A 56549-nucleotide genomic window follows, 5' to 3' on the forward strand; every position below is an offset into this window, starting at 1 on the left:
GGTATGAATGGGAGAACGCCTTTTGAGGTTTTAAAGAGTAAGTGGGATTGTTTGTTTAATCTTAATGTTGCTTGTTTCCCTGTTGTGCTGCTTGAGGATGTTTTTGTGGTGGCTAATAGGCTGGGGGTATTGGAAAAGGGTGGGGAGAATGTGCTCACCCCCTACCAAAAGGAGAGTGTTTGAAAATTCTTATTTGTTTCTAAAAGGTATTGAGATTCTTCGGCTGCAAAGCAGCCTCAGAATGACGAAGAAAGTCATCCTGAGGGCAAAGCCCGAAGGATCTCTTAAAGTTCATAGCCATTTTTCAAACAGCCTCACTACAAAAGAAATTTTAAAATCTTATTTGAGTAATTTCAGAAGTTCGGGAAGAAGATAAATAGTATCAACCACTCCAGCAAATCCACCGGCAAACAGAGTAGCCGCACATGCGATATCTTTTGCATATTTTGCTGTAAGTTTCCATTCTACTGTAGCTGTATCAACGGCTTTTTCAATTGATGTGTTTATTAATTCTACAATTATTACAAAGTAGTTAATAGTAAATATCAGTAATTTGTTTTTCTGAAGCAGGAGTAGTGAGAGAAGTGCAAGAGATAACCACAGAAAAAAATTTATTCTAAAGTGAAGGTCTATTTTTAAAGCTGCAACCAGTCCTTCAACTGCATACCTTAACGCTTTAAGTATCCTGATTAAAAATCTTTTCATGTTTTAAAAATATAGCAATTGAAAGTTAAGTTTGGGGTATAATAATTCAATAATTATAAAAATTTTAGGAGGTCTTGTTTTTGAAGATAGACCTTTCGCAACCTATAGAGATAGCAGATGATATTTTCTGGATAGGTTATGTTGTTCCAAATGATCCGTTTCAGTGCCATGTGTATTTAATAAGGAATGGGAGCGAGTCTGTTCTTATAGATCCTGGTAGTATGATAACTTTTCCTGTTGTTCTTGAAAAAATATTTAAGCTTACTACTCTTGACAAAATTAAATACATAATTTTTCATCATCAAGATCCTGATATCGTTGGATGTTTTTCTACTCTGGAGACTCTGTTTCCTAAAGGGGAAAGATATATTGTTACCCATTGGAGGGCTGAAGTTTTATTAAAGCATTATAGGTGGAAAACTCCTTTCTATCTTGTTGATAAAAATGATTGGCAATTAAAAGCGGGAGATAGAGAGCTTGAGTTTATTTTTACGCCGTATGCTCATTTTCCAGGAGCTTTCTGCACATTTGATAAGAAGACAGAAACATTATTCTCAAGTGATATATTCGGTGCTATTACTGATGAGTTTATGTTGTTTGCTGAAGATGTGGAAGAATATTACGCAGGAGTTGAACTTTTCCATAAACATTATATGCCAAGTAAAGTTGTTTTAAATTATGTTCTTGAAAAGATAGAAAAAGTTAATCCTGAAATAATAGCTCCTCAACACGGCTCAGTAATCAGAAAAGAGATGATACCTAAAATCATGGAAAGACTTAAAAGCCTTGATTGCGGTCTTTACCTTCTTGATAAGGAAGAAAGTGATATTTTTGTTCTTAATAGACTTGATGAGATTTTGAAGTCTCTTTTCAGATCAATTATATCTTCTTCAGATTTTTCAGTAGTTATGAAAAATCTTTTCTTGAGCGTGAAACAGGAAATTCCTTTCCTTGTTAAGATAAAGCTTGAAGGTTTAGTTGATAGGGAAAGGAGATTTATCGTTGATGTTCGTGAAGATATTATAAAGGAAAGGATTGTTGAAAATGTGAAGCGGGAAAATGAAAAAGGAAAATGTGCTTTTACGGAGGCTCTTGAAACAGATAAAGGAAAGGTTGGGGAACTTATTTTTTATACAGATAAACTTTTAAGTGAAGATGATAAAAAGTTTGTTAGTTTACTGATTAAGCATGTTAAGTATGCTCTGGCAGCAAGTTTTGAAAAGGAAATAGAGAAAAAACTTATAGAGATGGAAAACAGGAAGCTTCTGGAAAAAGTTTCTTTAGATCCTCTGACGCAGCTTTTTAATAGGGGATACCTTTATAATTTTTTACATAGAGCAATAAAAGGATTTATAAAGAATGGTTTTCCTGTGTCAGCTGCAATTATAGATATAGACTATTTCAAGCTTGTGAATGATACTCATGGGCATCTTGTGGGAGATGTAGTTTTAAAAGGTCTTGCTGATATGATGAGGAGGGAGTTTAGAAGTACCGATTGTATAATTAGATATGGAGGGGAGGAGTTTGTTGTGGTTATGCCGTTTACAGATTTAAAGAGAGCTTGTTTAAAAATGGAAAATTTTAGAAGGAAAGTAGAGAACAAAATCCTTTACAAAGAAAAAGGGTTGAAAATTACAATAAGCGTTGGGGTGAGTCAGTATAAAAAGGGTATGACAATAAAAGAGTTTCTTGAGAAAATAGATAGTAATCTTTATAAAGCCAAGCGGTCTGGAAGGAACAGAGTGATTTGTGGGTAATATTTTAAGGGGGTATGGAATTGGGAGAAAAAAAGGAAGGTTTTATTGATGCACTTTTTGACTTTTCCTTTTCGAAGTTTATAACTCCGAAAATAGCTGGAGTATGGCTTATTGTTGCTTATCTGTTTGAATCACTCATAGCACTTGGAGCTCTGCTTTCCTCTTTAAATGCGGGAGGAACTGCCTTCGTTTCCACTTTGATACTCGTTGCTTTAATCTTACCTGTTGCTCTTATAGGAACAAGAATTACCATTGAGGGAATGGTATCTCTTGTAAAGATTGCAGAAGAGAGTGTGAGGATAAGAGAGTTGCTTGAGAATAAAGCGAGAGGAGAATCAGAAGAAGAAGAAGAAAGGGGATAACTGTTAAAATAGAAAATTTGTGGGGGGACGAATATTTGTATAGTTGCTGTTTTTGAAAAGATCGTTTTATGGTTTTATTAAAAATTAGGATTTATAGAATTTTAAGCAATTGACATTCTTGTTCACTGCAACTATTATTAAAAATGATAACTAATTTAATTAGGAGACTTCAATGAAAAAGAAGAGAGATTGCCCTTTAGAGAAAGAAGCTTTTAGCCATACAACTTTGGGGGGAAATAAGATCTCAAAATGGTGGCCAGAGCAACTTAATTTAAAGATGCTTTATCAGAATCCACCTACTTTAACTCCCTATGATGATGATTTTGATTATGCTAAAGAGTTTGAGAATCTTGATTATGAGGCTTTGAAAGAGGATTTAAGAAAACTTTTGACAGATTCTCAGGAATGGTGGCCGGCAGACTTTGGCAACTATGGACCTCTTTTTATAAGAATGGCGTGGCACAGTGCGGGCACTTATAGAGTTTTTGATGGAAGAGGTGGAAGTTCCACAGGGAACCAGAGGTTTGCTCCTGTTAATAGCTGGCCTGATAACGTTAATCTTGATAAAGCAAGAAGGCTGTTATGGCCTATTAAGAAGAAATATGGAAATAAGATATCCTGGGCGGATTTGATGATTCTTGCTGGAAATGTTGCTCTTGAATCTATGGGTTTTAAAGTGCTTGGTTTTGGTGGTGGGCGAACAGATATATGGGAACCTGAAGAGGATGTAAATTGGGGACCAGAGGATGAATGGCTTGCAGATGAAAGGCATAAAGAAGGAGAGCTTGAAAAACCTCTGGCTGCAGATCATATGGGATTAATTTATGTTAACCCTGAAGGTCCAAACGGTGAACCGGATGTTCTGGGAGCTGCAAAACAGATAAGAGAAAGTTTCAGAAGAATGGGAATGAATGATGAGGAAACAGTAGCTTTAATTGCAGGGGGGCATACCTTTGGAAAATGTCATGGAGCAGCTTCTACTTCCTATCTTGGACCGGAACCAGAGGCAGCGCCTATTGAAGAGCAGAATCTTGGTTGGAAAAACAGCTATAAAACCGGTAAAGGTCCTGATACTATTACCAGTGGTTTAGAGGGTGCATGGACTCCTAAACCAACAAGATGGGATAATGACTTTTTAAGAATTTTATTTAAATATGAGTGGAATCTTGAGAAAAGTCCCGCCGGAGCATGGCAATGGGTGGCTGTTAATCCTGATGAAGAGGATATGGTTCCAGATGCCCATATACCGGGGAAAAAGCATAGACCTATTATGCTAACTACAGATTTGGCTTTAAGAATGGATCCAGAATACCGGAAAATTGCTTTAAGGTTTTTGCATAATCCTGAGGAGCTTGAAGAAGCATTTGCGAAAGCCTGGTTTAAATTGACACACCGTGATATGGGACCGAAAAGTAGATATCTTGGTCCTGAAGTTCCCGAAGAAGATTTTATATGGCAAGATCCGCTACCTAAGAGAGATTATGATTTAATAACTGATGATGATATTGAAGAGCTTAAGAAACTAATAGAGAATAGCGGGCTTTCTGTCTATGATTTAGTTTATGTTGCATGGTCTGCTGCTTCTACATTTCGTGACTCAGATAAAAGAGGTGGAGCAAATGGGGGAAGAATAAGACTTGAACCTCAAAATAGTTGGGAAGTAAATCAACCAGAGCTTCTTGAAAGAGTTTTAGATGTTTATAAAAATATTCAAGAGATTTTTAATAGCAAAAATTCAAGCAGGAAGGTTTCTATTGCAGATTTGGTGGTTTTAGGTAGTGTAGTTGGAGTGGAGAAAGCGATTAGAAATTCAGGATATGATGTAAAAGTTCCATTTGTGCCAGGTAGAGTGGATGCTACTCAGGAGCAAACAGATGTAGAGTCTTTTTCTTATCTTGAGCCTATAGCAGATGGTTTTAGAAATTATGTAAAGAAAGGGTGTGAAGATCTTCCAACAGAAAGAGTTTTAATTGATAAGGCTCAGCTTTTGACATTAACGGTTCCTGAGCTTGTGGTTTTTATAGGTGGATTAAGGGTTTTAGGTATCAATTTTGGAAAAACAAAGTTTGGGGTTTTAACAGATAGAGAAGGGACTTTAACAAACGATTTCTTTGTTAATCTTCTTGATATGGGTGTAGAATGGAAACCGACCAATAATTTCCAAATTTTTGAGGGGTTTGATAGAAAAACTGGAAAGAAAAGGTGGAAAGCTACACGGGTTGATTTAATTTTTGGTTCAAATTCACAGTTGAGAGCGCAGGCTGAATTTTATGCTCAGGATGACAATAAAGAGAAGTTTGTAAAAGATTTTGTTGGAGCATGGAATAAGGTTATGAATCTTGACAGATTTGATGTTAAATGGAGATAGATCTTTAAATTAGATTTTTATTCTGTAATTTGGTGTTAAAGGCCGGGGAATTTCCCGGTCTTTTTTGTTTCCTTCAACTTATTCAGATTTGTGCTGAAAATGATGGGATTTTAAAAACTTAAGTTGTGTTGAGGGATAATTTTTCTATTTTGGTGGAGGTGGCGGGATTCGAACCCGCGTCCGGAGATGCGGTCCGGATAGCTTCTACACGCTTAGCCTGTGTTTTGTTTTTTCGCTTCGGAGTTAGCCCACAGGCAGGCGCTCCGAAGCTATCCCCGTAAAGTTTCGGTTATCACCCCCGGGGAAAGGGTGGTAACCTATCTCCCCTCTCTGTCGCCCTACCTGTAACCGGGGAGATGGGTTACAGGGGGCGTCGCTGCATTATTAGGCAGCGAGAGCTAAGTTTTCGTCGGCAGCTATTTGCTGTGCCTTTTTTACGAGGTAGGCGCCTCGGCGTGCCGCTATCCGTACCGTTGCATCCCCGTCGAAACCAGTCACCCCCATATTTTAAGGAGGTTTGCTGAATATATAATTTATGCTATAATGGAATTTTGGCAAATGGTGGGTGTATTCCTATCTTTGCATCAATAGTTCTTTTGCCCACTTTACATTAAATCCCTGCTTTAACACGAGATATGCTTCATTCTGCATTGAAAGCTTTGAGTGCCATACTCCAGCCTCCATAAAAAGGAATATTACCCCCATAAAAACACCTACTGCAAGAATTGGATAAACAAAGAATGGGATTTCTCTACTGAGTATCTGAAGTCTTATTCCGTTTCTATTACACGCTTCTTTACACTCAAGGCACATTGTGCATTCAGTATTGTTAAACTCTATACTTTTATGGGGTTTCAACCCAATTATACATTTTGAACAGAGATTACAGTTATTGCAGTTTGCAGGGCATCTTCTTAAATGGGTTAAAGAAAAGAGGTTAAATATTCCATAAAATGCTCCAAGGGGACATAGATATTTACACCAAAATCTGGGAATTATGAAGGAAAATGCCACTATACCAAAAATTATAGAAGCTATAAGAGGTCTATCTCCTTTAAAAAGTTCTATCCAGAATTTAAAAAGTTCAATGTCTGCGGCCGCGTTTATATTCTGATTCATCATTGCCATCATCTGTGGAGGTATTTGCAGGATTATGTAAATAATCCATCCGAGGAGTAGAAATTTTACGGTTCTTAATGGATAATCAAGAAGAAAATATAGTTTATGGTTTTTAATCTTTTCGCCTATTTTATCAAGGTCTTTGGCAAACGGAGTTTTGTTTCGCAAGAATGTAAGAATATCCTGAAAAGTTCCCACCGGACAGAAAAAACTACAGAAGGCTTTACCGAAAAGAAATGTTGTAATAATTGCTGCAACCATTATAGCCATGGCTGCTGGATGAAAAGGGTCTGTAATACCGCTTCTGATTTGCATTATTATGTCGTAAACACCGGAAATGGGACAGAATCCGTCCATGAAGTCGGGGCGAGGCTTACCGTAATAAACAAACATTGCATAACTGTAAATTCCGTAGGCTGTAAGGATGAGAAAAAAGGCTTGGATGAGCTGTCTTAATCTTTTTGTGTTCATCGCATTCTCCTTAATATTTGTTTTCTTAAAAGTTTAACTTTGTTTTATTTAAATGTCAAGAAATAAATAAATTTCTAAAAATCTAAAAGTTATTGATTTTTTATACTAAAGACCTGGATGAGAAATTTATTGTAGAGAAACCCTAGATAGGGGGAAGCGGAAGTTCCCTGTAGTTAAGAGGAAACTTCCACGTTTTCAGGTTTTATTCTTGCAAATCTTCTTTTTCCAACCTGCAGAATAATTTCTTTTGAAAGAACATCTATTTTTGTATTTTCATCGGTAATTTTTTTGCCATCAATTCTCACGCCACCACCTTTAATCTGTCTTCTTCCTTCTGAAGTGCTTTTTACAAGTCCAGCTTCTTTTAGAAGACGTGGTAGCCACACGGGGTTTTCAGGTATTGTTATTTTGGGTTCTGGTATCTCTTCCGGGATTTCCCTTTTTGAAAACACTTTCTCAAAATGCTTTCTTGCTTCTACTGCTGCTTCTTCACCGTGAAAGGTTTTAACTATAATCTCTCCGAGCTTCTTTTTAACTTCCATCGGGTGAAGTTTGCCTTCTTCCACAAGATGTTTCATGCTTTCTATCTCTTCCTTTGGAACTCTTGTTACAAGTTCGTAGTATCGCCACATAAGCTGGTCTGAAATTCTCATCACTTTTCCAAACTGTTCTTTAGGGTCTTCCATTATTCCGATATAGTTTCCAAGAGATTTACTCATCTTTTGGACACCGTCAAGTCCTTCAAGTATCGGCATCATTATGCATGCTTGCTGACTTTTACCGTATTCTTTCTGAAGGTGTCTTCCCACAAGAAGATTGAATTTCTGATCTGTTCCTCCAAGTTCAACATCTGCCTCAAGAGCTACAGAATCGTATCCCTGAAGGAGAGGATATAAAAACTCATGAATATGTATCGGCCTGTTTTCTTTAAATCTTTTAGCAAAATCCTCTCTTTCAAGCATTCTGGCAACGGTGTATTTTGATGCAAGTTTTATAAGGTCAACAGGGGATAGTTTTGATAGCCATTCACTGTTAAAAACGACGACAGTTTTCTCTTTATCAAGAATTTTAAAAACCTGCTCTGCATAGGTTTTTGCGTTTTCTAAAATCTCCTCTTTTGAAAGAGGTGGCCGTGTTTCAGATTTTCCTGTAGGGTCACCTATCATGGCTGTAAAGTCGCCTATAAGGAAATATACTGTATGCCCGAGTTCCTGAAAATCTCTTAATTTCCACAGAAGAACAGTATGGCCAAGGTGAAGGTCTGGTGCTGTCGGGTCAAACCCAGCTTTTACTTTAAGTATTTTGCCTTTTTTCAGTTTTTCTAAAAGTTCCTCTTCACCGATTATTTCAGCTGTGCCTCTTTTTATTATCTCAAGTTGCTTTTCAGGTGTCATTGTTTCCTCCTGTTTCTATTTCCATCGCAGTTTCATCACAGTTTGGAAATTTTACGCAATTGATACAATCTCTCCATATCTTTTGAGGCAGAGTGTTTTTATCTATCTCTTTAAATCCTAACTTTTTGAAAAATTCACTCTGATATGTAAGGGTAAATATTCTTGTTATTTGAAGGTGTTTTGCATCTTCAAGGCAGGCTTTTATAAGGGTTCTTCCTATTCCCTGCTTTCTTTTTTCTGGATGAACTGCGAGGGAGCGTATCTCTGCAAGGTTGTCCCACACCACTGTAAGAGCGCAAACACCAAGTATTTTTCCGTCTTCTTCATAAACAAAAAAATCTCTTATGTTTTCATATATACTGTTGAGAGAGCGGGGAAGCATAAGCCCCTGCTTGGCATACTCGTTAATCAGAAATTGGATAGCTTCTGCATCTTTTATGGTTGCTTTTCTAACTTTCCCTTTCAATTTTCACCTGCTCTAAGAACTTTAATCGGGTCTGTTTTAGCGGCTTTTCTTGCAGGATAAATTGTTGCCAGAACGCTTATTAAAATGGCTGCCACTCCCGCAATTATACAGTCAGAAAGCTGAAGTTTAAAAGGTAGATGGTCTATGTAGTAAACATCGGGAGGTAGGGCTATAAGTTTATATTTTTCTCCCAGAAAAGATATTCCTATTCCTATTATTTCTCCTATTATCGTGCCTATTACACCTATGAGAAAGCCCTGTGTCATGAACACTTTAAGTATGAATCTATCTTTTGCTCCTAAAGTTTTGAGAATGGCTATATCTTTACTCTTGTGGTTTACATTCATCATTAAAAGGCTTGAGATATTAAAAGATGCCACGATAACTATTAACGTAAGTATTAGAAACATTGCCAATTTTTCAAGTTTTAAAGCGGAAAATAGACTTTTATTCATGGATATCCAGTCGTTTACGATAAAGCTGTCTCCAACTGCCTTTCTTATTTCTTTTTCAGCCAGTTTAACGTTATCTGGGCTGTCAAGTTTTACCATTATTCCTGCTGGTTTGACGCCAAAAACTTCCTCTACGGTGTCAATATGAGCCAGGATAAGGGCGGAATCAAACTGATACATTCCAACATTAAAAATCCCTGTCACTGTGAATTTGCCGGTTCTGGGGATGTATCCAAAAGGAGTTTTTATTCCCAATGGAGAAATAAGGGTAATTCTATCTCCTACGGTCACTCCTACAGTATTTGCAAGAGTTTCTCCAATTACAACGCCATTTTTTTCCTTTTTGAAAATATCCCAACTACCGGCAACTAAGTGGCGCGGGATATTTGTAACTTTGGGTTCCCTGTCAGGAACACATCCTCTCAAATTTCCGCTAGAAAAGGCATTCTCTCCAGCAGAAACCATCACAGGAGTATAGCTGAAAAGTTCAGCACCTTTTACATGTGGAAGTTTCAATATTTTTTTCTCAGCTTCTTTAAGATTGCTTTTCTCTATTCCTGCATCCATCACTATAATATCAGCATTACTTGAGAGCAACCTATCTTTTATAGCACTTTGAAACCCTGTCATTACAGAATTTACAATTATTAAAGCTGCAACTCCAACGACAACACCAAGAATTGCTATAAGGAAGACAAAGGAGAGGAAACCTTCCCCTCTCCTTGGCTTTATCCCTTTAATTGAAAACCATTTTGTAAGTTTATTCATTATTTTCTTCTTTCTTTTCAGGTTTTAATTGGGGGAACAGAAGCACTTCCCTGATAGAATCTTTATCTGTAAACAGCATTGTTAGCCTGTCTATTCCTATCCCTTCTCCTGCTGTAGGAGGCATTCCGTATTCAAGAGCTCTTACAAAATCTTCGTCATAAGCCATAGCTTCGTCATCACCCTTAGCTTTTTCCTGAAGTTGCTGCATGAATCTCTTTGCCTGTTCTTCAGGATTGTTAAGCTCACTGTAAGCGTTTGCTATCTCCTGTCCGCAGATAAACAGCTCAAATCTTTCTACAAGCTCTGGATTGTCCCTTTTCTCTTTGGCGAGGGGAGAGATGGCTTTTGGAAAGTCTATAACAAATGTGGGCTGCACAAGTTCAGGTTCCACAAGAATTTCAAATAGTTCCTGAACTCTTTTGAAATGGGATAGTTTTTCCGGTTTTTCAACACCAAATTTTCTGGCTGCTTCAAGAACCTTTTCTTCATCGTGTAAAAGCTCTTCTTCTGTTAAGCCTGTTCTCTTTGAAAGTTCTCCAATAAAAGAGATTCTTTTCCACGGTCTTTTAAAGGATAGCTTTTGACCCTGATACTCAAGCTCTCTTACACCTTTCCCTTTTATTTCATCAAGAAGGTACTCAAACAGTTCTTCTGTCATTTCCATAAGGTCGTAGTAGTCTGCGTATGCCATATACCATTCAAGCATGGTAAATTCAGGATTGTGCCGTGTACTTATTCCTTCATTTCTAAAGTTTCTTCCTATTTCATACACTCTGTCAAGGCCACCCACTATAAGTCTTTTAAGGTAAAGCTCTGGTGCAATTCTTAGGTAAACATCTATGTCAAGAGCGTTGTAGTGTGTGATAAAAGGCTTTGCTGCTGCTCCTGATGCTACTGTTTGGAGTATAGGTGTTTCAACTTCTATAAATCCTTTACTGTTAAGGAAATCTCGTATCTTTTGAATCAATTTTGACCTTGTTTTAAATATCTCTCTTACTTCAGGATTTACGATAAGGTCAAGGTATCTCTGTCTGTAGCGTTTTTCAACATCTTTAAGTCCGTGCCATTTTTCCGGTAAAGGTCTTAAAGATTTTGTTAGAGGAATTAGCTCTTTAACTTCAATGGTCAGTTCTCCGGTTCTTGTTCTGAACAGTTTTCCTTTAACTCCTACTATATCTCCGATGTCTATCAATTTTTTAAATACTCTGTTGTAAAACTCAGCTCCTACATCGTCTCTTCTGATGTAGCACTGTATTTTTCCTGTGGAGTCCTGTATGTGGAAGAATGCAGCTTTCCCCATTATTCTCATGGAGACTATTCTTCCGGCAATGGAAAACTCTTCTTCCGGTAAAATCTCCTTTTCCCTTTCCTCTTCGGTTTTTGTTTTTCCGAACTTCTTTATCAATTTTCCTATGGTAGTATTTGTTTCATACCTGTAAGCGTAAGGATTAAAACCCTCCTCTTTCCATTTTTCAGCTTTCTCTTTTCTTATCTCTATAATGCTCTTTTCTGCCATTTATCTCTCCCGACAAACTTTTTGGTAAGGCTTATGATTTTGAAGATTAATATTATAATCCTCAATAAGGCATTTTAGAAATCTTAAGTTTGAATTTTGCTGTAGTAAAATAGGGTGTCTTTAGTTTAAGGCTTGATGTGGAGATGTAGTTTATGTGGTTTATGTGGATTTTTGAGATTATAGGAAGTATTGTTATTGGTGTTTTCTCTTTTATAGGGAGATGGAGTATTCTTGCTGGAAAAGCTTTGATTCTTGCTTTTAAAAAACCGCTAAGGATTAAACGTTATTTCAACTACCTTGCCTCAATAGGGGCTGACTCTTTTCCTGTAATAGCAATAACTTCATTTTTTACTGGTGGTGTTCTTGCTCTTGAAACCTACAATGCTTTTCACCGGTTCAATGCTGAATATTTGATAGGTGCTGTTGTAGGCCTTTCTATGGCAAGAGAACTTGCTCCTGTTTTGACTGCCCTTCTTGTAACCGCAAGGAGTGGTTCGGCTATGGCGGCTGAAATAGGCACAATGAAGGTTACAGAACAGATAGATGCTCTTGAAATGATGGCAGTTAATCCTATAAAGTATCTTATCACTCCAAGAATTTATGCTTCTGTATTAGCACTGGTATTCCTTACGGTCCTTTCAGACATAGTAGGTTACATAGGCGGGTATGTGATAAGTGTTAAGATGTTTAATGTTAACAAAGTTTTATTTCTTAAATATACGGAAAGTTTTATGACAATGGATGATATATATCACGGACTTATAAAAGCTGCGTTTTTCGGGTTTATTCTCTCTGTAACGAGCTGTCTGTACGGCTATTACACAAGAGGCGGTGCTAAAGGAGTTGGTGAAGCCACCACAAAAGCTGTTGTGGTTTCTTCTATGGGAATTTTAATATTTGACTATGTGATAACTTCTCTTTTAAGAATTTTTAATCTTTGAGGAATAGATGTTAGAAGTTGCTATAAAAGTTGAAAATTTGAAGAAAGCTTTTGGCGAGAAAGTGGTGCACAATGGTGTTTCCTTTGAGGTTTATGATAGGGAAATCTTCGTTATTATGGGTCCATCAGGAACTGGAAAAAGTGTACTTCTTAAGCAGATTTCGGGACTTATAACCCCTGATGATGGAAAAGTTATTGTTTATGGGAAAGATGTGTTTTCTCTATCAGAAGAGGAGAAACTGAAATTTAGAGAAGAGCTCACTTATGTATTTCAGGGAGGAGCACTTTTTGATTCTCTTAAGGTCTGGGAAAATGTAGCTTTTTTCCTGATAGAAAATAAAGGAATTCCTGAGGATGAAGCTAAAGAAAAGGCAAAATATTACCTTTCTCTTGTTGGACTTGAAGGAACTGAGGAGCACTATCCTTCTGAACTCTCAGGCGGGATGAGAAAAAGAGTTGCAATAGCAAGGGCGTTGTGTGTTAATCCAAGATGTATCATGTTTGACGAACCAACTTCCGGACTTGACCCTGTTATGACAGCTATTCTGGATAGACTTATCCTAAAGCTTAAAAACGACCTTCATAAAACCTGTGTAGTGGTAAGCCATGATATCCAGAGTGCATTTAGAATAGCAGATAGGATGGCTATTTTATGGAACGGCAAAATAGTAGAGATAGGAACACCTGAAAAAATAAAATTATCTGAAAATCCTGTTGTAAAGCAATTTATAAACGGCTTGCCGGAAGGACCTATAACAGTGGGGTATGAAAGATGAAAAGCTTAAGCACAGAGGTTAAAGTTGGCATCTTTGTAACTGCGAGTCTCTTGGGCATTGGCATTATCGCAAAAACAATAGAACCATTAAAGTACAGCTCCCAAAAAGTAGAAGCGGTATATTACATAATTTTTGATAACGTTGCAGGACTGGCAAAGGAAGCGCCCGTTATGGTTGCGGGAGTTACGGTTGGCAAAGTGGATGATATTCAAGTTTTACCTGATGGAAAGGCTAAAGTTAAAGTTATTCTTACAAAAAAAGTTCCAATCAAAAAAGATTCTTACGCTGTAATAGAGACGATGGGGCTGATGGGAGAGAAGTATATAGAGATAATTCCCGGTTCTGTTAGTTTACCTTCTTTACCGCCAGGTTCTACAATTACAAAATCAAAATCAACAATTTCTACAGACCAGCTTCTTATGAAAATCTATCAAACAGTTGATGACCTTCATAAATCTCTTGTTACTCCTGAAGGGGAAAACAGAATCGCCAGATTGCTTGATGAGATTACTCGTCTTACAGACCAGGTTGCTCTGATGGTTGGGGATAACAGGGAAAATTTAAAGGAACTTGTGCAAAATCTTAAAGCACTTTCAGAATTTCTTAAAAGTGATATACCTGAAATTTCAGAAAATATGAAATCTTTAACTGCTCAGCTTAATCAGGTTGTTGTTGAGAATAGAGATGATATTAGAGAGGCTGTTAGAAATTTAAAAACTGTATCTAAAGAGATTCCTGAAATTGTTAATAGAGTGGGAAATCAAACAACAGATGTTTTAAATGAAACGAAGGATGTTGTTAAGCAAGCGAAGGAGATAGCTAGAGAGATAGATAAAACTGTAGCTAAGATAAATAGCATGTTGAATGATAAAAACAGGGAAAATGTTGCTGTAACCCTGAAGAATATAAAGGAATCAACAGAGAGATTGAATTCTCTTCTTGATAAAATTCAAAAAGGTAACGGAACAATAGCGAAAATTATAAATGATGACACCCTTTACAAAAATCTTACAACAGCCGCTGACGCTCTCGGGAATCTTGCTGATAAGTATGAAAAAACCGATGTTTATGTTGGTTTTCGTGGAGATGTAAATACGGCAACTGGTAATTTTAGAGGGGGAATTTCCTTTAAGATTGTTCCATCTTCAAAAGACAGATATTATCTTTTTGAAGTTGTTTCCGATTCTCATGGAAGGATAGATAGAACCACTTATTACATTTACAATGGAACAGCCAGCACTGTAAATGAAGAGATAAGGCAGAGTTTTGATACTGAGTTTACCCTTCAGTATGCTAGGATATTTAAGGATCCGATTTTCTTAAAGAATGGAAGGTGGGTTCTCCGTGGAGGGATAATAGAGACCACAGGAGGAGGAGGTATAGATTATTTCTTTCCAGGGAATAGGTGGAAGTTCTTCTCCTCTGCATGGGAGTTTGACAGGAAAGATGAATACGGCAATGTTTTAAATCCTCATTTAAGGGTTGGTCTAAGCTACAACATAAACAAAAACTGGTATATTTACTTTGGTGGAGATGAGCTTCTGTATGATAAATGGAGAGGTTTCTTTGTAGGTAGTGGTCTTGTATTTGGAGACGATGATGTGAAGTATCTTATGGGTTCAATGCCGTCGCTAAAATAAAAGGAGTCTGAGATGATAGCTGTTATAGATTACGGTATGGGGAATTTAAGAAGTGTAAGTAAAGCCATTGAACATGTTGGTGGTAGTGTTGTTGTAACCGATAATCTGTTGAAGATAAAAGATGCGAAAGGAGTTGTTCTTCCGGGAGTTGGAGCATTTAAGGATGCTGTTAGAAATTTAAAAGATAGAGGTTTATGGGAAGTTATTATAGAGGAAGTGAAAGAAGGAAAGCCTTTCCTTGGTATCTGTCTTGGACTTCATCTTCTTTTTGAGGTAGGGTATGAATTTGGGAGAACAGAAGGGCTCGGAATTGTGAAAGGGGAGGTGGTTCGTTTTGAGCTTCCTTCTGAATATAAAATTCCCCATATGGGCTGGAACAGAATAAAAATCCAGAAAAAAAGTGAATTTTTGAAAGATGTAAGAGATGGAGAGTTTTTCTACTTTGTCCATTCCTATTATGTAAAGCCAAAGGAGAAAGATGTTGTTTTGACTTTAACAGATTATGGAATTGATTTTGTTTCTTCAATAGAAAAAGACAATATAATAGCTACCCAGTTTCATCCTGAAAAGAGTCAGAAAGCGGGGTTGAAACTTCTTAAGAACTTTATAGAGATAGTGAAAAAAGGTGTGTGATGGTAATTTATGGAGTCAATCCTGTGATAGAAGCTTTAAGAGCCGGGTATCCTGTTTTAAAAGTGTATATTGAAGATAGTTTTAGACATAAAGAGATACTTGAAAGGCTTAAAAAAGAAAGGATAAAAACGGTAAAAGTTGGAAGGAAAAAGTTAACCGAGATTTCAGGGACGGAGAAGCACCAGGGAATAGTGGCGGTTGTATCTCCTGTGGAACCTGTTTCTTTTGAGGAACTTGCAGAAAGGACGGTTGCAACAAACGGTTGTTTACTCTTTCTTGACAGGATTGAAGATCCGCACAATCTTGGGGCGATTTTTAGAAGTGCCGATGCTTTTGGTATTACAGGGATTGTTATTCCTAAGGATAGAAGTGTAACTATAACAGATACTGTTGTTAAAGCTTCAACGGGAGCTGTTTTTTATGTTCCATTTTCAGTAGTTGGTAGTTTTCGTCAGAGTCTTTTCGATTTTAGAGAATGTGGCGGGTGGCTTGTTGGCCTTGAGTCAAGAGGAAAAGATATAAGCAATTATAAATTTCCGTTTCCCCTCGGCCTTGTGGCAGGTTCTGAAGGTAAAGGGATTTCAAAACCTGTTAAGAAAATCCTTGATGATATTGTTACAATTCCTATGAAGGGGCACGTTAATTCTCTTAACGTATCCAATGCAGTGGCAATAGGGTTATATTTAATATCAATTCAAAAATGACGGAGGGATAATATGGAGTCTTTAAAAGGAAAGCTTGTGTTTATTCAAACTACCGGTGGAGAGGGAGTAATTCCGTCTTCTGGTATCATAGGTATTCTTGAGGAAGTTGGAGAAGAGTATCTTAAAATCAAAGATGCCGGTATGTTTGCTCTTATTCCAACATCTCAGGGAGCGCAGGCAACAATAATGCCTGTTGATCCTACTGCAAATGAACCGGTTGATGCTTTTGTGATGAAAAATCAGATTGTTACTGTTGTCCCTGTAGGTGATAGGTCAAAGCTTAAAGAGTTTCATCAGCAGTTTAAGGCTGCAGCTGCAGGGATAGAGCTTCCATCTTCAGGACTTGACATTTCAAAGATTAAAGAGTTTCCTAAAGGTGGGAAAGGAGGATTGTCCTTAACTTGAGAAATCCGGAATTTTCCGATTTAATCTTTTCTTTGCCCTTCCCTCTTGCTGTATGTGATAGAGAGGGAAGGGTTTTCTTTTTTAATCAAAAGTTTGAGATGTTCTTAAATCGCTCTAAAAAATATATTGAAGGTAAAAAACTCAAAGAGATAATTTCTGAAGAGATAGATAAATGGATAAAAAAGTGTGTTGATGAAGGTCTTGAAATTCACAACATAGAAATAGGAGATTTTCTGTTTACCCTTTCTCCATTTTTTAGAGGAGAAAAGATAAAGGGAGCGGTTGTAGTAATAGAAAAACGAAGGGAAGTTATTGGCACCGAACACTTTGATGTTTTCCTTAAAGGTATCTCTCATGAGTTAAGAAACCCTTTAAGCGGGATGAAAGCTTCTGCAAAGCTTATGCTGCAACTTAAAGAGTTTGATGAAGAGCTTGTGGAAGTTGTTGTTTCAGAGATTAACAGGATAGAGCGGTTTCTTGATAGAATATGTGAAAGTTTTGATTTTTCAAGGTTAAAGTGGTGCAGGTATAACATTCATAAACTTTTAAACGATGTTCTTAAAGCATTTAAGACAGTATTTGAAAAGGAAAGAATTATTGTTGAACAAAGGTTTGACCCTTCACTTCCTGAAGTTTCTATTGATAGAGATAGAATGTTTCAGGTATTTTCTAACATTTTGAAAAACAGCGTTGAAGCTTTTGAAGGAGATAAAGATAGGAAAATAGTTGTGGAAACAGGATATGCGATACAGCCTAAAGGTTTCATATTTGTGAAAGTGAAAGATAATGGAAAAGGGATGGACAGGAAAGAGCTTGAAAATCTTTTTACTCCATTTTTTACAGCCGGAAAAGAGAAAGGAACAGGCTTGGGAATGTATATATCCCGTGAGATAGTTTTAAATCACGGTGGTAAAATAGATGTTCAAAGTGAAAAAGGTAAGGGAACTACTGTTACTGTTTATTTACCGATAGGAGAGACTGGGAAGTATGGCACGAATTCTTATAGCTGATGATGAGAAAAATATAAGACTTGTATTAAAGAAGTATCTGCAGAGCCTTGGTCATACGGTTTATGAGGCAAAGGATGGAAGAGAAGCTCTTGAAATTCTTGAAAAAGAGAAGCCTGACCTTGCTTTCCTTGATATAAAAATGCCTGTAATTGATGGAATAGAACTTTTATCCTATGAGAGAGATGTTCCAAAAGTTATTCTCACAGCCTACGGCACTATGGATTACACCATAAAAGCGATAGACAAAGGAGCAATTGACTATATAACAAAACCTTTTGAGCTTGAAGATATAAAAGCGATAGTTGACAGGATAAGTTTTTCCACAGAGAAGGAAGAGCTTGACATTGTGGAAGAAGATGCAATTATAGGCTCAAGCAAAAAGATGCAGGAAGTTTTTAAACTTATAGGAAAAGTTGCAAGGACAGACGCAACGGTGCTTATAATCGGAGAAAGTGGCACCGGTAAGGAACTTGTAGCAAGAGCTATTCATAAATACTCAAGGCGAAGTGGCGGACCTTTTGTTGCCATAAACTGTGCCGCTCTTCCGACAAATCTCCTTGAAGCGGAACTTTTTGGTTATGAGAAAGGAGCTTTTACCGGGGCAACTTCAAGAAAGAAAGGTTATTTTGAACAGGCAGATGGCGGGACACTTTTCCTTGATGAGATAGGAGAAATAGAACTTTCCCTTCAATCCAAGCTTTTGAGGGCTATTCAGGAGAAAGAGATAAGGAGGCTTGGAGGAGATGCACCTGTCAAGATAGATGTAAGGATAGTGGCTGCAACAAATAGAGACCTTGAAAAAGAGGTAAAAGAGGGAAGATTCAGAGAAGACCTGTTTTACCGGTTGAACGTTTTAACGATTGAACTTCCACCTTTAAGGGAGCGAAAGGAAGATATTGTCCCTCTTGCTCTTTACTTTATTAAGAAATTTGCGAAAGAATTTAAACTTCCTGCCAAACAGTTAACCGACAGGGCGAAGGAGTGGCTATGTTCTTATGATTTTCCCGGAAATGTGAGAGAACTTGAAAATATGATTCTAAAGGCTATGCTTCTTTCACCGGTTGATGTTATTGATGTTGAAGACTTGCAGGTAGAAAAAGAGAAAATTACCACTCCAAATCTTGAAGAAGCGATAAAAGAGTTTGTTAACTATGTTTTCTTGGTTGAACAGAAAGAGAAAAATAATCTTTACGATATAGTTATGAAAAGTGCTGAAAAAATATTGATAACGGAAGTTTTAAAATATTCTGACTGGAATCAGGTAAAAGCTGCAAGGACTCTTGGAATTCACAGAAATACTTTAAGAACAAAGATAAAAGAGCTTGGAATAGAAATACCACGCAGAAAGCATAAATTCTAAATTTCAAAATAAAATCTGGTGAGGAGAAAGGCTATGGGAATGACTATAACCCAGAAAATTCTTGCAGAACACGCCGGAAAAAAAGAAGTTTATCCTGGCGAGTTGATTATGTGTAAGGTGGACATCGCTCTTGCCAATGATGTTACCGCACCTATTGCCATAAAAAGGATAAAAGAACTCGGTGCGGAAAAGGTTTTTGATAAGGATAAGATAGCTCTTGTTCCTGACCACTTTACTCCTACAAAGGACATAAAGTCTGCTGAACAGGTGAAGATGATGAGAGAGTTTGCAAAAGAGTTCAACATTACACATTTCTGGAATGAAGGGAGAGTTGGTGTTGAACATGCCCTTTTACCTGAACAGGGGGTTGTTGTTCCTGGAGATGTTGTTATAGGCGCAGACTCTCATACATGCACCTACGGTGCTCTTGGTGCTTTCTCAACAGGAGTAGGTTCAACTGATATGGCTTACGCATGGCTTACAGGAGAAGTGTGGTTTAAAGTTCCAGAGCAGTTAAAGTTTGTTTACTTTGGTAAGCGTAATAGGTGGGTTTCCGGAAAAGACTTGATTCTCTATGTTATTGGGATGATAGGAGTTGATGGTGCCCTTTACAAAACTATGGAGCACACAGGAGAAGCTATAAAAGAGCTTCCTATGGACGATAGATTTACAATCTGCAATATGGCAATAGAAGCTGGTGCTAAAAACGGTATTATAGAACCTGATGAAATAACTCTTGAGTATGTAAAAGGAAGGGCTAAAAGACCTTACAAGCTCTATAAAAGTGACGAAGATGCTGAGTATGCAGAAGTTTTTGAAATAGATGTATCCAAGATAGAGCCTCAGGTTGCTTTTCCTCACCTTCCGTCAAATACAAGACCTGTTACTGAAGCTACCCATGTAACAATAGACCAGGTGGTTATCGGTTCATGTACCAACGGAAGGATTTCTGACTTAAGAATTGCGGCACAAATATTAAAGGGTAAAAAGGTAAATCCAAATGTTAGATGTATAGTGATTCCTGCAACTCAGGAGATATATAAGCAGGCGATGAAAGAGGGACTTATAGACATTTTCCTTGATGCTGAATGTGTTGTTTCAACTCCAACGTGCGGTCCGTGTCTTGGTGGTCACATGGGTATTCTTGCAAAAGGTGAGAGAGCGGTTGCTACAACAAACAGAAACTTTGTTGGAAGAATGGGGCATCCAGAAAGTGAGGTTTACCTTGCTTCTCCAGCTGTTGCTGCTGCTTCAGCTGTTCTTGGTAGAATCGCTCATCCTGATGAAGTTGCTGGAAATTGACATAAGGGCAGGGAACCTTTCCCTGCCACTGACTTATTTGAAATTTTTCTTATACTCTTCAAACTCCTTTTTGTAGTCGGAGAAGGATTCACTTTTCTCTTTCGCTTTAAAGATGATGGTTTTCTTGGTTATCTTTCCGCTGTCATCTTTAACAGCTATTACGACTTTGTGTTCTCCTGGATTTTTAAATGTTATAGAAATTGAAGCTGGGGGAGTTCCTTTGCCTATTTTTCCTTTCCCATCCACACTTATGAAGTGAGCTACGATTTTTGAGTCATCAGAAGCAAATATAGATACGTTTACTTTTAGTGGGGTAAACCCTTCCTGTGGATGGGCTTCAACAACAAGTTTTGGTGGGAGATTTTCCTCTTGTGGTTCATTCTTTGGTACACTGGTTGTTGTGGTTTCTGCAGTTTGGTTTTCTGTTTCTGAAAGTCCCTCTTTCTCTATGCTGGTATTTACAACCGTCTTTGTAAAGGGTGTTTTATATACGGTAAACTGGTTATTAATAAAGGTTCCAAGCAAAGACTTGTCTTTAGATAAAACAAGACCATCTCCTGATACGTTAGTATTTGTAATGGAGTTTTTAACAATATTTAATAGAAACACTTTCCGCGGGTCAAAAGAGTATTTCGCAAAGGACAAAAGAATTTCATCTTTATTTACCGGTGCAACTCCAAAGAATTTACCTCCTTTCTTTTCCAGCACAACTTTTGATGTTTTAAGCTCATAAACTCTTACTATATCGTTCCATCCATCTTCAACGTAAATATACCTGTTTGAGATAGGAATCGCAATTTCAACTCTTCCTTGAGGTATGATTTCAGATATCAGGTTTCCAGACTTTGTGAAAAATCCAACTTTTCTATTGCTGTATGCGATGAAATGTTTTCCGTCTGGAAGGAAGTAAAATCTGGTAGAGAAATCCCTTCCAATGTTTACTTTTCTTACAGTTTTTCTGTTTATAAGGTCAACCTCTTCCATTGTTCCGTTACTATATAAAAGCAATATCTTTCCATAAGACAGGGGTTTGAACCATGAAAACTGACCTTCCACAGTTTCTATAACATCTCCGTTGTTACCTATGTAATAGAGTTTATTTTCAGATAGAACGTAGATGTGGTCATTATTTTTCGTGGCGGTGATGAAGTCTTTTCCTTTTATACGGTATGTATTGAGAAGTTCTCCTTTTTTGATGTTCCATAATTTTACTGTGCCGTCTTTTGATAGGGTTATTATTCCTTTACCTTCTTCAGTCTCAAAAAAGTTAATGGAGACTATTTCTGAAGAGTGGGTGCCTTTAAAAAGGATGTCAAACTGAAGAGGTTTTATTTTCTGGCTTCCAAATGTTGCAGCAAAAGGAGAAGCTAAAGGTATCAAGAAGGTAATGATTACCAGAAATAAAATTTTTATCTTTTTCATCTGTTCTCTCCTCCCTCGGGTTTTATGTTAAAAATTTACCATAAATTGAGTTTATAATTAACATTTTCAGGGAGGCTGTTTGAAAAATGGCTATGAATTTTAAGAGATCCTTCGGGCTTTGCCCTCAGGATGACTTTCTTCGTCATTCTGAGGCTGTTTTGCAGCCGAAGAATCTCAATACCTTTTACAAACAAATGAGAATTTTCAAACACTCTCACATTTTCAGGAGGAAAAGTTGAGACTATGTATAACAGGAACACCGGGAACCGGGAAAACTACTGTTGCAAAAATTCTTTCTGAGAAACTCAGGCTACCTATTTATAATCTTTCAGATATTGTGAAAGAGAAAAAGCTCTATAAAAGTTTTGACGAAGGAAGGGATGCTTTTATCGTTGATATTGAAAAGTTAAGGGAATTTTTCAAAGATAAGCACAGATTTATAGCAGAAGGACTTGTGGCTCATTACATCCCTTGTGATGTTCTGGTGGTTTTGAGAGCAAAACCGGATGTAATAAGAGAGAGGTTAAAAGAGAGAAACTATACCACAGAGAAAGTGGAGGAAAACGTTGAAGCAGAACGGATAGCTTATTGCGCTACTGAAGCTTTTGAGAATTTTAGCGGAAAAGTTTTTATCCACATAGACACTTCTAACAGAACTCCTGAAAAGATTGTGAATGTTATAATAGAAGGAGTTAAACGTGGTGGTATTGTTGAGGAGATAGACTGGTTGGAGGGTTGATGGGGTATGTTAGATATGACCTGAAAGGTATTAAATGCCTGCCTGAAACACTTAAAAAACTTGACTTCTCTTCCCTTTTTACCAGAGAGAAGATGCCTTTTATAGGTGCCTTTTCTGTTCATATAAAGGAGATAAAAGAAACTTTAAGAAGGTTTAAAGAGATTTACGATAATATGTTTGTTATCGGCATCGGCGGTTCATCTCTTGGTATTCAATCAATATATGAAGGTATATACGGAAAGCATAAAATTACAGGCAGAAAACTTTACTTTCTTGAGAATGTTGATCCTTTTAACATTCATCAAATTTTTCAGTCGGCTCCGTGGGATAGAACCGTTTACTGTGTGATAAGTAAGTCGGGAAGTACCCTTGAAACAGTATCAATTTTTAATCTTGTCCTTTATGAGATGAAAAGGAGAGGTTTTACTGACCTTTATAAGAGATTCATATTTATCTCGGGGAAAAATACTCCCTTTTATTCTATTGCAAAAGAACTTGGTGCTCCTTTTTTTGAGATACCTGAAGAGATAGGGGGTCGGTTTTCTGTTCTCACTCCGGTAGGGCTTATTCCTGCAGATTTTGTTGATATTGACCCTTACGCTTTAGTAGGTGGAGGTATGGAAATTCTGGAAGAGATTTCACAGAATAAAGAGCATGAAGCTATTATTCTGACATGTGCAGAGTATGAGAGTTATATAAACGGTAGAAACATAAACGTTATGATGCCCTATTCTGATTCTTTAAGAAAGTTTTCAGAATGGTGGGTTCAGCTGTGGGCTGAAAGTCTGGGAAAAGATGGTAAAGGACAGACTCCTCTTCCTGCAGTTGGAACTGTTGACCAGCATTCGCTCCTTCAGCTTTTTATGGATGGTCCTGATGATAAGTTTTACCAGTTTATAAAAGTTGAGAACTTCGGCAGTGATTTTATACTTCCCAAAAAGACGCAGGTGCTTGATTTTATTGCAGGTAAAAGAATTTCAGATATTATCCATGCAGAGTTTGAAGGAACTGTTGAAGCTTTAAGGCAGGGGGGAAGGCCTGTTGCTGTTTTAGAAGTTAGTAGAATGACACCAGAAGTAATGGGAGCGCTTTTTACTCTTTACATGGTGAAAACAGTAGTGATGGCGGAGCTTATGGGAGTTAATCCTTATGGCCAGCCGGGAGTGGAAATAGGGAAGAAGATAGCTAAAAGGAAGCTTGGAGGAGTATGAATACACGCGAGATTGCTGTTAAAATTTTATGTGAGTTTGAAAAAGATCTGAAGATAAAACCTCACTTTGAAAGATTAACAAAAAATCTTTCTTTTAAGGACAGAAGTTTTGTAAGGGAGATTGTTTCAGGAAGTGTCAGATTTTTGAAACTTCTTGATTTTTCCATAGAAAAGGTTTCAGGAAAGAATCAGAAAAAACAGCATCCTGCTGTTAGAAACAGTTTAAGGATTCTTGCTTATCAGATTTTTTTTATGTCGGTGCCTCTATATGCTGCCATAAATGAAACTGTTGAAGCAGTGAAGCATTTCAGGAAAAAAGCTGCCGGGTTTGTTAATGCTGTTGGAAAAAAACTTATAAATTTTGACTACAAAGCTGAAATAGAAAAAATCCCTGACTTTTATGAAAGGATATCTACTTTGTACTCTTTTGAAAATTGGATGGTAAAAAGATGGCATAGATTTTACGAAGATGAGTTAGTTTCTATTCTCTCATTCCTTAATAGAACTGCACCTCTTTATATTAGAATTAACACTTTAAAGGTTAAAGTTTCAGACTATTTAAAATTTCTTGAAGAGAGCGGTATAGAGTTTGAGGTTCATCCATTTATAAAAGAGATGGTAAGGATTAAAGGAAAAGTTGATATACAATCTTTGCCCGGATACGCTGATGGGTTTTTTTACATTCAGGATGTAGCTTCTTACCTTTCAGCCCTTTTATTATCGCCTCAGAAAGGAAAAAAAATCCTTGATATTGCAGCTGCCCCAGGCGGTAAAACTACCGCGATAGCAGCACTTGTGGAAAATGAAGCTGATATTATTGCGGTAGATGTTGATTCCGAAAGATTGAAGCTTCTTGATAGAAATCTTGAAAAGCTTGGTGTAAATTGTGTTAAAACGTTAAAAACGGATATTACAAAAGAAAATCCTTTTACAGAAAACAGCTTTGATAGAGTTTTGCTTGATGCTCCCTGTAGTGGAACGGGAATTATAAGAAGACATCCTGAAGGCAAATGGAACAAAAGTTTATCTTTGATAAAACATAACCAGAAATTGGAGAAAGCGCTGTTAAAAGAGGCTTTTAAACTCCTTAAGCCAGGTGGGACACTGCTTTACAGTGTTTGCAGTCTTGAAAGAGAGGAGGGAGAGGAAATTGTTAATTTTGCATTAAATATAGGTTTTAAAAAAAGAGACTTTGATATAAAATTTGAAGAAATAGGTGTTAAAGGAAGTATGGCAAGGGTGTTTCCTCATAAGCAGGGAACGGATGGATTTTTTTACGCTATATTTACAAAATAGGAGGGGTTATGGCAGAGGTAGAAAGGTTAAAACTTAAAAGGGAAGTTATGCTTAAGCTTATAAAGGCTCTTATTGATGGTGAAGAGCTTGAAAAAGTGTCTGAGATTGTGAGTATGGACCCAAATCTTTCTCTCAGACTTTTAAAGTTCATCAATTCTCCGTATTTTGGATTGAGTAAAGAGATAACATCCATTGTTCAGGCTGTTGCCTATCTTGGATATCAGAATCTTAAAGACTACATTTTCGTTCTTTTAACCTCTTCACTTCTAAAATCTGCAGATAGAGATGAAATAAGGAATATACTTAAGCAGGCTTTTGCCATGAAATATGTTGCAGAAAAACTTTTACCGGCTCATGTTGATGAAGCTTTTATGGTTGGACTGCTGGCCCCGGTGCTTAAGGAAGTTGATGTTGATGAGTTAAAGAAAATTCTCCAGAAAGCTGGTGTTTCGGATAACATAATAATGGGACTTCTTGATGAAGGAAGTTCTCTTTATAGAATAAAAGAGTTTACCAAGAAACTTCTTGATTTTTGTGAGAGAGTTGCAAGGAATGAACAGGTTGACCTGAAAGATACAGAAGGACTTACTTTCAGTGATATAGATGATATATGTAAAAAGGCAACAAAAGAAGCAGAATCTTTAATATCTGCACTTTAATTTTAGAACAATTTCATTTTGGAAGCCCCTTAAAAAGGGGCTTTTTTTTATTTTTAGAGGTCTTGAAAAAAAGAAAATGTAGCATAAATTTCCATTTTAGAAAATATAAAATATAATTTTAAGGAGGTGAGGGAATGGCAGTTGTTGGATTTGCAAAACTTGAAGCACTTTTCAGGAAAGCTGCAGGCCTTGACATTGATAAAAATAAGGCAAAAGTAATTACAGATATTGTGGAGAAAAAACTCTATGACCTTCTTCTCATAGGTGAAAGAAATGCAAAATACAACGGCAGAGATGTTATATGGGAGTGTGATGTTCCGTTAACAAAAGGGTTTCTTGAAACGATTCAAAAATTTAAGGAACTTGAAGAAGTGCTTGAATTAAAGGATATTCTTGATTTTCTGGCAACACAACCTCCGCTAAAATATCCCCTTGAAGCAGAACTTGAAAATAAACTTCCAGAGATTGTTGGAGCACTGCTTTTCATTCTTGCGAGGATAATAAAAGAGATAGATGAAAATTGTAAGCAGCCTTCTGTTGAAGATATTGAAAGAGCAGGAAGAATTCTTGATTTAACTATGTAAGCTGCTATCACGATTTTAAACAGAATAAAAGCCCGGCATCTGCCGGGCTTTTAAAATATTTCCCATCGCTCTGACATCAAAGGTATCTATTGCATTCTATATATCACCTTATAAATTCTGGAAAGATTAATCTCTAACAGTTTTTTAACACTTCCCTCCTTAATATATCACTGCGCGAAAAATCTAAACTTTAAAGGAGGAAAGATATATGAAAAAGTTCCTGTGTCGTTTATTTTCAGGCCTACTTACTGCCGTTGCACTTGTGAACATTGCAAATGCTCAAGAAGTTTTAAGAATTATCACCTGGAAAGGCTACATTCCTAAAGAGCTTCAGGAGAAGTTTGAAAAAGAAACGGGTATTAAGCTGAAAATCACTTATTCAAACAACGAAGAGATGCTTGCAAAGCTTCGTGCAACAAGGGGCGGCGGTTTTGACCTTGCCCAGCCTTCAGCTGACAGAATTCTTTTCGCTGCTAAAAAATACAAAATTTACCAGCCTATGGATTATTCAAAGATTGAAGTTAAAAATATCAAACCCACACTTTTTAAAGCAACTAAAGAGATTTCAGGCGGTTATGCAGTTCCTTACTGCTTTGGAACAACTGGACTTATAGTTAATAAAAAGTATGCTCCTGATGCCAACGACTGGAGCGACCTTTATAATCCTAAGTACGCCGGACATATAGCTTACAGGCTTAAAAGGCCGCTTCTTATTGGTGTTGCTTTTGCCATGGGATATAACCCGTTTAAGCTTTACAACAATATCCCAGAATATAAGAAGATGATAGACAAGGTAGCCCAAAAACTTATAGAAACCAAAAGCTACGTTTACGCCTACTGGAACAGTGGAGACCAACAGAGAGAGTTTGCAAGAAGTGGTAAGGTTTGGGTTGAGACAGGATGGGACGGAATAGGGTGGAATCTTCACAAAGAGAATCCTGATATAGATTTTATTGCTCCTAAAAGTGGTGCTCTCGGATGGATAGATACCTTTGCAATTCCTAAAAGAAGCAGAAATGTGGAAGGTGCATATAAGTTTATCAACTTTATGTTAAGACCTGAAAATGCAGCAGTTTTTGTTAATCATGAGAGATATCAAAGTGCTTCTAACGGTGTTGAAAAATACGTGAAGAAAGAAATTAAAGAAGATTGGCAGAGAACTTTTGACAAGAAGAACCTTGAGAACATAAAGTGGTACCCGGCTCTTCCTGCAGCCTGTGAAAAGATTGAGTCTGAAGCTCTTGAAAGAATCAAAGCAGCCGCTGCAAGATAATCTGCTTCAGGGCACTCATGTGAGTGCCCTTACTTTTTTAAGTTCTTTTTTGGAGTAAACGATGGCAATTCTCAAACTTTCCGGAATTTCAAAAAGTTTTGGAGATACAAAGGTACTTGAAGATATCAACCTTTCAATTGAAGAAGGGGAATTCTTCTCTATTCTCGGACCTTCAGGCTCTGGAAAAACAACGATTTTAAGGCTTATAGCCGGTTTTATTTTTCCCGATACCGGAGAGATAAGAATAAATGACAGGGTGATAAATCAACTGCCTCCTGAAAAGAGGGAAGTAAATATTGTGTTTCAAAATTTAGCCCTTTTCCCAATGATGGATGTTTTCGGAAATGTGTCTTTCGGATTAAAAAACAAAGGACTTTCAAAGTCTCAGATAAAAGAAAAGGTTTCAAAAATTCTTGAGAAGGTTGGTCTTAAAGGATTTGAGAAAAGAAAAATCAACGAGCTTTCCGGTGGACAGAAACAGAGAGTTGCCCTTGCAAGAAGTCTTGTAATGGAACCGAAAATTCTTCTTCTTGATGAACCGTTAAGTGCTCTTGATAAAAAGCTAAAAGAGCAAATGATGATTGAACTTAAGCTTTTGCAGAAAGAGTTAAAAACCACTTTCGTTTATATAACCCATGACCAGAGTGAAGCGATGGTTATGAGTAACCGTATTGCAGTAATAAATGAAGGCAAAATTGAGCAGATAGATACTCCTTATAAACTTTATAACTATCCACAAACTCCCTTTGTTGCCTCTTTTGTAGGTGAAAATAACAGGTTTAAAATCGTTGCCCAGGATGAAAAAAGCGTCACTACAGAAAAGGGTTGGAAGATACCGATAGATACAGAGGAAAATAGACAGAAACTTAAAAAGATGAAAATAAAAGAGGTGTTTATTCGTCCGGAAAGCTTCTTTATATCTCCATCAAAAGGAATCCTTTCTGGGTATATTCGTTCGGTTTTATTTGATGGTCCTCATACAAAGGTCTTTATAGAAACAGAGTATGGTGATGATATTTTAATAAATCTTAAAGATAAGAATTTTAAACCGTCAGAAGGAGAAAGAGTAAATCTGGGGATAAATGGTGATGAAATCAGGCTATTCTAAAGACTTTACTGTTAAAATATGCGCTTTGTTGGTACTTTTGTGGGTTTTTCTGTTGATAATACTTCCCCATTTAGGGCTACTATATTCCTCTTTTACTACAGAAGATGGAGTTTTCACATTCAGCAACTATCTTAAATTTTTTAAACAGAAAATTTACTATACAACTTTTCTCTATACTTTTTTAAATGGATTTCTCATTTCGTTTCTCTCCTTTCTTCTTGCAATGCCCCTTGCATTTTTTCTTGTAAAAGTTCTTCCTGAAAGAATTTCCCGGATTTTCATGGCTATTATTTTAATCCCCCTTGGGGTAGGTGAACTTATTATTGTTTACGGTTGGATGATAGTTCTTTCTGATAACGGCCTGATAAAACACCTTCTTCACTATATCGGAATTTCACATATGCCGAAACTTTTAAATACCCCTTTCAGTATGACAATTGGTTTTCTTTATGTTTCTTTTGTTTTTATGCTTCTTCCTATAATACAGGTACTTGAAAATCTTGATGACTCAATGATAGAAGCTGCCCTTGACCTTGGAGTGTCAAAGCTTGCTATTTTCAGAGAGATAATCATTCCGTTTTCTATGTCAGGTATTATTTCTGGAGTAATCATGGTATTTACTCTCGTTATAGGTGATTTTCTCGTTCCAAATATATTGGGAGGTAAAAGCGCCCTCTGGTTTACGGAGATTATTTACGATAACTTTCTTACAACATTAAACTGGAACCTTGGTTCTGCTTTTGGCTTTCTGCTTCTCCTTGGTGCTGTTATTGTGATATGGATACTTATAAAAATTTCCGGTCAGGATTACGAGAGGGTTATTAGATGATTAGAGGTATTGCTTCCAAAAGATATAACTTTACTGTTTCTTTCTTCGTGGGACTATTTTTTGTCTTCTGGATACTACCCCTTTTTGTTATTTCTCTTCTTGCATTTAACGATGCAGATTATATAGGCTTTCCCTTCAAAGGATTTACTCTTGATTGGTTCATAGGTTCAGGTAAAAAGGTGGGAGTGTTTCATAATCCTGATCTTTTACACGCAATAGTGGTTAGTGTGAAAACGGCAACTATTGTCTCTGCTGTATCGCTTATAATTGCTACGGCTGCGGTTTTATACTTTGAAAAAGCAAAGTCAAAGGCTAAAAATATTCTTTACTATCTGGCTGTCTCTCCTCTTATAATTCCCGGTGTTATTCTTGGTATTGCTATACTTACCTTTGCCACCACTATTCTTTACTTTTTGCAGGACCATGCGTCTATTGACCTGACCGATTATCTTTCTCCCGGATTCTGGTTGGTTGTTATTGGACAGATTTCTTTTGTTACATCTTACAGTATGCTTATTATTCAGGCACAGATGAAGAAGTTTGATAGAACATGGGAAGAAGCGGCCCTGAATCTTAAAGCCGGCCGCTTTGATATCTTACGGTATATTACCGTTCCCTTTTTAAAACCTGCTCTTATTAAAGCTTTCATTGCAGGATTTTTAATCAGTTTTTCAAACTTTAACACAACCGTTTTTCTTGTTGGTTCAGATCCGACTCTTCCTATCTATCTTTTCTCTCAGGTTAAGTATAACCTCACTCCGGTTGTTAATGCAGTTTCATTTCTTATTATTCTGGTTATTACCTCCTTTGCGGTAATAGATTTCATCTTTAAGAGGGATTAAATGAAAAAGTTGATTCACATAGCGGTTGATGGCTTGAGACCGGAAATGATTGATACAGGGCGCTGTAAATTTTTAAAATCTTTATCTGAAAAAGCTTTATATACAAATCAGATGCGTTCAGTAATTCCTCCCATTACTTTACCCTGTTTCTTTTCAATATTTCACGGGGTTAATCCTCTTACACACGGTGTTTTTTACAACATAATTCCTGAAAATTATACGGTTAAATCTCCAAACCTTTTTGATGTTTTAACGGATAACGGTATAAACACTATCTCTTTTTTTAACTGGAAAACTCTTGGAAAAAGTATGGGAAAGAAGAAACCTTCAGGGGAAAAGGTGTTTATTGACGATTTAACAATAAAGGGAGATGTTGAAATTGTTGATAAGGTTATCTCTCTAAACGAGGAGAGAAAGTTACCTGATTTTATTTTTATCTATCTTGGAGCTCTTGATGAAGTTGGTCATAAATACGGCTGGCTTTCATCTGAATATGTAAAAACTGCCGAAGTGGTGGATTCCCTTATTGAAAAACTTTTTAGAGTTTTCAGTAAAGAGTGTGATTTTCTTATCCATAGCGACCATGGAGGTTATGAATTTGGCCACTACGTTATTATGGAAGAGATAATGAACGTGCCTTTTATCTATTATTCTTCAGGGGAAAAGTTGGACACTCTGCAGAAATTGGCACCTTCCATCGTTGATATTGCTCCCATAGTTCTTTCTCGTTTTGGTATAGAAATTCCTGTTTCATGGGAAGGAAACAGCATTTTCTAAGTGCTGTTTTTTTCTTTTTTAACAAATTACTAACAATTAATAGTTATCTTTTCTATCAAACTTTTAAGTTTATTTTCGGAGGTGTTATGAAAAAAAGTAAATTTTTAAAATTTGCCTTTATTCCCACTGTAGCGATTGCTTTATCAGGTTGTTTTAATAATAATCAGAATGTTCAAAAAGAAGAAACCAAAAAACCAGAAGTTACACAGGAAAAGAAGCAACTTTCAGGAACTATCAACTTTTACACGTCCCTTCCTAAAACTATAGCTCTTGAGATAGCTGATAGATATCATCAAAAACATCCTGAAATTACTGTAAACGTTTACAGAAGCGGCGCATCAAAGATAATGGCAAAACTCGGGGCTGAAATAGAAGCGGGTAAAGTGATGGCAGATGTTGTCTGGCTGGCAGACCCGGGGAACACAATTTTCCTTAAAAACAAAGGGGTGCTTTTAAAATACACTCCTGAAAATGCAGAAAAAGTTGCTTTTAAAGATAAGGATGGTTACTATTTCGCCGGAAGATTTATAGCTCCTGTTATAGCATTTAATACCGGAATTGTTAAAAATCCCCCGAAAAGTTTTAAAGTAATCTCTGAAAAAGAGTATAGGGATACCCTTCCTTCTCCGTGGAACAGAGCGAAAGGATGGTGTGCTATTCCCAATCCTCTATATTCAGGTTCTGCCCTTGCTTTTGCTTATGGTATGTATAAGCTTTACGGCTGGGATTACTTCAGGAGATTAAAAAATAATGGAGTGGTTGTTTTAAAAAGTAACGGTTCTGTAAAGAACGGAATACTTCAGGGAGAAAACCCTGTAGGCGTTACACTTGATTATATGGTGAGACAGCAAAAGGCGAAAGGAATGAACATAGATTATCTCTATCCTGAAGATGGAACTGCTCTGATACCAAGCCCTATAGCTGTTTTAAAAACAACTAAAAATCCTGAAGTTTCAAAGGATTTTGAAAACTTCCTTCTCTCAAAAGAGGTTCAAACTCTTCTTGCTGATAATTACATAATTCCTGCAAGGAGCGATATTTCTTCAGATAAAGTCCCCTCTATTGATTCTATAAAGAAAATAAACGTTGATTGGGATAAAGTTTCTGGAAACCTTGAAGAGATAAGAAACAAATTTTCACAAATAATGCTCAAGTGATGGAGTCTATATGTCCGAGAGGTCTTTAAGGGAGAGATTTTCTCTCCCGTTATCTGAAATTCAGATTTTATGGGTTTTTACTCTTTTTGTTTTAATTATTACAACTTTTTATCCTTTTGCACTCCTTGTGTTTAAAAGTATTACCGGAGTAAGGAGTGAAGAAGTTCTAAAAGCTGTTCTTACAGACAGAGAAACTTATGTTTACACATTTAATACTATTAAACTTGCTGTTTTTGTAACGGTTTTAGCTATTATACTTGGAGTTCCTTCTGCTTTTCTTGTCTCAAGGACAGATATTTATTCCCGAAAAATTTTAAAATTTTTAATAGTTCTCTCTTTCACTCTTCCCCCTTATGTAAGTGCTATAGCATGGATACAGCTTGCGGCACCTTATTCAGGATATTTAAATAGATTTTTTCACCTTTTTGGTTTTCCTGCTGATTTCATCAATATTTACTCTTTCTGGGGAATAGTCCTTGTAATGGCTATCAAGTATTATATCTATGTGTTTTTGACAACTTCAGCTTCACTTGAACAGATAGACCCTTCTCTTGAAGAAGCAGCCAGAATGAGCGGAGCTTCACCTTTTAAAGCTTCCCTTTTAACACTTAAACTGGTCATTCCGTCCATAGCTTCAGGAGCTCTTCTTGTTTTTATAGCTACATGTGCAAACTTTGGAATTCCTGCTTTAATTGGCGAAAGGGCTAACTTTTATGTTCTAACAACTAAAATTTACAGTGCCCTTTCTATTCCAGACCTTGACAGGGCTGTAATACTTTCTCTTTTCCTGATAGTGATAACTGCGGTTGTTCTTCTGATTCAGAAAAAAGTTTCACATGGAAAACACTATACAACTGTTACCGGGAAAGCTTCTCGTCCGTCGTTATTAAAACTTGGTAAAGTAAAAATTGCTGTATCTTTACTTCTTTATATAGTGCTTTTTATTACGACTGTAGTCCCTATATCTTCTCTCTTTTTCAGTGCATTACTTAAAACTCCTGTAGCACCATTAACTTCTGTAGATTCGTACACGTTATCAAATTTTCTATTTGTTATTTTCAAGGATCCTTCCACGACAGAGGCTATAAAAACAAGTTTCTTTTCTTCTGCTCTTGCAGCTTCAGTTATCACAGTTTTTGGAGCACTTATTGCATACATAGTGGTTAAAACCGATATAAAAGGAAGAACGATTATAGATTTTCTCTCTTCCATTCCTTATATTTTGCCGGGCACGGTTGTTGGAGTTGCAATAATAGTGGCTTTTATAAAATTTCCTTTCTTTGAGACTTTGTGGATTTTACCGTTTGCTTACTTCATCAGGTATCTTTCCTATGGAGTTAGAACGGTTACAGGTTCCCTGCTTCAGATAGATAAAACTCTTGAAGAAGCTTCTTTCATGTCCGGAGCTTCATGGGTGCAGACCTTTAAAAACATAATTTATCCTCTGTTAAAATCCGGGTTGCTTGCTGCATGGATACTTGTTTTTATTCCTGCTTTAAGTGAACTTACCGTTTCCATAATCATATATCCGCCGCAGCATCCTACCATAGGGGTTGCAACGTATAATCTTATGGAAGAGGGGTCATACAGCTTTGCTTATGCTCTTTCAGCTCTTGTTACATTAATTGTTGTTGTTTCTTACGGAATTGTTACCAGAATCACCGGAAAATTTGCCGGAAGGAGAATTTAATGGGTGTTCTTGTTCTTGAAAATGTGAGAAAAAGCTATAAAGATGTTGAAATTTTAAAGAGAATAAGCCTTGATGTTGAGAAGGGAGAGTTTTTAACACTTCTGGGCCCATCAGGTTGTGGGAAAACAACCACCTTAAGAATAATTGCAGGCCTTGAAGTGCCCACATCGGGCAGGGTTGTTGTAGATGGAAAAATTTTTTCCGCTCCGAAGGAGAAAATCTTCATTCCCCCTGAAAAAAGAAATATAGGTATGGTTTTTCAAAGTTATGCTGTCTGGCCTCATATGACGGTGTTTGATAATATAGTTTATCCTTTAAAAATTCGTAAACTCAAAAAACAGGAGATAGAAAGGAAAGTCAAGGACGCTCTCAATATGGTAAGACTTAGCGGACTTGAAAGGCGCTATCCTCACCAGCTTTCAGGGGGACAGCAGCAAAGGGTTGCCCTAGCAAGAGCACTTGTTATGAATCCCAAAATAATGCTTCTTGATGAACCTTTGTCAAACCTTGATGCCAAACTAAGAGAAGAGATGCGGTTTGAGATAAAGGATTTACAAAAAAGAACCGGCATAACAATCATCTATGTTACCCATGACCAGACTGAAGCTATGGCAATGAGTGATAGGGTAGTGGTTATGAAAAATGGTGAGATAAGACAGATAGGCACTCCTATGGAAATATATAAAAATCCTGTGGATACGTTTGTTGCCGACTTTATAGGAAGTGCAAACTTTATTACTCCGAAGAAAGTTGAAAAGTGCGGAAATTGCTTGGAAATCTCCTTTTTAAACAGGAAATTGACGGTTGCTAAACTTCCTCATGAGAAAATTAAAGTTGTTGTAAGACCGTCAGAGATAGAGCTTTCAAAAGAAAAACTGACCGATTCTATTGACGGAAGAGTTGTTGCAAGTTCGTTTTTAGGTGAATTTAACATGTATAAAGTTATGTTGGAAAAGGATTTAGTTTTAACTGTGATAAGTGATAGGAAAGATTTTGAAACAGGAGATACTGTTTTTGTTAAGATTAAAAACTGTGTTGTAGTTGCTGACAGAGATTGAGGGCTTTATGGTTAAAGTTGCTCATATAAGTGATACCCATATAACTTATGGAAACGCTTTCAACAGAACCGCTTTTGATATAGCTATTGAAAAAATAAACAAGAGTGATGTTGACCTTGTTATTCACACGGGTGATGTAACAGACCAGGGTCTAAGAGACGAATATGAGTATGCAGCATTTCTATTTAACAAAATTGAAAAGCCTTTAATAGTTGTTCCTGGAAATCACGATGTCAGAAATGTCGGTTATGAACTTTTTGACCGCTTTTTTGGGCAATTTTTTAAAAAAGTGGAAGTTGGAGGAATCTCTTTTATTCCGATTGATACTACCGTGCCGGATGTTGGAGACGGTGAGCTTGATTTTTACGAGATGGAAAGATTAAAGGAAAAACTTTTTGAAGAAAAAGAAACTATAAAAGTTGTTATTGGGCATCACCATCTCTTTCCGCTTCCCTTTACAGGCAGAGAGAGAAATGTAATTTCTAACAGCGGTGACCTTATTGAGCTTTTTAACTCTTCAGGTGTTGCTGCCTATCTTTCAGGACATAAACATGTTTTTAATGTGTATAAACTTTCTGATACGGTAGTGATAAATGCTGGTGCCGTTTCGTGCAGGAAAACAAGAAAAGGAGATGTGAACAGTTTTAATTTTATAAATTTTGACAATTTTACAAATGGAGTAGATGTTACGGTAATTGCTGAATATATTGATGGAAGTAGAGAAAGGAAGATTTTCTCTATCCCTGAGAAAAGTAAAGCTATTTCTGATAAAGGTGCAAAACTTCTTACTATCGTTCAGATAAGTAATACCTGCGTATCGGACAGATTTTATTTCAGACAGGACGTTATGGAAAAGGGGATAGAGACTATTAACAAAATTAACCCCGATTTTGTAATTCACTGCGGGAACATTGTGGATGCAGGAGTGGAGCGCTATTTTGAAAGAGCGGTTGCTTTGCTGAGTAATTTAAAATCGTCTTTAATGGTCGTGCCCGGCAGAAACGATTTTTCATTTAACGGAGACATCTTTTTCTTTCGTTATTTTTCTCTTAAACCTTTTGAAACCGAAAAGATTAAGTTCGTTCCTGTTGTGACGGTAAATAAAGATGCTAAAACGGGAAGACTTGGAAGAAGCGGTTTGAAATTTCTTAAAAAGGAGCTTGAAACAGAAAAAGAAAAAATTGTTTATCTTCATCACAACCTTCTTCCCGTTCCGCACAATAGAGAAACAGGAATTCTTGAAGATGCAGGAGATATTATTAAGCTCCTGATAGATAAAGGGGTAAAACTTGTCCTTACAGGTTATGGAGATAACAGCTTTTTTACTAAACTGGAAAACGTTTCTTTTGTGAATTCAGGAAGTTTTTCATGGGAGCTTCACAACAATCCCGCTGGTTTCTCCTTTAATCTAATAGAGATTTATGAAAATGATGTCTGTGTTAAAGAAATTTATTTTTAGTTTGCTGTTTTTATTTCCTTGAGATTTTCCAAAAGCTCTCTACAGCTTTTGCTTCTCATCACTTTTTCGTTCAGCTTTGCTTTTCCTCTTATCCCTTTAAAAAGCTGGACAATCTGCATCTTTATCTCTTTGCAGGCTTTTTCTTTCTTCATAAACTCCCACATCATCTCAAGTTCCTGCAGGATAAACTCTATCCTTTCGGAAAATGTGGCTTTGTAGTCTCTTCTCTCTTTAAACTCTTTAAATATCCACGGGTTTGATACTGCTCCCCTTCCTGCCATCACACCGTCACATCCTGTCTCTTCAAACATCCTTTCAACATCTTTCCATTTCCATACATCGCCGCTTCCGACTATCGGCACAGGACTTAATTTTTTCAAATCCTTTATCCTTTCCCACCTTGCTTTTCCTGAAAAAAGCTCTGTGGAAAGTCGCGGGTGAAGGGCTATAAGGGAAACACCGCCTTCTATAAGGTTTTCGGCTATCTTTTCAAGATTGTCCTCTTTAAATCCAAGTCTGATTTTTGCCGTTACAGGAATGTTGTAAGGTTTTAAAGCGGCAACCGTTTCTCTGATTATCTCTTTCATTATTTCAGGATACTGAAGAAGGTAAGCAGCGGATTTTGATTTTAAAACCTTTTTGACAGAACATCCAAAGTTTATATCTATCGCGTCTGGCCTGCATTTTTCAGCAACAATTTCGGCAGCTTTTGCTATCTCTTCCGGATTTCTTCCGTAAAGCTGAAGGTGAATCGGTCTTTCCTCTTCGGTAAAGTAGGCAAGTTCTCTTTCTATTCCTTTGTAGATTATCCCCGTTGCGTTCATAAGTTCAGAGTAAACTCTATCTGCTCCAAGCCGCCTGCAAAGTCTTCTGAACGCTGAATGGGTGTAACCTGCCATGGGAGCAAGGATTATCTCTTTACCTTTAAACAGTTTATACCTCCTCTGTCGCAAGTCTTAAACCCAATTTTTCGGCAAACCGGTAAACTTCCTGAAACTCTTCAGGTGTTACTCTTCTTGCTATTTCGGGGAACTCCTTTGCTCTGAAGGCTGGAAAATACTGCTCCATAACGTTTACATAGGCATCTCTTCCGAGATTTTCAGCTATCCATTTTAGAATCTCTTTACTATCCTCTGTGAATCCTGGCATCACAAGATGCCTTATAATCAAGCCTTTTGTAGCTATTTTGCGGGTATCGGTTTTTAGATTTCCAACCTGGCGGAACATCTCTTTTACCGCTTCCTTTACAACTTCAGGATAATCCGGTGCAAGAAGGTATTTTTTTGCAAACTCTCTGTTAAATGTTTTTATATCCGGCATGTAGATGTCTATCAATCCTTCAATTTTCTTTAAAGTTTCAACCTTCTCGTAGCCTCCGCAGTTATAGACTATCGGAACGGTTAATCCCTTTTCCTTTGCTTTTATGATTCCTTCTGCTATAAGCGGTATCTGGTGGGTGGGAGTAACAAAATTTATGTTATGGCATCCCCGACCTTGAAGGTAAAGCATAATGTTTACAAGGTCTTTAACATCAATCTCTTCTCCTTCTGCGTAATGGGAAATATCAAAGTTCTGACAGAATACACAGCCTAAATTGCATCCGGAGAGAAATATTGTTCCCGAACCTCCCACACCTGTTAAAACAGGTTCTTCTCCAAAATGAGGAAATGCAGAGGCAACTTTGAGTTTATCTCTTACTTTACAAAAGCCTGTTTCTTTTCTTCTGTCAACCCTGCAATCTCTCGGACAGAGAGTACAGGAGGAGAAAACGTTTTCGGGAAAAGGGTTATTCACCTTTCACTCCTTCAAGTATCTCTTCTGGCGTAAGCGGTATTGTGTCAACTTTCTCATTGCCGGGATTAACCACAACCTGAAGGAATCTTTTCCCGTTTAAAAGCCATTCAATCTTATCCCGCAGTTTTAACCTTTCCCATACACAGTCTGTCTCTTTAAATCCCATTCCCCTTGCCACAACTTCAACATCGGCTGTTGAGAAGTTAAAGTTTTCCTGGTCTCCCGTACTTCCCCATGTGCCGTTATCAACACAGAAGATTTTAAAGTTTTCTTTTCCATAAACTGCACAGGTTGCAATGGTTCCTGTATTCATAAGCAGAGAACCGTCACCGTCTATTGAGATAACGTTTCTCTCTGTTGCGATTGAGTAGCCTAAAGCGATAGATGAAACCAGCCCGAGACTTCCCAGCATATAAAAGACAGGATTTTTAACATTGAGTATCTTTTTAAGATGGTAAACTTCCCTTGCAGGAAATCCTATGTTTGCAAACAGTGTGATTTTGCTGTCATCTGTCTCTTTAAGAAACAGAAGAAGTTCTGATAGGGCTTCAAACCTTCTCATATCGGGGTTTTCTATCTCTTTTTCAATTTTTACTTCTACTACTTTCTTTCTTTCCTTCTCAAATACAGGATTTTTACACTCTTCACCTTCAAAAAGTGCAGGGGATAATAGTATCGCCACAGGAATTCTCTCTTTAAAGGCTCTATCAATTGCACTCGGAATCAAGTGAAGTGAATTTTTGTCATACACCTTTATAACAGGGACATTACACGCTTTAAAAATGTTTTCAACCGTCTCTCCCATCAGAACCTGCGGAACTATTTTCTCTTTGTAGATACCTCTGTGAGACACAAAAATTGGTAAAGGTATATTGTAAGTTTTTATAAGTGTTATAAGTGCTCCTATGATGTTTCCCACACCTGAAGATTGGATAAACATGGCGTATCTTTTCTTTCCAAGGAAAAGGCCGGCCGCTATTCCCAATCCTTCCTCTTCCCTTGTTAGTTTTATATGCTTTTCCTTATAGTTTGAATCAAATTGCTGGAGGAGGGATTTAATTCTGTCACAGGGAAGGGAAAGAGCGTAATCTATCTTCGCTCCTTTTAAAACACCTAATATAAATGACGATACTTCCATTTCCTGCCCCTTAAATGCTGTTTTTTGAATAATAGCAAACCTTTTATTGCCTGAGATAGATTAAATCATAAATATAGTTGATAAAATAGTTTAAATCTCATTAAATCTCAACAGATGGAGGTTGGATGTTTAAGAACATATTCAGAAAAAAGGAAAATGACGGATTTCTCACTCCGAAGCAGATAGTAGAAGAGCTTGATAAATACATAGTCGGGCAAAAAGAGGCTAAAAAGGCTGTAGCTGTTGCCCTTAGAAACCGCTGGAGAAGACAGAGACTTCCTGAAGATATGAGAGAAGAAGTGGCGCCCAAAAACATAATTATGATTGGTCCCACAGGAGTGGGAAAAACAGAGATAGCAAGGAGACTGGCAAAGCTTGTTAACGCTCCTTTTGTAAAGGTGGAAGCGACAAAGTTTACAGAAGTCGGTTATGTTGGTAGAGATGTTGAATCAATGATAAGAGACCTTGTTGAAATAGCGGTTAACATGGTTAAAGAGGAGAAGATAGAGGAAGTCAAGCAGAAAGCCCGGGAGATGGCTTACGATAGAATTGCTGAGTATCTTGTGCCGGAACCTTCAAAGAAAGCTCCTTCTTTTGAGAATCTTTTTGACGTTTTCCTTCCCCAGCAGCAGAAAAGAAGGGAAGAACCTGATTTTTCAGAGGTGAAAAAAGAAAAGGAAAGGTATAGAAAGCTTGTTAAAGAAGGGAAACTTGATGAAGAGGAGATAGAAATCCCTGTAACCGTTGAAACAACACCAAATATCGGTGTTATAGGTATCGGGCCTGGTATGGGAGCAGATGCTGGAAATATTCAGGATTTACTCTCTTCAATCTTTCCAAAACCGAAAAAGCTCAGAAAGATGAAGATAAAAGAAGCGATAAAGTATCTTGAGCAGGAAGAGGCACAAAAGCTGATAGATATGGATGAAGTTATAAAGGAAGCGATAAACAGGGTGGAAAACCACGGAATAGTGTTTATAGATGAGATAGACAAGGTTGCAGCAAAAGGTGGTGGTAAAGGACCGGATGTATCAAGAGAGGGAGTTCAAAGAGACCTTCTCCCTATAGTTGAAGGGTGTAAAGTGCCTACAAAATACGGTCTTATAAAAACAGACCATATTCTTTTTATAGCAGCTGGAGCGTTTCATATTGCAAAACCTTCAGACCTTCTTCCTGAGCTTCAGGGAAGATTTCCTATAAGGGTTGAACTGAAACCTCTTACAAAGGAGGACTTTATAAGAATTCTTACAGAGCCGAAGAACGCCCTTACAAAACAGTATGTTGAGCTTCTTAAAACAGAAGGCGTTGAGATTGAGTTTACGCAGGACGGAATTGAAGAGATAGCTAAAATGGCAGAGGAAGCAAATACAAAGGCGGAAAATATAGGTGCAAGAAGGCTTCACACCGTTCTTGAAAGGTTGCTTGAAGATGTTTCTTTCAACGCTCCCGATATGAAGGGAGAAAAGGTTGTTATAGACAGTAAGTATGTAAGGGAGAAACTTGGCAACATTATTGAAGATGAAGATTTAACCAGATATATTCTTTGAGGTTTTTTGTATGGGAAATGTTGAGAAAGTTGCGTATAAAGTTGGAAAATTTGGAGATTTTTATGTCTCGTTTGATGTTAAGGAGATTCTTTACCTGATATCTTTTCAGCTCTCCTTTGGATTTGTAGCTGTTTCTTCAAAAGGAGAAGGGTTTTTGTTTACAGATAAGCGTTATCTTAATAAGGCTAAAGAAGAGGTAGAAGGGTTTAAAGTTTTTGAGTGGAAAGGAATTGATGCTTTAAAAAGTTTCTTTGAAGGTAAGATATTAATCGTTGATCCTGATAGGATGAAACTTTCAATGTTCAATCAGCTTTCCGGGCAATTTCAAATTGTTCAGGTAAAAAATTTTCTAAAAGAGTTTCGTATGGTTAAATCGGAAACAGAAATTTACTGTATAGGAAGAGCGGTGGCTGTTGCCGAACAGGCTTTAAAGGATGTTCTTCACCTTCTTAAACCAGGAATTACAGAGTATCAGTTCAGGAAAGCCCTTGTAGAAAGACTATTCTATTACGGAAGTGAAGAGGCTTTTGAGACAATAGTTGCTTCTGGAAAAGGGAGTGCAATTCCCCACTGGAAAACATCCCAGAAAGAGATAAAAAACGGTGATGTTGTTATTGTTGATTTTGGAGCAGTGTTTAACGGTTATGTTTCTGATATAACAAGAACTTTTCTTGTCGGTGATGTTCCTTCAGATATGAAGGAGATTTACGATGTTGTTCTTGAAGCTCAACTTAAAGGTATAAAAACTATAAAAGCGGGAGTTTCGTGTAAAAAAGTTGATAAAATTGTCAGGGATTTTATCTCAGAAAGGGGATATGGGGAGTATTTTATTCACGGGACAGGTCACGGAATAGGAGTTGAGGTTCATGAGTATCCCGTGCTTAATCCCCGCTCTGAGGATGTTTTATCTGAAAGGGCTGTTGTAACTGTTGAACCGGGTATCTACCTGCCCGAGCTTGGCGGTGTAAGGATTGAAGATGATGTGATGGTTGTTGACAAAGGGGTTTCCCTTGTAACGCTTGAAAAGTAGCTTTATAAGGAGGATAGATGGGAAGGGTAATAGATATTTCAGGGAAAGTTGCACTTGTAACCGGAGGAACGAGAGGGATCGGAAAAGCGATAGCAGTTGCATTAAAAGAAGCCGGAGCAACCGTCTATATAACAGGTACAAATGAAGAAAAGACAAAAGCGGTTGCCAGAGAGATAGGTGTAAATGGTTTAAAAATGAATGTTTGCGACAGAGAAGAGGTAAAGGAAAAGGTAGCCTTAATCGTGGAAAAAGAAGGAAAAATAGATATTCTTGTTAATAATGCAGGAATAACAAGAGATACGCTCTTTATGAGAATGAAAGATGAAGATTGGGACAGTGTGATAGATACAAACTTAAATGGCGTTTATAACGTAACAAGGCAGGTTATTCCTGTTATGATGAAAAAACGTAGTGGTTGTGTAGTAAATATCTCATCTGTTGTAGGGTTTACAGGAAATCCCGGTCAGGTTAACTATTCAGCCACAAAATCTGCTCTTATAGGATTTACCAAATCTCTTGCAAAAGAGGTAGCCTCAAGGGGGATAAGGGTTAACACCGTTGCTCCGGGATACATAACAACAGATATGACAGAAAAGATACCTGAAAAGGTGAAGGAAGCACTTGTAAAATCCATTCCGATGAGAAGAGAGGGAGAACCTTCTGAAATTGCTGATACTGTTCTTTTCCTTGTTTCTGATATGGCATCTTACATAACAGGCACCACAATCCATGTTAATGGTGGACTTTTCTAAAAGTAGGAATATAATTTCCACTACCAACTATTTAAGGGAGGTTTAATATGGCAGAAAACATCGAAGAAAAGGTGAAAGAACTTATCGCCGATAGACTTGGAGTTGACCCTGAAGAGGTAACACCAGAAGCTTCTTTTGTAGAAGATCTTGGTGCAGATTCTCTTGACACAGTTGAGCTTGTTATGGCTCTTGAAGAAGAGTTTGGAATTGAAATTCCTGACGAAGATGCTGAAAAGATTCAGACAGTTGGTGATGCGATAGAATACATTAAAAATCACACTTAAAAGTAAATCACTTCAAAGGGAGCTTAAGCTCCCTTCCCTGCCCAATTTTCCCATTTCTTTCAATTTAAAAAAAGTTTACAATTAATTTTAAAAGTTTCATTTTTAAAATCCAACTTTTCTTGGGAGAAAAATGAGTGTTTTCATAAGAGACATCTATCAAATGCCACAGGGACAGGAGTTTGAAGATTTTTTTCTTATTGAGAGTGCCGAAATAAAAAAACACAGAACAGGAGAACCGTATTTAAGGCTTATCATCTCTGACAGAACAGGAACCCTTCCTGTTTTATGGTGGAAACCGCCAAAAGATGCTGACCTTACAATTTTTAAAAAGGGCGATGTTGTTTTTATCTCTGCTTATGTTGAAATTTTTCAGGGAAATGTTCAGCCGAAAATAAAATCCATGCGGCATGCTCAGGAAGGGGAATTTGCCGAAGATAAATTCATATCAAAAAGCCGCTTTGATATAGAAGAGCAGTTTACAAAGCTGCTTGAGATTATAGAGACTATCAAAAATCCTTATCTTAAGAAGCTTCTTGAAGTGATATTCTACGATGATGAAATATCTTCTGCCTTTACAAAAGCTCCAGGCGGAAAGTTTATCCATCACGCTTCAATAGGGGGACTTATTGAACACACTCTTGGAGTTGTGGAAATATGTGAAGTTGTTGCAAAACGTTATAAAAGTATAGACAGAGACCTTTTAATAACAGCGGCTATTTTGCACGATATAGGGAAAATTCACGAATACAGCATTAAAATTGCGATAGATAGAACAGATGAAGGGATTCTTCTTGGTCATATCTATACCGGTAGTGAGCTGATAGCTAAAAAGATAGATGAAATAGAAGGTTTTCCAAAAGAATTAAAAATGAAACTTCTCCACTGTATCCTCTCTCACCACGGAGAGTATGAATATGGTTCTCCAAAAAGACCAAAAACACTTGAAGCTGTGGCGCTCCACTTCGCAGATGCCCTTGATTCAAAAGTGAAAGGGTATGAAGAGCATATAGAGAGGGAACTTGGAGAAGAAAAGGGCTGGACCAAAAGACACTTTGCCTATGATGTTCCTATCTATTTTGACGGGGAGATAAACTATGAATAGGAAAAAACTAACCTATAAGGATGCCGGCGTTGACATTGAAGCTGGAGATACTCTGGTTGAAAAAATAAAGCCCTTTGCAAAGAGAACGTTTGATAAAAATGTTCTTGCAGGGATTGGCGGATTTGGTGCAGGATACCTTCTACCGGAAGGATACAAGAAGCCGGTTCTTGTCTCAGGCACTGATGGAGTGGGAACAAAGTTAAAGGTTGCCCAGATGTCAAGCATTCACGATACAATCGGTATAGACCTTGTAGCTATGTGTGTGAACGATATTTTAACAGTGGGAGCCAAACCCCTTTTTTTCCTTGATTACTTTGCCACCGGAAAGCTTTCTGTTGATGTTGCCGCCGATGTTGTTAAAGGAATTGCAAAAGGTTGCGAAATGGCAGGCTGTGCCCTTATAGGCGGTGAAACAGCCGAAATGCCAGATTTTTACCCAGAAGGTGAGTATGACCTTGCAGGGTTTGTTGTGGGAATAGTTGATAGAGACAGATACATCACAGGAGAAAATATAGAAGCAGGAGATAAAATTTTAGGAATAGCATCTTCAGGTATCCACAGTAACGGCTACTCTCTTGTGAGAAAGCTGTTTTTTGAAATTTTGAGCCTTGGAATTGACGATGAGCTGGAAGAACTTGGAGGAAAAGTTTCCGATATTCTTCTAACACCTACAAAAATTTATGTTAAGTCTGTTCTTGAGCTTATTTCAAATATTGAAGTTAAAGGCCTTGCCCACATAACAGGTGGAGGGATTCCCGGAAATCTTGTCAGGATTCTTCCGGAAGGGAGAAAAGCCGTTATCAGGAAAGATTCCTGGGAAATTCTACCGATATTTAGGTTTATACAGGAAAAAGGGAATGTTCCTGAGGATGAGATGTTCAGGACATTTAATATGGGTATAGGTATGTGTGCTGTGGTCTCTCCTGATAATTTTAAAGAAGCTGTTGCTGTACTTGAGCAGGCCGGAGAGAAGGTTTTTGTGATAGGGGAAATAGTTGAAGGTGAAAGAAAGGTGGAAATGCTATGAGAATAGCCGTTTTTGCTTCCGGTCGTGGAACCAACTTTGAAAAGATAGCAGACGGAATCGTTTCAGGTAAGATAAATGGAGAGATAGCTTTACTTTTTACAGACAGAAAAGAGGCTCCTGTTATAGAAAAGGCAAAAGAAAGAGGGATAGAAGTTGTTTTTCTTTCTCCCTCAAAGTTTGAAAGTAGAGAATCTTATGATAGAGAAATTTTAAACATTCTTGAAAGATATAAGATTGATCTTATCTGTCTTGCAGGTTATATGAGAATAGTAACTCCTGTTTTGATAGAACCGTTTAAACACAGAATTTTGAACATTCATCCTTCTCTTCTTCCTGCTTTTCCCGGTTTAAACGTTCAGAAAAAAGCTGTTGATTACGGCGTGAAAATTTCAGGAGCTACCGTTCATATTGTTGATACAGGTGTTGACACAGGTCCGGTTGTTGTTCAGGCTGCTGTTCCTGTTGATATTAATGATACAGATAAATCTCTTTCTGAAAAAATCTTAAGATGGGAACACCGCATCTATCCTCAGGCTGTTAAGTGGTTTGTTGATGGAAGGGTAAAAGTAGTAGGAAGGAAGGTTGTCATTGAAGGAGCGGATTATACCTCTTTGCCTGCTGTTCCTGCACTGGAGGATTTTTGATGGAGATTTGTAAGATAAACGGTATAGATGTGATTATCAATCCTGTTGATGAGCTTGACATAACTTCAGTTGTTATATTTTCTGAAAACGGCAGTATAACTGACGAAAAAGGAAAAGCCGGAACAACGTTTTTATCTTTAAGAGTTGGATTAAAAAGAAGCGAAAAGAAAACTTCAAAAGAGATAGCCTTTATAACAGAACCTTACGGTTCAACAATATCACCTGATACAGGAAAAGATTTTTCCACAATCTCTTTTCAAACAGTATCAGAAGGAGTGTCTTTATACTTTGAGATATTTTCAGAACTTATAACAGAGCCTGCATTTACAGATGAAGATTTTATGATAGAAAAGGAGACGCTTCTTGCATCTATAAGAGGAAGGCTTGAAAGTCCGTTTTCTTTTGGATATGAACATTTTCAGCTTTTAACGTATAAAGGAACACCTTACGAAAATATTCCTTACGGCACTTTAAATACTGTTGTTCCGATAACAAAAACCGATATAGAAAATAGATATAAAGAGTTTTTCAAAACCGGTAAGTTCACAGTGTCCATTTCCGGAAAGATACCTGATGGTATTGAAAAGCTTATAGAAAACCTGCCGATTTCCTGTGAAGGAAAAGTTTTTGTTAACTTCAGTGCTCCGATAGAAAATACAGAGAGTGTAAATCTTTGTAGAAAAGGCTCAACCCAAACATTTATTTTAAGGGGATACGAAGCTCCTTCTGTTAAAAACTGGGAAGACTATGTCGCTTTTAAGCTTTTAAACACAATTGTTGGAGAAGGATTTAACTCCATAATGTTTAAAGAACTGAGAGAGAAAAAGGGGCTTGCCTATTCAACAGGTTCTTTCTTCCCTTCTTCTCTTTTTACAGGAAGATTTGTCCTTTATATAGGTACCTCACCTGATAAAGAGAAAACAGCTTTAAAAGGGATGGATGAGATTATCGGCAATCTTCCTTCACTTATTACAGAGGAAAATCTTACAAGAGCAAAGAATTACATAGAAGGAACATACCTTCTTGACCATGAGACAAGGCTTAGAAAAGCCTGGTATTGTGGATGGTGGAACGTTTTAAAAGAAAATCCCGATTTTGACAGAAAATATCTTGAGAAGTTAAAAGCTGTTCCCCTTTCAAAATTGGAAGAACTATCAGAAAAATTGGCTCAAAAACCGTATCATCAGGTTATTGTCTGTGATGGATAGGGTAATAGTTGTCAGTGCATGTCTTCTTGGTGTTGGATGCAGGTATGACGGCAGGAAAAATCTGTGTAAAGAAGTGGTTGCATTGAAAGATAGCTTTTTTCTCCTTCCTGTATGTCCTGAGCAACTTGGAGGACTGCCAACTCCAAGACCTCCTGCAAAAATATACGGAGGTGATGGGTTCAGTGTGATAGAGGGAGAAGGTAGGGTTTTAACTGTAGAAAGAAAAATAGATGTTACATCTGAATTTTTGAAAGGAGCTGTTGAAAGTGTAAAATTAGCTGATATTTATAAAGAAAAAGTTGTCTGTGTAATTTTAAAAGAAAGAAGTCCTTCCTGCGGGGTAAAAACCATATATAATTTTAATTCAGATACTTTAAAACAGGGTAAAGGCGTTGCAGCCGCTTTATTTATAAGGAACGGTTATAAAGTTATAAGCTCAGAAGAGCTTGAAAAGATAAAAAAACTTAAAAGGGAGTTTAAATGAGCAGATTACCAGAACTTGTTATAGCTGATTTAAAGCCGAAATATCCTATTATTCAGGGTGGAATGGGAGCAAAGGTTTCCCTTCATAAACTTGCAGCTGCTGTTGCAAATGCCGGTGGTATGGGAGTTATCTCTGCTGTTTTACTTCAGGAAAAGGACAGAAAAAAAGAACCGAAAAAAACGTGTAAAGGTAAAGACCTTGAGTCTCTTGGAATGAAACCTTACCTTTACGCCACAGAACTCGCTGAAGAGATAAAGAAAGCAAAAGAGCTTGCTCCTGATGGTATTATAGGGGTAAATATAATGTATGCTCTTACCCATTTTTATGAGCTCTTACTTACTGCAATAGATGCTGGTGCGGATTTTATAATTCAGGGTGCAGGCTTTGGAAAAGATGTTTTTAAAATATGTAAAACGTTTGATATTCCTCTTATTGAAATTGTTTCAACTCCAAAAGGTGCTGCTCTTTCAGAAAGACTTGGGGCTTCCGCTGTAATAGTTGAAAGTGTTGAGGCCGGTGGCCATCTTGGAACAGATAAAAGCTTGTGGGAAGTTCTTCCAGATATAGTTAAAGCTGTAAAAAAGATTCCTGTAATTGCGGCTGGTGGTATATTTGACGGTAAGGATATGGCAAAGGCTTTTGAGATGGGAGCAAAAGGTGTTCAGATAGCTACAAGGTTCATTGCAACCTATGAGTGTGATGCTGACCAGAGATTCAAGGATTACATAATTCAGGCAAAACCTGAAGATTCAATTTTTATAAAGAGTCCTGTTGGAATGCCCGCTCACGCTGTGAGGAATCCTTTTACAGACAGACTTGAAAAAGAGGGTAGAATTCCTCATAGTTGTGATTACAACTGTTTGAAGACATGTGCAAAGGCAGATTCTATCTACTGCATAGCAGATGCACTTCTTGCTTCTGCAGCAGGAGATGTTGAAAATGGACTTGTCTTTTCAGGAAGTAATGTTGGACGGGTAAACAGGATGTATCATGTTAAAGAACTAATTGAAGAGCTTGTGAAAGAGTGTGAAGAGGAACTTGAAAAGAGAAACCTTAATTTCGGGGGGTAATGATGAAAAAATGGATTTTTGTAGTTATGCCTTTACTTTTTGCCGGTTGTGTGTCCAATCAGCCTTCTAACGTTAATACCACTCCTCAACAGGTAAAGGTTGATAAGTATAAAGAGCTGGAACAAAGACTTGCTGCTGTTGAAAATAGAGTTTCGCAGATTGAAGCTAAAACAGTTGAAAACGGTGCAAGGATTAAAACTCTTAATGAAAGAGTGGCAAGAATAGAGGACAGACTGGTCTCAGACGAGAAAGACATTTATGACCTTAAAAAGAAAGTTGAAAAGGCAGAAAAGGTTATAAATGAGATTACAGTATCCCTTAATGCCACTGAACAAAAAGAGGAAACGGGAACAAAAGAGCAACCCTTACCTATTGTAGAACAGCCTTCTCAGGAGGTGCAGACACCGGAAGTTGTGAATGTTTCCGATGAGGATATTTACAAAAAAGCGTTTAATGCTATGGAAACTGGAGAGCTTGATACTGCGAAGATTCTGTTTGAAACACTCGTAAAAAGATATCCTGACAGTCCACTTGCAGATAATGCTCTCTACTGGATAGGAGAAATTTTCTACTCTCACGGTGATTACGCCACAGCTCTTAACTACTTTAAGCAAGTTGTTGATAACTATTCAAAATACTATCCCTCACCTAAAGGGAACAAAGTTCCTGCAGCACTATTAAAAGAAGCTCTCTGCTATAAAGGCCTTGGTGATTATGCTCAGGCTAAAAAACTTTTAAAAACTCTTATAAGCAAATATCCTTCTACAAACGAATCAGCTATAGCCAAAGTAAAACTTATGGAGCTTGGAGATTAAAGAATGGATGAAAAACAATTAAGAGTAAAAGGCCTTGCATATAGAGGACTTGATTTATGGCTTAACCTTGAACTTTCAAAGTTCAGACCAGACAGCCAGTATGAGCAGGTAAATAGTTTTATCGCACAGAGATTTAAGACCGACAACCCTAATCCGCTTCTTAAAATTTTAGGGCTTCTTGAAATGGCTCTAATAGAAGATGCTTTAAGCGGTAAAAACTACTTCACGGAAGAGGAAAGAGAACAGGTTATTAAAGAGGTGGTAGAATCTCTTGCAAAAGATTTTCCTGATATTTTAAAAGAGATAGAAAAGATGGCTGATGACATAAATGGTAAAATTACTCAGTTGAAAGAACTTTCACAGAAGTACAGAGAGAATATGGAGGAAGATGAATGTCAGGGAAAATAAAGGTTGCAATAGTGGGTGTTGGTAATTGTGCAAGTTCTCTTATTCAGGGGATTTACTACTATAAAGATAAATCTCCGGAAGAGTTTTCAGGGTTGATGCACTTTGATGTTGGTGGTTATAAGCCCTGGGATATAGAGATAGTTGCTGCTTTTGATATTGACAAAAGAAAGGTAGGGAAAGATGTAGGTAAAGCAATTTTTGAAAAGCCTAACTGCACAGCTGTTTTCTGCCCGGATGTTCCTGAGATGGGTGTTGAGGTTCAGATGGGACCTGTTCTTGATGGATTTGCAGAACACATGAACGATTATCCGGAAGACCAGAGGTTTGTTGTTGCTGATAAAGAACCTGTTGATGTTACAAAGGTTTTGAAGGAATCTGGTGCAGAGGTTGTAATAAACTACCTTCCTGTTGGTTCTGAAGAAGCTACAAGGTTCTATGCTCAGTGTGCCCTTGACGCAGGATGTGCATTTGTTAACTGTATTCCTGTGTTTATAGCTTCAGACAGTGAATGGGCAAGGAAGTTTGAAGAAAAAGGGCTTCCTATAGTTGGAGATGACATAAAGTCTCAGGTAGGAGCAACTATTACTCACAGAGTGCTTGCAACTCTTATGTCTGATAGAGGCGTTGCCATAGACAGAACATATCAGCTTAACTTCGGCGGAAACACCGACTTTCTCAATATGCTGGAGAGAAAAAGGTTAAAAACCAAAAAAGTTTCCAAGACAGAAGCTGTTCGTTCCCTGATTCCTTATCCTATTGCCAATGATAACATTCACATCGGACCGAGTGATTATGTTCCGTGGCTCAAGGATAATAAAATAGCATACATAAGGCTTGAAGGAAGGCTCTTTGGTGATGTTCCTATGTATATAGAGCTTAAGCTATCTGTGGAGGATTCACCAAACAGTGCCGGTTCAGCTATTGATGCTATAAGATGTGCCAAGCTTGGTCTTGACAGGAAAATTGGTGGACCACTTTATTCAATTTCCTCTTATACAATGAAACATCCGCCAATTCAGTATCCTGATTGGAAAGCGAAAGAGCTTGTTGATGGCTTTATTAAAGGTGAAGTAGAGAGATAAAAAAATTTTTAAATCAAAGGGGGCTTTTTGGCCCCCTTAATTAAATTCTGTCTTTTATTAAAAGTTCAAGTCTCTTAAATACTTCTTCAGTTATGTATTCTTTCTTTGTTTGAATTGCTCCTACAAGGGCTGTTCTTGCGTAGGAGTTTTCAATATCTTCAGGTTTAAGTGTTTCTATAACGCGTTTTAACATTCTTTTTGCGTTTTCTATGTTTTTAGCCATTGTTGCAAGAACCTTTTCAACGTTAACTTCTTCGCCCTCTTTCCACACGTCATAGTCTGTTGCAAGAGCTACTGCAGAGTAAGGAATTTCCGCTTCTCTTGCAAGCTTTGCTTCAGGAATGTTTGTCATTCCTATAACATCAACACCCCAGCTTCTGTATATTTTTGATTCAGCTTTTGTTGAAAATTGAGGTCCTTCTATACAGATGTATGTTCCTTCTCTGTGAACAGGGATTCCTTCTTCTATACAGGCTTTATAAACTATCTCATTTAGAAGTTCACATGTTGGTTTATCAAACGGTATATGAGCTACAATGCCATTTCCGAAGAATGTGGAAGGTCTGCTTTTTGTCCTGTCAAAATACTGAGTAACAATAACAAAATCACCAGGTTTTATCTCTTCTTTCATTGAACCGACAGCACTTACTGAAATTATCGCATCAACACCGAGCATTTTAAATCCGTAAATGTTTGCTCTGTAAGGCACTTCGGATGGAAGGTATATGTGTCCTCTCCCGTGTCTTGGAAGAAAGTAAACGTCTTTTCCTGCAAGCTTACCGTGAATGTAAGCATCTGAAGGTTTTCCGAAAGGAGTTTCAAGTGTTATCTCTTCCACATCGGTTAATCCTTCAATGTTGTAAAGGCCGCTTCCTCCGATAATTCCTATCTTCATTTCAAGCCTCCTCTATTTTCTAAAGGTTATCTCTTTTACACCTTCAATTTTTACTATCGTTCCCATTCCCCATACATTGATAACTTTATCACCGTCATTATCAACGCCTTCAAGAATTTTTATTGTTATGTTTTTAACCCCGTTTCCCCCTATATCTTCTGCCTGCTGCTCAAGCATGGAGACCACTCTCATAACAGGGTCTATAGGAAGTTCACCGTTAAACCAGTTTTTTTCTTTTTGCTGAATAAACGCGTATGCGATGTTTAAAACTTCGTGATTTTGTGGAATTTCTCCAAATGAGAGTATCACTTTACACCTCCAGATTGTTGTTTGTTTAAATTCTACAAGATTCAACCAGTCTGATGTTTATATCTGTAATTTTCCTTTTATTTCTTCTACTGATGAAAACCCTTTTTTCTCAAGGTATTTTTTGATTCCGTCTGCAATTTTAACTGCAATGTCAGGGTCTATAAAATTGGCAGTTCCAACCTGAACAGAAGATGCTCCTGCTATTATAAATTCAACTGCATCTTCCCATGAGCTTATGCCACCTATCCCTATTATCGGAATGGAGACCGCCTTTGCTATCTGATAGACCATTCTTAAAGCTACAGGTTTTATCGCAGGGCCCGACAGTCCACCTATCACATTTCTTATTCTCGGTCTGAAAGAGTCTATATCTATTGCCATTCCTATCAGCGTGTTTATTGCAGATATTCCGTCAGCTCCGGCAGATTCAACCGCTTTTGCTATCTTTACGATATCGGTAACATTTGGAGATAGCTTTATGATTACAGGTTTGTCGGTGGCTTTTTTTACGATTTCTGTTATCCTTGCCGCTTCATCAGGGTCTGTTCCAAATGCAAGTCCACCTTTTTTCACATTTGGACAGGATATGTTAACTTCAATTAAATGAACACCCTCCACTCCTTTTAGTGCTTTTGCCACAGCTTCATACTCTTCATAGGTGGTTCCGTATATGTTGGCAACAATTTTCACTTTGTAATTTTTAAGTTGTGGAACTATTTTTTCCACAAAATAATCCACTCCCGGATTTTGCAAACCTATCGCATTTAACATTCCTGACGGTGTTTCCCAGATTCTCGGCGGAGGGTTTCCCTCTCTTGGAGTTGCCGAAAGTCCTTTTACGCAGATGGCTCCTATTTTATTAAGGTCTGTTAAGTTTTCATATTCAAGTCCGAATCCAAACGTTCCAGATGCGGTCCAGACAGGAGTTTCAAATTTTATCCCGAATAGGTTTACACTTATATCTGCCATTATCTCACCTTCCTTAAAAAGGCTATCGTTTCTATGTGATAAGTTTGAGGGAACATATCTATAAGCTTTGATTTTTCCATATGGATACCGTGCTGATAGAAAAGGGCTATGTCTCTTGCTAATGTAGCAGGGTTGCAGGAAACATAAATAATTCTTTTTAGTCTTGGAAGAGAAGATATTTCCCTTATGATACGTTGACTCAACCCGCTTCTTGGCGGGTCTATGACAACCAGGTCGGGGCTGTTTTCCTTTATTATTTCTATGCCCTCTTCTGTTTCTCTGCAGAAAAAAGAGATGTTTCTAAGTCCGTTAATATCTTTGTTATAAAGAGCATCGCTTATGGCTGAAAAGCTTGCCTCTATTCCAAAAGCTTTGTGCACATATCTTCCAACAGGTATTGTTAATGTTCCAACACCGCAGTAAAGGTCTGCTGCAAGAAGATACTGATATTCCATCGCTCCTTGTGAAACTTTCTTTATGAGATTTTCAACCTGAAATCTGTTTACTTGAAAGAATGAGTCTGCACTTACTCTGAATTTGAATTTATCAATCTTTTCGTAGGTAAAGTCTTTCCCGAAAAACTTTATCCTTTCCGGATATCCTGATTCTCCCGATTTGTATATTCCAAAACCTACAAGGTTGACATTAAGCATATCCTTTATATCATCAAGAGTAAGGTCAATCTTTTTAAACTTTCCGTGATAAACAATTTTAAGGATTACTTCATCTTTATTTGATGAGTATATGTGAAACTCGTTAGGTTCTGTTGGAAGAAGAGAAGCCAATTTTTTTAAGCCTTTTATGGCCTGAGAAAGGTTTTCTTTTAAAATATCACATCTATCTATATCAACAACTTCGTGAGTCCCTTTGGCGAAGAATCCGACTTTGCCGTTTTTTACTTTAAACTGAGCTCTATTTCTGTAGTGCCACGGATTTGGTGAGGGGATTACTTCGTCAATATTAGGCTTTTTTATTCTTCCAATTTTCTGAAGGTTTTCTTCAAGAATAGCCCTTTTAGCTTCTACCTGAGCTTCATAATCAAGATGCTGCCAATCACAGCCTCCACATTTTCCAAAATAGGGACATCTTGGTTCTATCCGATTTTTTCCTTTCTTTACAATTTTCTTTATTCGTCCCTCACTATATCCGCTCTTTTTTAAAGTTTCCTCTATTTCAACAACATCTCCGGGAGCAGTAAAAGGAACAAAAAATGTCCTTCCCTGAAATCTTCCAAGACCTTTTCCACCGTAAACAAGTTTTTCTATTTCAAGTTGCAATAAAACCTCCTGATAAAGCTTGATGGGTAAAATTTTACCATCTTAAAAAACAAAAGGGGCGCCTGAGCGCCCCTTTCATAATTTCCAACTATTTTTAAAATTACTTTTCTTCCTTTCCTTTGTTCCCCTTTTCTTCTGGCTCTTTTACGATAATTTTAACCTCTTTTCTTGCAGAGTCAGCTTTTGGAAGTCTTATTTCAAGAATGCCCCTGTCATAGGTTGCTTCTATTCCCTCTTCTTTTACCTCTACTGGAAGAGGTATAATTCTTTGAAACTCTCCATAAAATGTTTCACTGAAGAACACATTATCTTTTTCTTCCTTCTGCTCCTGCTTTTTGACACCACGGATTATAAGGTGGTTTCCTCTGACTCTTACATCTATACTGTCCTTGTCTATTCCAGGCATTTCCGCTCTTACAACAAGCTCATCAGGTGTTTCATACATCTCTATCTTTGGTTCAAATCCCATTTCAAATCCGGGAATTTCTCCAAATCCTCTTGTAAGTTCAGCAAGCATTCTTTCCATCTCTTTTGAGATTCTGAAGAAATCTTCAAATGGATCGTATCCGCCTCTTCTTCCAAAAAATCCTCCAAACATCACTCCCTCCCTTAAAAAGATGTTTTAGATTTCATTAAGTTCAGTTTTAAATATAGACGGAAGGTGTTTAATCGTCAAGGATATAAAAGGGAAAAGGGGAACCATTTCACCTAATGTTTTAATCTCTTCTTTCACCAAAAAGGTTTAGAAGTGCAAGAAAGAGATTTATAAGGTCAAGATAAAGAGCAAGTGCACCGAAAAACGCATTGCCATCTGTGTATGCCATCTCTTCAAGCCTTTGAATGTCGTAAGCTGTAAGGCCTAAAAACACTATAACCGTAATTACACTTATAACGATCCCAAATCCTGCAGATTTGATAAGAAATACGTTAAGAAGGGATGCAATTACGACTCCTATCAGACCGACAAAGAGATAGGTGCCAAATTTTCTGAAATCCACTTTTTTGGTTAATGCAAGAATGGCCATTATTCCAAAGAGAAATCCGGCAGAGGCAAATGCCGTTATGATTGATGCTCCGGTATAAACATAGAATATTGGGGCAAGCATTACTCCTTCAAGGGCAGAGAAAAGGTAAAAAGTTATACCTGCAAAGATCCCGTTGTTTCTTAAAACTCCTGTTAAAATAACAAGAACAAAACTTGCTATTCCAAATCCTATAAGCCCGAAAGTGCCTATTTTTGCCCAAAGACCTATAGCAAGGGTCATATAAGCTGAGATAGCTGTAAGTAGTAGTCCTAAAAACATGTTGAGAAACACTTTTGACAAAAAGGCATTAAAATCTCTTGTTTCTACCCTTTCCATCTGATAGATTCTGTTCATTATTTTCCTCCTTTCTACTGGAAATTTTCCGACTAGTAAATATATTACTTCTGAACGGTAAAGTTTTATGTAAATAAGGAATATTTACTCTTGACCTAAATAGGGGTTTTGTTATAAATTACACTTCCGCTTTAAATTCTTTTTTTTGGAGGGCTCGTAATGTATGCAGTTGTTAAAACTGGCGGGAAACAGTATGTAGTTGAACCCGGTCAGGTTTTAAAGGTTGAAAAGATAAACCTACCTGAGGGTTCAGAGGTTGAACTTGAAACTCTTATGATAAGAAATGATGATGGTTCTGTGAAACTTGGTGAAGAAGTTAAAAATGCTAAAGTTAAAGCTACTGTTGTAAGACACGGAAAAGGAAAGAAAATTATAGTTTTTAAGTACAAAGCTAAAAAGCATTACCAGAGGAAAGCTGGTCATCGCCAGCACTTTACAGAGCTTAAAATTGAAGAGATTGTAAGCTAACTGGAGGTTTATCATGGCACATAAGAAAGGTATGGGTTCTACCAAGAACGGTAGAGATTCTATTGGTAAAAGACTTGGCGTTAAAAGGCACGACGGACAGGTTGTAAAAGCCGGAAACATTCTTGTAAGGCAGAGAGGAACAAGCATCCATCCAGGTGCAAATGTTGGATTGGGTAAAGATTACACTCTTTTTGCTCTTGTTGATGGTATCGTTAAGTTTGAAAGAAGAAGAAATAAGAAAGTTGTAAGTGTATATCCTTTAGATAACTAATTCTGGGGCTTTGCCCCCTCTTTCTTTTCGTACTCTTTAATTACTTCTTTCACGCTGTTTTCTCCAAAGTATACGTTTCCGTTTTCGGTGATGAAAACAGGAGTAGAGGTTAAACCTCTTGCTTTAAGTTTGTCCATTGTGCTCCATACCTTCAATTTTCCTGAGGTGCACACTTTCCCTCTGTAGTTTCCTTCCATAAAGTTTTTTATGTTTCCGTGAGAACAGATAAACTTTATGGCTTTTTCTTCAGCCTCTTTTGAGGAGAACGGAGCAAGTATAAATTTCAGTTTTATTCCGTTTTCAAAAAACAGCTTCATCTTTTTACTGCTTTTTCTACACGCTTCA

The 56549-nt window shown here is 37.3% G+C and carries 59 protein-coding genes and 1 other RNA gene (1 of these 60 running past the window's edge); 42 read left to right on the top strand and 18 right to left on the bottom strand.

The window, feature by feature from the left end:
* A partial coding sequence (locus tag CHB58_RS09100; RefSeq protein ID WP_219350086.1) for a hypothetical protein occupies positions 1–183 on the top strand: 183 nt, incomplete at its 5' end.
* A 156-nt stretch (positions 184–339) separates the two neighbouring features.
* On the opposite strand, the gene CHB58_RS05610 is transcribed toward CHB58_RS09100, so the two are convergent.
* A complete protein-coding gene (locus tag CHB58_RS05610; protein WP_089323131.1) occupies positions 340–705 on the bottom strand; it encodes a diacylglycerol kinase in 366 nt (121 codons plus the stop codon).
* An 80-nt stretch (positions 706–785) separates the two neighbouring features.
* Between CHB58_RS05610 and CHB58_RS05615 the strand changes: the two genes are divergently transcribed.
* From CHB58_RS05615 to katG, 3 genes are all read left to right on the top strand, one after another.
* Positions 786–2462: an oxygen-binding di-iron domain-containing protein gene (locus CHB58_RS05615; protein ID WP_245807346.1), complete on the top strand. Its 1677-nt coding sequence runs from the start codon at positions 786–788 to the stop codon at positions 2460–2462.
* Positions 2463–2476: 14 nt separating this feature from the next.
* On the top strand, positions 2477–2824 hold the full coding sequence (locus CHB58_RS05620) for a DUF4282 domain-containing protein (protein ID WP_089323132.1): 348 nt from the start codon (positions 2477–2479) through the stop codon (positions 2822–2824).
* Positions 2825–2996: 172 nt separating this feature from the next.
* A complete protein-coding gene (gene katG, locus CHB58_RS05625; RefSeq protein ID WP_089323133.1) occupies positions 2997–5192 on the top strand; it encodes a catalase/peroxidase HPI in 2196 nt (731 codons plus the stop codon).
* 150 nt (positions 5193–5342) lie between these two features.
* Here the strand turns inward: katG and ssrA are convergent.
* The 6 genes from ssrA to lysS form a co-directional block, all read right to left on the bottom strand.
* Positions 5343–5694, bottom strand: a transfer-messenger RNA (tmRNA) gene (ssrA, locus tag CHB58_RS05630).
* A gap of 71 nt (positions 5695–5765) precedes the next feature.
* Positions 5766–6782, bottom strand: coding sequence for a 4Fe-4S binding protein (locus CHB58_RS05635; protein ID WP_089323134.1), 1017 nt, complete (start codon positions 6780–6782; stop codon positions 5766–5768).
* Positions 6783–6955: 173 nt separating this feature from the next.
* Positions 6956–8176: a tyrosine--tRNA ligase gene (tyrS, locus tag CHB58_RS05640; protein WP_089323135.1), complete on the bottom strand. Its 1221-nt coding sequence runs from the start codon at positions 8174–8176 to the stop codon at positions 6956–6958.
* The gene (locus CHB58_RS05645; RefSeq protein WP_089323136.1) at positions 8166–8642 is read right to left on the bottom strand and encodes an N-acetyltransferase; all 477 of its coding nucleotides are present in this window, start codon (positions 8640–8642) and stop codon (positions 8166–8168) included. Before CHB58_RS05645 ends, tyrS begins: the two co-directional genes overlap by 11 nt.
* Positions 8639–9862, bottom strand: a complete 1224-nt coding sequence (locus CHB58_RS05650; RefSeq protein WP_089323137.1) for an ABC transporter permease — start codon at positions 9860–9862, stop codon at positions 8639–8641. The genes CHB58_RS05645 and CHB58_RS05650 overlap by 4 nt, the downstream gene beginning before the upstream one ends.
* Positions 9855–11378, bottom strand: coding sequence for a lysine--tRNA ligase (gene lysS / locus CHB58_RS05655; RefSeq protein ID WP_089323138.1), 1524 nt, complete (start codon positions 11376–11378; stop codon positions 9855–9857). Before lysS ends, CHB58_RS05650 begins: the two co-directional genes overlap by 8 nt.
* A 152-nt stretch (positions 11379–11530) precedes the next feature.
* Between lysS and CHB58_RS05660 the strand changes: the two genes are divergently transcribed.
* From CHB58_RS05660 to leuC, 9 genes are read left to right on the top strand one after another with little or no spacing between them, the layout of a single operon-like run.
* A complete protein-coding gene (locus CHB58_RS05660; RefSeq protein ID WP_245807347.1) occupies positions 11531–12319 on the top strand; it encodes an MlaE family ABC transporter permease in 789 nt (262 codons plus the stop codon).
* A 7-nt stretch (positions 12320–12326) separates the two neighbouring features.
* Positions 12327–13094 (top strand): ABC transporter ATP-binding protein, encoded by a 768-nt coding sequence (locus tag CHB58_RS05665; RefSeq protein ID WP_089323139.1) that lies wholly within the window; start codon positions 12327–12329, stop codon positions 13092–13094.
* Positions 13091–14734 (top strand): MlaD family protein, encoded by a 1644-nt coding sequence (locus tag CHB58_RS05670; protein ID WP_089323140.1) that lies wholly within the window; start codon positions 13091–13093, stop codon positions 14732–14734. The genes CHB58_RS05665 and CHB58_RS05670 overlap by 4 nt, the downstream gene beginning before the upstream one ends.
* Before the next feature lie 12 nt (positions 14735–14746).
* On the top strand, positions 14747–15367 hold the full coding sequence (gene hisH / locus CHB58_RS05675) for an imidazole glycerol phosphate synthase subunit HisH (RefSeq protein ID WP_089323141.1): 621 nt from the start codon (positions 14747–14749) through the stop codon (positions 15365–15367).
* The gene (gene rlmB, locus CHB58_RS05680; RefSeq protein ID WP_089323142.1) at positions 15367–16071 is read left to right on the top strand and encodes a 23S rRNA (guanosine(2251)-2'-O)-methyltransferase RlmB; all 705 of its coding nucleotides are present in this window, start codon (positions 15367–15369) and stop codon (positions 16069–16071) included. Before hisH ends, rlmB begins: the two co-directional genes overlap by 1 nt.
* 12 nt (positions 16072–16083) lie before the next feature.
* Entirely contained in the window at positions 16084–16476 is a 393-nt protein-coding gene (locus CHB58_RS05685) for a hypothetical protein (RefSeq protein WP_089323143.1), read from the top strand.
* The gene (locus CHB58_RS05690; protein WP_089323144.1) at positions 16473–17486 is read left to right on the top strand and encodes a two-component system sensor histidine kinase NtrB; all 1014 of its coding nucleotides are present in this window, start codon (positions 16473–16475) and stop codon (positions 17484–17486) included. The genes CHB58_RS05685 and CHB58_RS05690 overlap by 4 nt, the downstream gene beginning before the upstream one ends.
* The gene (locus CHB58_RS05695) at positions 17464–18846 is read left to right on the top strand and encodes a sigma-54-dependent transcriptional regulator (protein ID WP_089323145.1); all 1383 of its coding nucleotides are present in this window, start codon (positions 17464–17466) and stop codon (positions 18844–18846) included. The genes CHB58_RS05690 and CHB58_RS05695 overlap by 23 nt, the downstream gene beginning before the upstream one ends.
* Positions 18847–18879: 33 nt before the next feature.
* Positions 18880–20148, top strand: coding sequence for a 3-isopropylmalate dehydratase large subunit (leuC, locus tag CHB58_RS05700; protein ID WP_089323146.1), 1269 nt, complete (start codon positions 18880–18882; stop codon positions 20146–20148).
* Positions 20149–20181: 33 nt separating this feature from the next.
* Here the strand turns inward: leuC and CHB58_RS05705 are convergent, their stop codons facing one another.
* A complete protein-coding gene (locus CHB58_RS05705) occupies positions 20182–21570 on the bottom strand; it encodes a WD40 repeat domain-containing protein (RefSeq protein WP_089323147.1) in 1389 nt (462 codons plus the stop codon).
* 235 nt (positions 21571–21805) lie between these two features.
* Between CHB58_RS05705 and CHB58_RS05710 the strand changes: the two genes are divergently transcribed.
* From CHB58_RS05710 to CHB58_RS05775, 14 genes are all read left to right on the top strand, one after another.
* Positions 21806–22309: an adenylate kinase family protein gene (locus CHB58_RS05710; protein WP_089323148.1), complete on the top strand. Its 504-nt coding sequence runs from the start codon at positions 21806–21808 to the stop codon at positions 22307–22309.
* Positions 22309–23520 (top strand): hypothetical protein, encoded by a 1212-nt coding sequence (locus CHB58_RS05715; protein WP_089323149.1) that lies wholly within the window; start codon positions 22309–22311, stop codon positions 23518–23520. The genes CHB58_RS05710 and CHB58_RS05715 overlap by 1 nt, the downstream gene beginning before the upstream one ends.
* Complete coding sequence (gene rsmB, locus CHB58_RS05720) at positions 23517–24815, top strand: 16S rRNA (cytosine(967)-C(5))-methyltransferase RsmB (RefSeq protein ID WP_089323150.1); 1299 nt, start codon at positions 23517–23519, stop codon at positions 24813–24815. The genes CHB58_RS05715 and rsmB overlap by 4 nt, the downstream gene beginning before the upstream one ends.
* 8 nt (positions 24816–24823) lie before the next feature.
* The gene (locus CHB58_RS05725; RefSeq protein WP_089323151.1) at positions 24824–25474 is read left to right on the top strand and encodes an HDOD domain-containing protein; all 651 of its coding nucleotides are present in this window, start codon (positions 24824–24826) and stop codon (positions 25472–25474) included.
* A 134-nt stretch (positions 25475–25608) separates the two neighbouring features.
* Complete coding sequence (locus CHB58_RS05730; RefSeq protein WP_089323152.1) at positions 25609–26058, top strand: DUF1931 family protein; 450 nt, start codon at positions 25609–25611, stop codon at positions 26056–26058.
* Between the two features lie 208 nt (positions 26059–26266).
* Complete coding sequence (locus CHB58_RS05735) at positions 26267–27331, top strand: extracellular solute-binding protein (protein ID WP_089323153.1); 1065 nt, start codon at positions 26267–26269, stop codon at positions 27329–27331.
* A 61-nt stretch (positions 27332–27392) separates the two neighbouring features.
* Positions 27393–28439, top strand: a complete 1047-nt coding sequence (locus CHB58_RS05740; protein WP_089323154.1) for an ABC transporter ATP-binding protein — start codon at positions 27393–27395, stop codon at positions 28437–28439.
* Entirely contained in the window at positions 28420–29268 is an 849-nt protein-coding gene (locus CHB58_RS05745; RefSeq protein WP_089323155.1) for an ABC transporter permease, read from the top strand. The genes CHB58_RS05740 and CHB58_RS05745 overlap by 20 nt, the downstream gene beginning before the upstream one ends.
* Positions 29265–30110, top strand: coding sequence for an ABC transporter permease (locus CHB58_RS05750; RefSeq protein WP_089323156.1), 846 nt, complete (start codon positions 29265–29267; stop codon positions 30108–30110). Before CHB58_RS05745 ends, CHB58_RS05750 begins: the two co-directional genes overlap by 4 nt.
* Positions 30111–30887: an alkaline phosphatase family protein gene (locus CHB58_RS05755; protein WP_089323157.1), complete on the top strand. Its 777-nt coding sequence runs from the start codon at positions 30111–30113 to the stop codon at positions 30885–30887. It abuts the gene before it with no gap.
* Positions 30888–30973: 86 nt separating this feature from the next.
* A complete protein-coding gene (locus CHB58_RS05760) occupies positions 30974–32044 on the top strand; it encodes an ABC transporter substrate-binding protein (protein WP_089323158.1) in 1071 nt (356 codons plus the stop codon).
* 10 nt (positions 32045–32054) lie between these two features.
* Positions 32055–33734, top strand: coding sequence for an ABC transporter permease (locus CHB58_RS05765; RefSeq protein WP_089323159.1), 1680 nt, complete (start codon positions 32055–32057; stop codon positions 33732–33734).
* Positions 33734–34792 (top strand): ABC transporter ATP-binding protein, encoded by a 1059-nt coding sequence (locus CHB58_RS05770; protein ID WP_089323160.1) that lies wholly within the window; start codon positions 33734–33736, stop codon positions 34790–34792. Before CHB58_RS05765 ends, CHB58_RS05770 begins: the two co-directional genes overlap by 1 nt.
* 7 nt (positions 34793–34799) lie before the next feature.
* The gene (locus CHB58_RS05775; protein WP_089323161.1) at positions 34800–36251 is read left to right on the top strand and encodes a metallophosphoesterase family protein; all 1452 of its coding nucleotides are present in this window, start codon (positions 34800–34802) and stop codon (positions 36249–36251) included.
* Here the strand turns inward: CHB58_RS05775 and CHB58_RS05780 are convergent.
* The 3 genes from CHB58_RS05780 to comD are packed head-to-tail and all read right to left on the bottom strand — an operon-like array spanning position 36248 to position 39183.
* On the bottom strand, positions 36248–37150 hold the full coding sequence (locus CHB58_RS05780) for a tRNA dihydrouridine synthase (protein ID WP_089323222.1): 903 nt from the start codon (positions 37148–37150) through the stop codon (positions 36248–36250). The two genes, CHB58_RS05775 and CHB58_RS05780, sit on opposite strands and share 4 nt — an antisense overlap.
* A 34-nt stretch (positions 37151–37184) precedes the next feature.
* Entirely contained in the window at positions 37185–38045 is an 861-nt protein-coding gene (locus CHB58_RS05785) for a radical SAM protein (RefSeq protein WP_089323162.1), read from the bottom strand.
* Complete coding sequence (gene comD, locus CHB58_RS05790; RefSeq protein ID WP_089323163.1) at positions 38038–39183, bottom strand: sulfopyruvate decarboxylase subunit alpha; 1146 nt, start codon at positions 39181–39183, stop codon at positions 38038–38040. Before comD ends, CHB58_RS05785 begins: the two co-directional genes overlap by 8 nt.
* Before the next feature lie 125 nt (positions 39184–39308).
* Between comD and hslU the strand changes: the two genes are divergently transcribed.
* The 13 genes from hslU to CHB58_RS05855 all read left to right on the top strand — a co-directional run bounded on the left by hslU (position 39309) and on the right by CHB58_RS05855 (position 50636).
* On the top strand, positions 39309–40730 hold the full coding sequence (gene hslU / locus CHB58_RS05795; RefSeq protein ID WP_089323164.1) for an ATP-dependent protease ATPase subunit HslU: 1422 nt from the start codon (positions 39309–39311) through the stop codon (positions 40728–40730).
* A 10-nt stretch (positions 40731–40740) separates the two neighbouring features.
* Positions 40741–41760, top strand: a complete 1020-nt coding sequence (locus CHB58_RS05800; RefSeq protein WP_089323165.1) for an aminopeptidase P family protein — start codon at positions 40741–40743, stop codon at positions 41758–41760.
* Positions 41761–41777: 17 nt separating this feature from the next.
* Positions 41778–42512: a 3-oxoacyl-[acyl-carrier-protein] reductase gene (fabG, locus tag CHB58_RS05805; protein ID WP_089323166.1), complete on the top strand. Its 735-nt coding sequence runs from the start codon at positions 41778–41780 to the stop codon at positions 42510–42512.
* 47 nt (positions 42513–42559) lie between these two features.
* A complete protein-coding gene (gene acpP, locus CHB58_RS05810; RefSeq protein WP_089323167.1) occupies positions 42560–42796 on the top strand; it encodes an acyl carrier protein in 237 nt (78 codons plus the stop codon).
* A 130-nt stretch (positions 42797–42926) separates the two neighbouring features.
* Positions 42927–43898, top strand: coding sequence for a 3'-5' exoribonuclease YhaM family protein (locus CHB58_RS05815; RefSeq protein WP_089323168.1), 972 nt, complete (start codon positions 42927–42929; stop codon positions 43896–43898).
* Positions 43891–44925, top strand: coding sequence for a phosphoribosylformylglycinamidine cyclo-ligase (gene purM / locus CHB58_RS05820; protein ID WP_089323169.1), 1035 nt, complete (start codon positions 43891–43893; stop codon positions 44923–44925). The genes CHB58_RS05815 and purM overlap by 8 nt, the downstream gene beginning before the upstream one ends.
* On the top strand, positions 44922–45569 hold the full coding sequence (purN, locus tag CHB58_RS05825; RefSeq protein WP_089323170.1) for a phosphoribosylglycinamide formyltransferase: 648 nt from the start codon (positions 44922–44924) through the stop codon (positions 45567–45569). Before purM ends, purN begins: the two co-directional genes overlap by 4 nt.
* Positions 45569–46777, top strand: coding sequence for a M16 family metallopeptidase (locus CHB58_RS05830; protein ID WP_089323171.1), 1209 nt, complete (start codon positions 45569–45571; stop codon positions 46775–46777). Before purN ends, CHB58_RS05830 begins: the two co-directional genes overlap by 1 nt.
* A complete protein-coding gene (locus CHB58_RS05835) occupies positions 46770–47261 on the top strand; it encodes a 2-thiouracil desulfurase family protein (RefSeq protein ID WP_089323172.1) in 492 nt (163 codons plus the stop codon). Before CHB58_RS05830 ends, CHB58_RS05835 begins: the two co-directional genes overlap by 8 nt.
* Positions 47258–48331: an NAD(P)H-dependent flavin oxidoreductase gene (locus CHB58_RS05840; RefSeq protein WP_089323173.1), complete on the top strand. Its 1074-nt coding sequence runs from the start codon at positions 47258–47260 to the stop codon at positions 48329–48331. The genes CHB58_RS05835 and CHB58_RS05840 overlap by 4 nt, the downstream gene beginning before the upstream one ends.
* Before the next feature lie 2 nt (positions 48332–48333).
* Positions 48334–49146, top strand: coding sequence for a tol-pal system protein YbgF (ybgF, locus tag CHB58_RS05845; RefSeq protein ID WP_180706447.1), 813 nt, complete (start codon positions 48334–48336; stop codon positions 49144–49146).
* 3 nt (positions 49147–49149) lie between these two features.
* Positions 49150–49554, top strand: a complete 405-nt coding sequence (locus CHB58_RS05850) for a hypothetical protein (RefSeq protein WP_089323175.1) — start codon at positions 49150–49152, stop codon at positions 49552–49554.
* Positions 49539–50636 (top strand): inositol-3-phosphate synthase, encoded by a 1098-nt coding sequence (locus CHB58_RS05855; protein WP_089323176.1) that lies wholly within the window; start codon positions 49539–49541, stop codon positions 50634–50636. The genes CHB58_RS05850 and CHB58_RS05855 overlap by 16 nt, the downstream gene beginning before the upstream one ends.
* A gap of 40 nt (positions 50637–50676) precedes the next feature.
* Here CHB58_RS05855 and mtnP read toward each other — a convergent pair whose 3' ends face one another.
* From mtnP to CHB58_RS05885, 6 genes are all read right to left on the bottom strand, one after another.
* Positions 50677–51531, bottom strand: a complete 855-nt coding sequence (mtnP, locus tag CHB58_RS05860; RefSeq protein WP_089323177.1) for an S-methyl-5'-thioadenosine phosphorylase — start codon at positions 51529–51531, stop codon at positions 50677–50679.
* Between the two features lie 12 nt (positions 51532–51543).
* Entirely contained in the window at positions 51544–51840 is a 297-nt protein-coding gene (locus CHB58_RS05865; protein WP_089323178.1) for a hypothetical protein, read from the bottom strand.
* 57 nt (positions 51841–51897) lie between these two features.
* Complete coding sequence (locus CHB58_RS05870) at positions 51898–52809, bottom strand: dihydroorotate dehydrogenase (protein WP_089323179.1); 912 nt, start codon at positions 52807–52809, stop codon at positions 51898–51900.
* On the bottom strand, positions 52809–54086 hold the full coding sequence (locus tag CHB58_RS05875; RefSeq protein WP_245807348.1) for a class I SAM-dependent RNA methyltransferase: 1278 nt from the start codon (positions 54084–54086) through the stop codon (positions 52809–52811). Before CHB58_RS05875 ends, CHB58_RS05870 begins: the two co-directional genes overlap by 1 nt.
* Positions 54087–54186: 100 nt before the next feature.
* The gene (locus tag CHB58_RS05880; protein ID WP_089323181.1) at positions 54187–54684 is read right to left on the bottom strand and encodes an Hsp20/alpha crystallin family protein; all 498 of its coding nucleotides are present in this window, start codon (positions 54682–54684) and stop codon (positions 54187–54189) included.
* 118 nt (positions 54685–54802) lie between these two features.
* Positions 54803–55465 carry a Bax inhibitor-1/YccA family protein gene (locus CHB58_RS05885; RefSeq protein WP_089323182.1) on the bottom strand — a complete coding sequence of 221 codons (663 nt, stop codon included), beginning with the start codon at positions 55463–55465 and terminating at the stop codon, positions 54803–54805.
* Between the two features lie 159 nt (positions 55466–55624).
* Here CHB58_RS05885 and rplU point away from each other — a divergent pair, with 159 nt between their 5' ends.
* Together rplU and rpmA are read left to right on the top strand one after the other, a co-directional pair.
* The gene (gene rplU / locus CHB58_RS05890) at positions 55625–55933 is read left to right on the top strand and encodes a 50S ribosomal protein L21 (protein WP_089323183.1); all 309 of its coding nucleotides are present in this window, start codon (positions 55625–55627) and stop codon (positions 55931–55933) included.
* A 13-nt stretch (positions 55934–55946) separates the two neighbouring features.
* Positions 55947–56204 (top strand): 50S ribosomal protein L27, encoded by a 258-nt coding sequence (gene rpmA, locus CHB58_RS05895; protein WP_089323184.1) that lies wholly within the window; start codon positions 55947–55949, stop codon positions 56202–56204.
* Here the strand turns inward: rpmA and CHB58_RS05900 are convergent.
* Positions 56201–56549, bottom strand: the 3' end of a protein-coding gene (locus CHB58_RS05900) for a disulfide isomerase DsbC N-terminal domain-containing protein (protein ID WP_219350087.1). Its footprint extends 368 nt past the window's final position; 349 of the gene's 717 nt are visible here — the last part of the coding sequence; the start codon falls outside the window, past its right edge; the stop codon is at positions 56201–56203. The two genes, rpmA and CHB58_RS05900, sit on opposite strands and share 4 nt — an antisense overlap.

Origin of the sequence: Desulfurobacterium atlanticum, from assembly GCF_900188395.1 — a bacterium.
In the GTDB taxonomy this organism is placed as follows: Bacteria; Aquificota; Aquificia; order Desulfurobacteriales; family Desulfurobacteriaceae; genus Desulfurobacterium_A; species Desulfurobacterium_A atlanticum.

Bases quoted from the DNA above. Each gene is read 5' to 3' on its own strand.
- CHB58_RS05695 (WP_089323145.1), top strand. From the start codon at position 17,464: ATGGCACGAATTCTTATAGCTGATGATGAGAAAAATATAAGACTTGTA.
- comD (WP_089323163.1), bottom strand. From the start codon at position 39,183: ATGGAAGTATCGTCATTTATATTAGGTGTTTTAAAAGGAGCGAAGATA.
- CHB58_RS05635 (WP_089323134.1), bottom strand. From the start codon at position 6,782: ATGAACACAAAAAGATTAAGACAGCTCATCCAAGCCTTTTTTCTCATC.
- CHB58_RS05885 (WP_089323182.1), bottom strand. From the start codon at position 55,465: ATGAACAGAATCTATCAGATGGAAAGGGTAGAAACAAGAGATTTTAAT.
- katG (WP_089323133.1), top strand. From the start codon at position 2,997: ATGAAAAAGAAGAGAGATTGCCCTTTAGAGAAAGAAGCTTTTAGCCAT.
- tyrS (WP_089323135.1), bottom strand. From the start codon at position 8,176: ATGACACCTGAAAAGCAACTTGAGATAATAAAAAGAGGCACAGCTGAA.
- mtnP (WP_089323177.1), bottom strand. From the start codon at position 51,531: ATGAAGATAGGAATTATCGGAGGAAGCGGCCTTTACAACATTGAAGGA.
- CHB58_RS05755 (WP_089323157.1), top strand. From the start codon at position 30,111: ATGAAAAAGTTGATTCACATAGCGGTTGATGGCTTGAGACCGGAAATG.
- hisH (WP_089323141.1), top strand. From the start codon at position 14,747: ATGATAGCTGTTATAGATTACGGTATGGGGAATTTAAGAAGTGTAAGT.
- rplU (WP_089323183.1), top strand. From the start codon at position 55,625: ATGTATGCAGTTGTTAAAACTGGCGGGAAACAGTATGTAGTTGAACCC.
- CHB58_RS05815 (WP_089323168.1), top strand. From the start codon at position 42,927: ATGAGTGTTTTCATAAGAGACATCTATCAAATGCCACAGGGACAGGAG.
- CHB58_RS05775 (WP_089323161.1), top strand. From the start codon at position 34,800: ATGGTTAAAGTTGCTCATATAAGTGATACCCATATAACTTATGGAAAC.
- CHB58_RS05730 (WP_089323152.1), top strand. From the start codon at position 25,609: ATGGCAGTTGTTGGATTTGCAAAACTTGAAGCACTTTTCAGGAAAGCT.
- CHB58_RS05705 (WP_089323147.1), bottom strand. From the start codon at position 21,570: ATGAAAAAGATAAAAATTTTATTTCTGGTAATCATTACCTTCTTGATA.
- CHB58_RS05670 (WP_089323140.1), top strand. From the start codon at position 13,091: ATGAAAAGCTTAAGCACAGAGGTTAAAGTTGGCATCTTTGTAACTGCG.
- rpmA (WP_089323184.1), top strand. From the start codon at position 55,947: ATGGCACATAAGAAAGGTATGGGTTCTACCAAGAACGGTAGAGATTCT.
- CHB58_RS05620 (WP_089323132.1), top strand. From the start codon at position 2,477: ATGGAATTGGGAGAAAAAAAGGAAGGTTTTATTGATGCACTTTTTGAC.
- CHB58_RS05740 (WP_089323154.1), top strand. From the start codon at position 27,393: ATGGCAATTCTCAAACTTTCCGGAATTTCAAAAAGTTTTGGAGATACA.
- purN (WP_089323170.1), top strand. From the start codon at position 44,922: ATGAGAATAGCCGTTTTTGCTTCCGGTCGTGGAACCAACTTTGAAAAG.
- CHB58_RS05735 (WP_089323153.1), top strand. From the start codon at position 26,267: ATGAAAAAGTTCCTGTGTCGTTTATTTTCAGGCCTACTTACTGCCGTT.
- CHB58_RS05830 (WP_089323171.1), top strand. From the start codon at position 45,569: ATGGAGATTTGTAAGATAAACGGTATAGATGTGATTATCAATCCTGTT.
- CHB58_RS05840 (WP_089323173.1), top strand. From the start codon at position 47,258: ATGAGCAGATTACCAGAACTTGTTATAGCTGATTTAAAGCCGAAATAT.
- CHB58_RS05610 (WP_089323131.1), bottom strand. From the start codon at position 705: ATGAAAAGATTTTTAATCAGGATACTTAAAGCGTTAAGGTATGCAGTT.
- lysS (WP_089323138.1), bottom strand. From the start codon at position 11,378: ATGGCAGAAAAGAGCATTATAGAGATAAGAAAAGAGAAAGCTGAAAAA.
- CHB58_RS05660 (WP_245807347.1), top strand. From the start codon at position 11,531: ATGTGGTTTATGTGGATTTTTGAGATTATAGGAAGTATTGTTATTGGT.
- CHB58_RS05850 (WP_089323175.1), top strand. From the start codon at position 49,150: ATGGATGAAAAACAATTAAGAGTAAAAGGCCTTGCATATAGAGGACTT.
- CHB58_RS05750 (WP_089323156.1), top strand. From the start codon at position 29,265: ATGATTAGAGGTATTGCTTCCAAAAGATATAACTTTACTGTTTCTTTC.
- CHB58_RS05855 (WP_089323176.1), top strand. From the start codon at position 49,539: ATGTCAGGGAAAATAAAGGTTGCAATAGTGGGTGTTGGTAATTGTGCA.
- CHB58_RS05685 (WP_089323143.1), top strand. From the start codon at position 16,084: ATGGAGTCTTTAAAAGGAAAGCTTGTGTTTATTCAAACTACCGGTGGA.
- ybgF (WP_180706447.1), top strand. From the start codon at position 48,334: ATGAAAAAATGGATTTTTGTAGTTATGCCTTTACTTTTTGCCGGTTGT.
- CHB58_RS05665 (WP_089323139.1), top strand. From the start codon at position 12,327: ATGTTAGAAGTTGCTATAAAAGTTGAAAATTTGAAGAAAGCTTTTGGC.
- CHB58_RS05650 (WP_089323137.1), bottom strand. From the start codon at position 9,862: ATGAATAAACTTACAAAATGGTTTTCAATTAAAGGGATAAAGCCAAGG.
- CHB58_RS05770 (WP_089323160.1), top strand. From the start codon at position 33,734: ATGGGTGTTCTTGTTCTTGAAAATGTGAGAAAAAGCTATAAAGATGTT.
- CHB58_RS05765 (WP_089323159.1), top strand. From the start codon at position 32,055: ATGTCCGAGAGGTCTTTAAGGGAGAGATTTTCTCTCCCGTTATCTGAA.
- fabG (WP_089323166.1), top strand. From the start codon at position 41,778: ATGGGAAGGGTAATAGATATTTCAGGGAAAGTTGCACTTGTAACCGGA.
- CHB58_RS05880 (WP_089323181.1), bottom strand. From the start codon at position 54,684: ATGTTTGGAGGATTTTTTGGAAGAAGAGGCGGATACGATCCATTTGAA.
- rsmB (WP_089323150.1), top strand. From the start codon at position 23,517: ATGAATACACGCGAGATTGCTGTTAAAATTTTATGTGAGTTTGAAAAA.
- CHB58_RS05800 (WP_089323165.1), top strand. From the start codon at position 40,741: ATGGGAAATGTTGAGAAAGTTGCGTATAAAGTTGGAAAATTTGGAGAT.
- CHB58_RS05835 (WP_089323172.1), top strand. From the start codon at position 46,770: ATGGATAGGGTAATAGTTGTCAGTGCATGTCTTCTTGGTGTTGGATGC.
- CHB58_RS05870 (WP_089323179.1), bottom strand. From the start codon at position 52,809: ATGGCAGATATAAGTGTAAACCTATTCGGGATAAAATTTGAAACTCCT.
- CHB58_RS05760 (WP_089323158.1), top strand. From the start codon at position 30,974: ATGAAAAAAAGTAAATTTTTAAAATTTGCCTTTATTCCCACTGTAGCG.
- CHB58_RS05715 (WP_089323149.1), top strand. From the start codon at position 22,309: ATGGGGTATGTTAGATATGACCTGAAAGGTATTAAATGCCTGCCTGAA.
- hslU (WP_089323164.1), top strand. From the start codon at position 39,309: ATGTTTAAGAACATATTCAGAAAAAAGGAAAATGACGGATTTCTCACT.
- acpP (WP_089323167.1), top strand. From the start codon at position 42,560: ATGGCAGAAAACATCGAAGAAAAGGTGAAAGAACTTATCGCCGATAGA.
- CHB58_RS05745 (WP_089323155.1), top strand. From the start codon at position 28,420: ATGAAATCAGGCTATTCTAAAGACTTTACTGTTAAAATATGCGCTTTG.
- rlmB (WP_089323142.1), top strand. From the start codon at position 15,367: ATGGTAATTTATGGAGTCAATCCTGTGATAGAAGCTTTAAGAGCCGGG.
- purM (WP_089323169.1), top strand. From the start codon at position 43,891: ATGAATAGGAAAAAACTAACCTATAAGGATGCCGGCGTTGACATTGAA.
- CHB58_RS05725 (WP_089323151.1), top strand. From the start codon at position 24,824: ATGGCAGAGGTAGAAAGGTTAAAACTTAAAAGGGAAGTTATGCTTAAG.
- CHB58_RS05780 (WP_089323222.1), bottom strand. From the start codon at position 37,150: ATGGCAGGTTACACCCATTCAGCGTTCAGAAGACTTTGCAGGCGGCTT.
- leuC (WP_089323146.1), top strand. From the start codon at position 18,880: ATGGGAATGACTATAACCCAGAAAATTCTTGCAGAACACGCCGGAAAA.